Origin of the sequence: Vibrio harveyi NBRC 15634 = ATCC 14126 = KCTC 12724, assembly GCF_001591145.1 — a bacterium.
GTDB lineage: Bacteria > Pseudomonadota > Gammaproteobacteria > Enterobacterales > Vibrionaceae > Vibrio > Vibrio harveyi.
This window is the reverse complement of record NZ_BCUF01000028.1, coordinates 1-57,671: the sequence shown is the minus strand read 5'-3', so window position 1 is coordinate 57,671 and position 57,671 is coordinate 1. Positions and strand designations below refer to the sequence as shown.

General features: G+C 45.3%; 49 protein-coding genes and 1 pseudogene. 33 read left to right on the top strand and 17 right to left on the bottom strand.

Annotated elements, in window-relative coordinates; all coding sequences use genetic code 11:
• Nucleotides 1-186 precede the first annotated feature (186 nt).
• Nucleotides 187-2,532, top strand: coding sequence for an ATP-binding protein (locus tag VHA02S_RS26580; protein ID WP_038898074.1), 2,346 nt, complete (start codon nucleotides 187-189; stop codon nucleotides 2,530-2,532).
• A gap of 2 nt (nucleotides 2,533-2,534) precedes the next feature.
• Nucleotides 2,535-3,413, top strand: a complete 879-nt coding sequence (locus VHA02S_RS15305; RefSeq protein ID WP_005427576.1) for a mechanosensitive ion channel family protein — start codon at nucleotides 2,535-2,537, stop codon at nucleotides 3,411-3,413.
• 100 nt (nucleotides 3,414-3,513) lie between these two features.
• Here the strand turns inward: VHA02S_RS15305 and VHA02S_RS15300 are convergent, their stop codons facing one another.
• Together VHA02S_RS15300 and VHA02S_RS15295 are read right to left on the bottom strand one after the other, a co-directional pair.
• Nucleotides 3,514-5,556, bottom strand: coding sequence for a sensor histidine kinase (locus VHA02S_RS15300; protein WP_027726806.1), 2,043 nt, complete (start codon nucleotides 5,554-5,556; stop codon nucleotides 3,514-3,516).
• Nucleotides 5,546-6,997 (bottom strand): sigma-54-dependent transcriptional regulator, encoded by a 1,452-nt coding sequence (locus tag VHA02S_RS15295; RefSeq protein ID WP_005445819.1) that lies wholly within the window; start codon nucleotides 6,995-6,997, stop codon nucleotides 5,546-5,548. The genes VHA02S_RS15300 and VHA02S_RS15295 overlap by 11 nt, the downstream gene beginning before the upstream one ends.
• Nucleotides 6,998-7,340: 343 nt before the next feature.
• On the opposite strand from VHA02S_RS15295, the gene VHA02S_RS15290 reads away from it, so the two are divergent.
• The 6 genes from VHA02S_RS15290 to VHA02S_RS15265 all read left to right on the top strand — a co-directional run bounded on the left by VHA02S_RS15290 (nucleotide 7,341) and on the right by VHA02S_RS15265 (nucleotide 12,308).
• Entirely contained in the window at nucleotides 7,341-8,159 is an 819-nt protein-coding gene (locus VHA02S_RS15290) for an ABC transporter substrate-binding protein (RefSeq protein ID WP_005445821.1), read from the top strand.
• A gap of 6 nt (nucleotides 8,160-8,165) precedes the next feature.
• Entirely contained in the window at nucleotides 8,166-8,864 is a 699-nt protein-coding gene (locus VHA02S_RS15285; protein WP_005445822.1) for an ABC transporter permease, read from the top strand.
• Between the two features lie 43 nt (nucleotides 8,865-8,907).
• Entirely contained in the window at nucleotides 8,908-9,627 is a 720-nt protein-coding gene (locus tag VHA02S_RS15280; RefSeq protein ID WP_005445824.1) for an energy-coupling factor ABC transporter ATP-binding protein, read from the top strand.
• Nucleotides 9,605-10,192 carry a molybdenum cofactor guanylyltransferase MobA gene (mobA, locus tag VHA02S_RS15275; RefSeq protein ID WP_005441549.1) on the top strand — a complete coding sequence of 196 codons (588 nt, stop codon included), beginning with the start codon at nucleotides 9,605-9,607 and terminating at the stop codon, nucleotides 10,190-10,192. The genes VHA02S_RS15280 and mobA overlap by 23 nt, the downstream gene beginning before the upstream one ends.
• Entirely contained in the window at nucleotides 10,189-11,967 is a 1,779-nt protein-coding gene (locus VHA02S_RS15270) for a bifunctional molybdopterin-guanine dinucleotide biosynthesis adaptor protein MobB/molybdopterin molybdotransferase MoeA (protein WP_038898075.1), read from the top strand. Before mobA ends, VHA02S_RS15270 begins: the two co-directional genes overlap by 4 nt.
• A gap of 74 nt (nucleotides 11,968-12,041) precedes the next feature.
• Complete coding sequence (locus tag VHA02S_RS15265) at nucleotides 12,042-12,308, top strand: DUF2960 domain-containing protein (protein WP_005377584.1); 267 nt, start codon at nucleotides 12,042-12,044, stop codon at nucleotides 12,306-12,308.
• A gap of 166 nt (nucleotides 12,309-12,474) precedes the next feature.
• Here VHA02S_RS15265 and nagK read toward each other — a convergent pair whose 3' ends face one another.
• Nucleotides 12,475-13,383 (bottom strand): N-acetylglucosamine kinase, encoded by a 909-nt coding sequence (gene nagK / locus VHA02S_RS15260; RefSeq protein ID WP_005445828.1) that lies wholly within the window; start codon nucleotides 13,381-13,383, stop codon nucleotides 12,475-12,477.
• A gap of 172 nt (nucleotides 13,384-13,555) precedes the next feature.
• Nucleotides 13,556-14,305: a tRNA-uridine aminocarboxypropyltransferase gene (locus tag VHA02S_RS15255; protein ID WP_017190151.1), complete on the bottom strand. Its 750-nt coding sequence runs from the start codon at nucleotides 14,303-14,305 to the stop codon at nucleotides 13,556-13,558.
• A gap of 180 nt (nucleotides 14,306-14,485) precedes the next feature.
• On the opposite strand from VHA02S_RS15255, the gene VHA02S_RS15250 reads away from it, so the two are divergent.
• Both VHA02S_RS15250 and VHA02S_RS15245 read left to right on the top strand, forming a co-directional pair.
• A complete protein-coding gene (locus tag VHA02S_RS15250; RefSeq protein ID WP_038898076.1) occupies nucleotides 14,486-15,304 on the top strand; it encodes a sterol desaturase family protein in 819 nt (272 codons plus the stop codon).
• On the top strand, nucleotides 15,301-15,525 hold the full coding sequence (locus VHA02S_RS15245; protein WP_050567800.1) for a DUF7661 family protein: 225 nt from the start codon (nucleotides 15,301-15,303) through the stop codon (nucleotides 15,523-15,525). The genes VHA02S_RS15250 and VHA02S_RS15245 overlap by 4 nt, the downstream gene beginning before the upstream one ends.
• Nucleotides 15,526-15,531: 6 nt before the next feature.
• Here VHA02S_RS15245 and VHA02S_RS15240 read toward each other — a convergent pair whose 3' ends face one another.
• The 6 genes and pseudogenes from VHA02S_RS15240 to VHA02S_RS15215 form a co-directional block, all read right to left on the bottom strand.
• Nucleotides 15,532-15,750, bottom strand: a complete 219-nt coding sequence (locus VHA02S_RS15240) for a hypothetical protein (RefSeq protein WP_009699322.1) — start codon at nucleotides 15,748-15,750, stop codon at nucleotides 15,532-15,534.
• Between the two features lie 37 nt (nucleotides 15,751-15,787).
• Nucleotides 15,788-16,168, bottom strand: coding sequence for a hypothetical protein (locus VHA02S_RS15235; RefSeq protein WP_005445835.1), 381 nt, complete (start codon nucleotides 16,166-16,168; stop codon nucleotides 15,788-15,790).
• Nucleotides 16,169-16,219: 51 nt separating this feature from the next.
• Nucleotides 16,220-16,762 (bottom strand): hypothetical protein, encoded by a 543-nt coding sequence (locus VHA02S_RS15230; protein ID WP_038898077.1) that lies wholly within the window; start codon nucleotides 16,760-16,762, stop codon nucleotides 16,220-16,222.
• A gap of 2 nt (nucleotides 16,763-16,764) precedes the next feature.
• Nucleotides 16,765-17,234: pseudogene (locus VHA02S_RS26515) on the bottom strand (hypothetical protein).
• A complete protein-coding gene (locus tag VHA02S_RS15220; protein ID WP_038898078.1) occupies nucleotides 17,231-17,647 on the bottom strand; it encodes an NUDIX hydrolase in 417 nt (138 codons plus the stop codon). Before VHA02S_RS15220 ends, VHA02S_RS26515 begins: the two are co-directional and overlap by 4 nt.
• Before the next feature lie 249 nt (nucleotides 17,648-17,896).
• Nucleotides 17,897-19,915 (bottom strand): methyl-accepting chemotaxis protein, encoded by a 2,019-nt coding sequence (locus tag VHA02S_RS15215; RefSeq protein WP_038898079.1) that lies wholly within the window; start codon nucleotides 19,913-19,915, stop codon nucleotides 17,897-17,899.
• 141 nt (nucleotides 19,916-20,056) lie between these two features.
• Here VHA02S_RS15215 and VHA02S_RS15210 point away from each other — a divergent pair, with 141 nt between their 5' ends.
• Nucleotides 20,057-20,545 carry an NlpC/P60 family protein gene (locus VHA02S_RS15210; protein WP_005445841.1) on the top strand — a complete coding sequence of 163 codons (489 nt, stop codon included), beginning with the start codon at nucleotides 20,057-20,059 and terminating at the stop codon, nucleotides 20,543-20,545.
• A 33-nt stretch (nucleotides 20,546-20,578) separates the two neighbouring features.
• Here the strand turns inward: VHA02S_RS15210 and VHA02S_RS15205 are convergent, their stop codons facing one another.
• The 3 genes from VHA02S_RS15205 to VHA02S_RS15195 form a co-directional block, all read right to left on the bottom strand.
• Nucleotides 20,579-20,923 (bottom strand): DUF3802 family protein, encoded by a 345-nt coding sequence (locus tag VHA02S_RS15205; protein WP_005445842.1) that lies wholly within the window; start codon nucleotides 20,921-20,923, stop codon nucleotides 20,579-20,581.
• A 309-nt stretch (nucleotides 20,924-21,232) separates the two neighbouring features.
• Entirely contained in the window at nucleotides 21,233-22,195 is a 963-nt protein-coding gene (locus VHA02S_RS15200; RefSeq protein ID WP_005445843.1) for a GGDEF domain-containing protein, read from the bottom strand.
• Complete coding sequence (locus VHA02S_RS15195; protein WP_038898080.1) at nucleotides 22,195-23,163, bottom strand: response regulator; 969 nt, start codon at nucleotides 23,161-23,163, stop codon at nucleotides 22,195-22,197. Before VHA02S_RS15195 ends, VHA02S_RS15200 begins: the two co-directional genes overlap by 1 nt.
• Nucleotides 23,164-23,387: 224 nt before the next feature.
• Here VHA02S_RS15195 and VHA02S_RS15190 point away from each other — a divergent pair, with 224 nt between their 5' ends.
• Together VHA02S_RS15190 and VHA02S_RS15185 are read left to right on the top strand one after the other, a co-directional pair.
• Entirely contained in the window at nucleotides 23,388-24,254 is an 867-nt protein-coding gene (locus VHA02S_RS15190; RefSeq protein WP_029788481.1) for a fructosamine kinase family protein, read from the top strand.
• Between the two features lie 252 nt (nucleotides 24,255-24,506).
• Nucleotides 24,507-24,701, top strand: coding sequence for a CPXCG motif-containing cysteine-rich protein (locus VHA02S_RS15185; RefSeq protein WP_005427574.1), 195 nt, complete (start codon nucleotides 24,507-24,509; stop codon nucleotides 24,699-24,701).
• Between the two features lie 114 nt (nucleotides 24,702-24,815).
• Here VHA02S_RS15185 and VHA02S_RS15180 read toward each other — a convergent pair whose 3' ends face one another.
• A complete protein-coding gene (locus VHA02S_RS15180) occupies nucleotides 24,816-25,427 on the bottom strand; it encodes a riboflavin synthase (protein WP_005445847.1) in 612 nt (203 codons plus the stop codon).
• Between the two features lie 281 nt (nucleotides 25,428-25,708).
• On the opposite strand from VHA02S_RS15180, the gene VHA02S_RS15175 reads away from it, so the two are divergent.
• Together VHA02S_RS15175 and VHA02S_RS15170 are read left to right on the top strand one after the other, a co-directional pair.
• Entirely contained in the window at nucleotides 25,709-27,079 is a 1,371-nt protein-coding gene (locus VHA02S_RS15175) for an MATE family efflux transporter (protein ID WP_005445850.1), read from the top strand.
• A 106-nt stretch (nucleotides 27,080-27,185) separates the two neighbouring features.
• A complete protein-coding gene (locus VHA02S_RS15170) occupies nucleotides 27,186-28,202 on the top strand; it encodes a DUF3080 domain-containing protein (protein ID WP_038898081.1) in 1,017 nt (338 codons plus the stop codon).
• A 7-nt stretch (nucleotides 28,203-28,209) separates the two neighbouring features.
• Here VHA02S_RS15170 and VHA02S_RS15165 read toward each other — a convergent pair whose 3' ends face one another.
• Nucleotides 28,210-29,052: a DNA ligase gene (locus tag VHA02S_RS15165; protein ID WP_005445862.1), complete on the bottom strand. Its 843-nt coding sequence runs from the start codon at nucleotides 29,050-29,052 to the stop codon at nucleotides 28,210-28,212.
• Between the two features lie 316 nt (nucleotides 29,053-29,368).
• On the opposite strand from VHA02S_RS15165, the gene VHA02S_RS15160 reads away from it, so the two are divergent.
• The 16 genes from VHA02S_RS15160 to VHA02S_RS15085 all read left to right on the top strand — a co-directional run bounded on the left by VHA02S_RS15160 (nucleotide 29,369) and on the right by VHA02S_RS15085 (nucleotide 47,732).
• On the top strand, nucleotides 29,369-29,689 hold the full coding sequence (locus VHA02S_RS15160; RefSeq protein ID WP_005445863.1) for an STAS domain-containing protein: 321 nt from the start codon (nucleotides 29,369-29,371) through the stop codon (nucleotides 29,687-29,689).
• 29 nt (nucleotides 29,690-29,718) lie between these two features.
• Complete coding sequence (locus VHA02S_RS15155) at nucleotides 29,719-30,567, top strand: OmpA family protein (RefSeq protein WP_038898082.1); 849 nt, start codon at nucleotides 29,719-29,721, stop codon at nucleotides 30,565-30,567.
• Complete coding sequence (locus VHA02S_RS15150; protein ID WP_009697760.1) at nucleotides 30,564-32,663, top strand: SLBB domain-containing protein; 2,100 nt, start codon at nucleotides 30,564-30,566, stop codon at nucleotides 32,661-32,663. The genes VHA02S_RS15155 and VHA02S_RS15150 overlap by 4 nt, the downstream gene beginning before the upstream one ends.
• Nucleotides 32,663-33,352: an AAA family ATPase gene (locus tag VHA02S_RS15145; protein ID WP_017817416.1), complete on the top strand. Its 690-nt coding sequence runs from the start codon at nucleotides 32,663-32,665 to the stop codon at nucleotides 33,350-33,352. The genes VHA02S_RS15150 and VHA02S_RS15145 overlap by 1 nt, the downstream gene beginning before the upstream one ends.
• A 12-nt stretch (nucleotides 33,353-33,364) precedes the next feature.
• Nucleotides 33,365-33,748 (top strand): Hpt domain-containing protein, encoded by a 384-nt coding sequence (locus VHA02S_RS15140; RefSeq protein ID WP_038898083.1) that lies wholly within the window; start codon nucleotides 33,365-33,367, stop codon nucleotides 33,746-33,748.
• 213 nt (nucleotides 33,749-33,961) lie between these two features.
• Nucleotides 33,962-35,503: a sigma-54-dependent transcriptional regulator gene (locus VHA02S_RS15135; protein WP_038898085.1), complete on the top strand. Its 1,542-nt coding sequence runs from the start codon at nucleotides 33,962-33,964 to the stop codon at nucleotides 35,501-35,503.
• On the top strand, nucleotides 35,478-36,554 hold the full coding sequence (locus tag VHA02S_RS15130; protein ID WP_038898086.1) for a glycosyltransferase family 4 protein: 1,077 nt from the start codon (nucleotides 35,478-35,480) through the stop codon (nucleotides 36,552-36,554). The genes VHA02S_RS15135 and VHA02S_RS15130 overlap by 26 nt, the downstream gene beginning before the upstream one ends.
• Nucleotides 36,555-36,706: 152 nt before the next feature.
• Complete coding sequence (locus tag VHA02S_RS15125; protein ID WP_038898087.1) at nucleotides 36,707-37,891, top strand: glycosyltransferase; 1,185 nt, start codon at nucleotides 36,707-36,709, stop codon at nucleotides 37,889-37,891.
• A 10-nt stretch (nucleotides 37,892-37,901) separates the two neighbouring features.
• A complete protein-coding gene (locus VHA02S_RS15120; protein WP_038898088.1) occupies nucleotides 37,902-39,074 on the top strand; it encodes a glycosyltransferase family 4 protein in 1,173 nt (390 codons plus the stop codon).
• Nucleotides 39,067-40,488: a lipopolysaccharide biosynthesis protein gene (locus VHA02S_RS15115; RefSeq protein WP_038898089.1), complete on the top strand. Its 1,422-nt coding sequence runs from the start codon at nucleotides 39,067-39,069 to the stop codon at nucleotides 40,486-40,488. Before VHA02S_RS15120 ends, VHA02S_RS15115 begins: the two co-directional genes overlap by 8 nt.
• Nucleotides 40,485-41,858, top strand: coding sequence for an O-antigen ligase family protein (locus VHA02S_RS15110; RefSeq protein ID WP_038898091.1), 1,374 nt, complete (start codon nucleotides 40,485-40,487; stop codon nucleotides 41,856-41,858). The genes VHA02S_RS15115 and VHA02S_RS15110 overlap by 4 nt, the downstream gene beginning before the upstream one ends.
• Before the next feature lie 108 nt (nucleotides 41,859-41,966).
• The gene (locus VHA02S_RS15105; protein ID WP_038898092.1) at nucleotides 41,967-43,091 is read left to right on the top strand and encodes a glycosyltransferase; all 1,125 of its coding nucleotides are present in this window, start codon (nucleotides 41,967-41,969) and stop codon (nucleotides 43,089-43,091) included.
• Entirely contained in the window at nucleotides 43,088-44,515 is a 1,428-nt protein-coding gene (locus VHA02S_RS15100; RefSeq protein WP_038898093.1) for a GumC family protein, read from the top strand. The genes VHA02S_RS15105 and VHA02S_RS15100 overlap by 4 nt, the downstream gene beginning before the upstream one ends.
• Before the next feature lie 259 nt (nucleotides 44,516-44,774).
• Nucleotides 44,775-45,887 carry a glycosyltransferase gene (locus VHA02S_RS15095; RefSeq protein WP_038898094.1) on the top strand — a complete coding sequence of 371 codons (1,113 nt, stop codon included), beginning with the start codon at nucleotides 44,775-44,777 and terminating at the stop codon, nucleotides 45,885-45,887.
• Entirely contained in the window at nucleotides 45,884-47,083 is a 1,200-nt protein-coding gene (locus VHA02S_RS15090; protein ID WP_005445910.1) for a glycosyltransferase family 2 protein, read from the top strand. Before VHA02S_RS15095 ends, VHA02S_RS15090 begins: the two co-directional genes overlap by 4 nt.
• A 10-nt stretch (nucleotides 47,084-47,093) precedes the next feature.
• Nucleotides 47,094-47,732 (top strand): sugar transferase, encoded by a 639-nt coding sequence (locus VHA02S_RS15085; RefSeq protein WP_009701686.1) that lies wholly within the window; start codon nucleotides 47,094-47,096, stop codon nucleotides 47,730-47,732.
• 29 nt (nucleotides 47,733-47,761) lie between these two features.
• Here VHA02S_RS15085 and VHA02S_RS15080 read toward each other — a convergent pair whose 3' ends face one another.
• On the bottom strand, nucleotides 47,762-48,151 hold the full coding sequence (locus VHA02S_RS15080; protein ID WP_038898095.1) for an ATP-binding protein: 390 nt from the start codon (nucleotides 48,149-48,151) through the stop codon (nucleotides 47,762-47,764).
• Nucleotides 48,152-48,466: 315 nt separating this feature from the next.
• Between VHA02S_RS15080 and VHA02S_RS15075 the strand changes: the two genes are divergently transcribed.
• A complete protein-coding gene (locus VHA02S_RS15075; RefSeq protein ID WP_038898096.1) occupies nucleotides 48,467-52,867 on the top strand; it encodes an SslE/AcfD family lipoprotein zinc metalloprotease in 4,401 nt (1,466 codons plus the stop codon).
• A 205-nt stretch (nucleotides 52,868-53,072) separates the two neighbouring features.
• Nucleotides 53,073-53,465: a hypothetical protein gene (locus VHA02S_RS15070; RefSeq protein ID WP_017190126.1), complete on the top strand. Its 393-nt coding sequence runs from the start codon at nucleotides 53,073-53,075 to the stop codon at nucleotides 53,463-53,465.
• Nucleotides 53,466-53,564: 99 nt separating this feature from the next.
• Here the strand turns inward: VHA02S_RS15070 and VHA02S_RS15065 are convergent.
• Nucleotides 53,565-57,671 (bottom strand): VWA domain-containing protein (locus tag VHA02S_RS15065; RefSeq protein ID WP_155725047.1); only part of this gene is annotated, 4,107 nt, incomplete at its 5' end.

The window sequence follows — 57,671 nt, the reverse complement described above, 5'->3', positions numbered from 1 at the left end:
CATTGACATACCCCATGAAATTAGGTTTATAGTGCGTCCCTTTTATCAATTCCGTACGTTATTCCTTTATTAAGCGTCAGTCTCTATTAAAGAATCGAAACTAAACGTACGGTCATTGGGTAAAACTCGCATATCGCGATAAAGCAACTACACTAACTCTAACCTTCTAAGTTTTAAGAGAATTTTATGCATTTCATGGCGCGCATTTTAATGCTAGTCGGTCTCGTGCTTTCTTTACCCGCTCACGCTGAGTGGGAGTACGAATTCCAACCTGAGCCTCAAGTCTTGCCTGTAGCGCAAGAGATCACTCAGGAGATCAATAAGCTGCCAGAGCCTTTGTTTATGTCTGACCAAGACAAACGTAAGGTCAACCAACTGCTCAATGCAGTAATGAATGAGCAGCGTAAACAGACCCTTATCTTTGATCAACACCTAAAGACATACCGTGATTCTGGTGAAGACAAAGAGTGGTTTGAGACACAATCCAGTTACCTTACGGTTAACAGCCTAGGACAAAGTAAAGAGCGTTTATTAGAGCTTACTGACCCCATCACGCACGATAAACTGACCGGTTTCGGTCCTTATGGTGTCACGCAGTTTAAGCAAGAGTGGCGTCAAACTCAGCTTAACGTCGAGTACTTGGTGTTCTTCCAGATTCGTTCTTTCAAATCTCTGATTAAAGAAATCCTGATTTCACCGATTCCGGTTGTTTGGGCTGGCATCAAAGTGTTGTTTATCTATTTCGGTCTGGTCTGGTGGTTAACTAACAGCAAGCGCATCATTACTCTATTCCGCGAAACGCAGCTAGATAACATCACAAAGCCGCCAATCTGGGTTCGTTTGATTTGGTATATCAGTCGTGCGCACAGAGCAATTGCTTGGTTGATTGCGATTACGCTTTCTCTTCGTGTGCTATCAGAAATCCCAAGCTTGCAGCATTTGATCATTCTAGAAATCTTCACTTGGTGGGTTCTAGGTGGTTCTATCGCGATTAGCTTTATTCTCGAGTTTGCTTATCGCAACAGTCGCAGTACTAGCCAAGAAGTGATTGCCCTGCGCCTTTCGACCATTCGTCGTTACGTTTGGAGCGCTATTGTTGCTGGCGTAATTCTTCAAATCTCGATTCGTACGCTGGGTAAAGGCACCATCTACTCGTGGATCTACAGCGCGCTGTTCTTCTGGTTTGTATTGGTGACGCTGTCGGTATTGCGCCTATGGCGTAAAAAGGTATTTGAAGTCGCGGAGAAGCTCTCTGATCGTCCTGTGTGGGTAAACTGGTCTATTCGTCGTAAAGACACCTTGTTTCTAAGCATCATTGGTACGGCTATATGTGCCGTGTGGATTACGCTGCACAGCTTCAAACACCGTATTGTCGCAATGCTGTCTAACTACACCATGTTTAGCCAAGCGTTGGCATACTTGTTCCGCATCGAAGTTGCCAAACAAACAGGTAACAAAGGCGGTGATACCAACCTAGTAAGAATCAAAGGCGAGCAAACATTCGAGTATATTCTTCCTGGTAGCGAAGACAGCGAGTTGGTCGAGTATGCCTCAGACGAAGTCAAGCAACTGTCTAAATACCTGCTGACAGATAGTCCTGCGGTATGTGTAATTTCTGGTGAACGTGGCGTTGGTACAACGACCTTCCTTCGTACGATCCTGAACAAAGTGAAGAACGCCAAACCGCTTTATCTAAACTGCCCATATGCAGGCTACAGTGAACTACTAAAAGAACTGGCTCTACAACTTGGGTTGGAAGAAGACGCGTCTGAGATTCAGGTTCTTGCGCATTTACGTAAAAGTGACACGCCTTACCTTATCGCAGTTGATAACGCCCAGCGCTTGGTTAAGCCAATGGTAGGCGGTTTAAGTGGTTTGATTAAACTGACTAACCTACTTCGCCGCTCTAAGAAGAACCACCGCGTTGTGATGGCGATTGAGAAAGCAAGCTGGCGTTTTGTCGACCGCGCTCGGGGCGAACGTTTGTTGTTTGACTGGGTGGCGTTTATGCCGCGCTGGAGTGAAAAACAACTGTCTGCGCTGTTTGATACGCGTATTAACCAAGAGATTGAGAACCCAGTAACGTTTGATGGTCTTGTCGTCCCTAAGCAATGGGACCAAGAAGACATCACGGAAGAAGAACGTGCTAAACAAGGTTTCTACCGTATTCTGTGGCATTACTCAGATGGTAACCCGACAGTTGGCTTGCGCTTTTTCCGTTTGTCTCTGCGTCAGGATAAAGAGACGCAACAAGTGGTGGTTCGATTGTTCCACGCACCAGAGTCTCAAGAGCTCGAGAAAATGCCGAAGCCAATGCTGGCAGTGCTGCGCTCAATTGTTCAGCTTGAAGTGGCATCGCCGGAAGAGCTGTCTGAGTGTACTCAGCTGAGTATTGCGGAAGTGATTGGTACTCTGCGCTACTTCCAAAGCCGCGGCTTTATTGAGTGGAGCGAAGACAAAGCTCGCGTGTCGGATCACTGGTTCCGTCACATTACCAACGTTCTCGACCGTCAACATTTATTGGTGAAATAACGATGAAAAAACTACTCACCGTATTAGCGTTATCGCTATTAAGCACCTCTGCATTGGCGACTGAAGAGATCGCGAGTGTGGATAATATCTCGCAAATCGCTAGCCTAATTCGTTGGAGCGGCGTGTTCTTCTCCATTATTGTGATTGCCTCAACGTGGCTATTGCTTAAGTTCATGAACTCGATGGTAGAAAGTATTGGTAGCCAGTTCGTGCAATACCGAATGGTGCTGCAGAAGCTTCAGTCTTTCTTACAGTTCTTTATCTACTTAACCGCTGGTTCTGTCGTGTTTATGATGAGCTTCCGTATTAACGATCAAATCCTTGCGTTGATTGGTGGTACGTTAGCGGTTTCAGTTGGTTTCGCCTTGAAAGACCTAGCCGCATCCTTCATCGCGGGTATGACGGTTATGGTTGACCGCCCGTTTCAAGTTGGTGACCGTGTCACGTTCGAAGGTAACTACGGCGATATCATTGCGATTGGTTTGCGCTCTGTGCGTATGCGTACCCTAACCGATGACATCATTACGATTCCAAACAACAAGTTTTTAAGTGAAGTGGTCGTCAGCGGTAACTATGGTGCGCTGGATATGCAGGTAGTGATTCCGTTTTATGTCGGCATGAATGAAGACATTACGTTAGCGCGTGACTTGATTCAGGAAGCGGCGTCTTCAAGCCGTTATATCCACCTACCTAAGCCGGTAACGGTTCTCGTCAAGCAGACCATTACGGATAACTACTTGGCAATTCAGCTAACGTGTAAGGCTTATGTGGTAGATACCGCCTACGAGAAATTGTTTGAAACCGACATTACTCTGCGTGTAATGAAAGAGTTCAAGAAGCACGGCATAAATCCACCGAAGATTGCAGTGCATACGGGTTAATTCTGCGTATTCCTCTCGCGTTTAGGGGAGGACAGATACAAAAAGGGTCAGTGATTACACTGACCCTTTTCTTTGCGCGTTGGCGAATTGGAATCGCCGGTTAAGCGATATTCGTTACCTCAAGCAATAGTTCGGCTTTCTTTGGCAGGTAGATACTGAACGTACTGCCTTTACCCCATTCCGATTCGGCTTTTAGCTCGCCGCCTGTTTGACTAAGAATACTTTGCGAAACAGAAAGCCCTAGCCCAGTACCGTCGCGTTTAGTGGTATAGAATGGCGAGAAAATACGACTCAAGTTTTCTGGCTTAATACCACAACCTTCGTCGGTGACATGAATGGCTGCGCCTTTCAGTTCGCCATCTTCAATCCAATCTTCACTCACGACGGTTAGCTTGCCTTTGCCGTCCATCGCGTGAATGCCATTCATCTGCAAGTTCACCAGAATCTGCAGCAAGTGGTGGCGGTTGATCTCGACCGAGGTATGGGCTTGTAAATCGGTGACAAAATCGATGTCGCGCTTTTTAGTGCCGGTTTTAACCAGCGTAATACTCTCATCGATAATTGGATTCACGTGCTGCCACGTAATTTCGTCTTGTACACCGCCCTGACGGCTGTATTGCAGTAAGCTGCGCGTGATATTACGAATACGGTCAATTTGAGCGTGAATCGCATCAATCTCTTCCTGAACGCGGCTTGCCTCTTCACCTAGCTCAAACTGAATCAATTCAACGTTACCCAGAATCACTGCTGTTGGATTGTTAATCTCGTGGGCGATCCCAGCAGTCAACTCACCTAGTGCGGCAAGCTTTTCGTTGACGACGAGCTTGTCACGGGTTTGGTTAAGCAGTTGAATATGAAGTTCAAGCTCTTCAGTTTTGTCTTTCAAACTCGCCGTGCGTTGTTGAACTTTACCTTCCAGCTCCATGGCGGAGTTCTTCAGCTCGACTTTACGATCTTCCAAAGCATCAAGCATGTTATCGAACTGACGCGCTAACTGAGCGAGCTCGTGGTGTTCATCCAGCCCTAATGGACCAATACGCTTTTCTTTACCCAACTGGACAAGCTTCACGACTTTGTAGATGCGCTCGATTGGACGGAATAGATCACGAGAGCCACGATACACCATCACGCCAGAAACCAAGAGCAACATTAAGGTAATCAAGCTGATCTCAACGATATTTGTCATATACGCTTTGACGAATGGCCACATCAAGTAACCGGTGTAGAGCATACCAATGACATTGTCGTACTGGTCTTTGATTGGTTGATAAGCGGTGATATACCAAGCATCGTAAACAAACGCGCGATCGACCCATTGCTCACCTTCCGCCAATACCTTGTTGTATACCTCTGAACTCACCCGCGTACCGATAGCGCGACCTAAACGTTGGTCACTGTCTAAGGGAACGTTGGTGCTGACGCGAAGATCATCCAAAAATACCGTCAGAGTCCCCACGGGACGGAGGGTGTCGTTATCACTCAAATAGATAAGATCACGAATTTGATCGACCAATACCGTGCTGTTGTTAAGCAGCAAACCGCCATCTAAGAAACCAATTAAGTCGTTCTGTTGGCTGTAAACTGGGATCACAGTTCGGCTCACCAAGCCACGTGCTTCCACACCACCATTCTTTAGAATCGGTACTTCAGCACGTTTGGCGAGTTCAGGGTCTAGCTTTTCCAGTTCCTTTCTGTCGAGAACATCAAAGAAAGATTCGCGCTTAGTTAAATCCATAAAGCGGAATTTGTTTTCCATCGAATTAACACGTTGGAAGGACAAAAAGTCCAAACCGTAACGTTTCTTCTGCGCCGTCACCCACTTTTGCAACTCTGCTTGTGGGACATTTTGGTTCACTCTGGTACGGAAGTCATAAGAGTCCGCGAACGATTTGACGTAGTTCGCCTGCTTTTGTTGCAGCAGCGTAATGCTGTTATTAGCGACACCCAAACGCTCCGATACGTCTAACAACGCGTTTTGCCACGTATAGTGAATCGACCAATAGATCGTAATGCCGATAAGGGCTATCAGCGTTAGAAAGATTGGCGCAGATGTCAAAATCAACAGTCGATAACGCACCATGGTTTTGAATCGGTACGTCCATTTAGACAATCCTTTGTGTTGCTGCCAACTACTACTCGGCATAATCCTCGTCCTCAGAATCCCACTCTTTGTATTTGCGCTCTAGCGTTTTTCGTGCCACTCCTAAATCTCGAGCCGCCGCCGACTTGTTGCCTTCGTGCAAATTAACCAATTGTTGGATATGCGCTTTTTCCACTTCTTTTAGTGTCCAAGTGTTTGGATAGCCTTCACCAGAGAACTCTTTGCCTTCTTTGAAGGTTGGCAATTCTTCACTGTGTGACACGGTAATGGAGACATTAGGTAAAGCATGACCGCCATTGAGTTCACGCCAGTGATGCGCAGGCGGTTTACCTAACAAAATACAACGCTCGATGAGGTTTTTAAGTTCGCGAATGTTACCTGGCCATTCGTATTCGCTCATCGCTTCCATATCTTCATGCGCCCACTTCGGTGCTTGCATACCCAGCTCACTGGTCAGCATATTGCTAAAATATGGAACCAGTTCAAACAAGTCTGTTTTACGCTCACGTAGAGGGGCAACTTCAATCTTCAGCACGTTCAAACGGTAGTAGAGGTCGCTACGGAAATTACCTTTGTTGACCTCTTCTTGCAGGTTGCGGTTGGTCGCTGCGACAATACGAACATCAATGCTAATTTCACGCTCAGAACCAACCGGACGAATGGTGCGCTGCTCTAACACGCGTAGCAGTGACGCTTGCATGGACAAAGGCATCTCACCGATTTCGTCAAGGAACAATGTGCCACCATTGGCTACGCGGAAAAGACCTTCGCGAGATTTCTTAGCGCCAGTAAAAGCCCCTGAGGTATGACCGAATAACTCACTCTCTAAAAGCTCTGGTGCAATCGCGCCACAGTTAAGTGGGACGAATGGACCTGTTCGACCGCTTGCTTGGTGAATGCCTCTCGCTACCAACTCTTTACCGGTGCCCGACTCACCTTCCACTAGGACAGATGCGCGAGACGGCGCAAATTGAGTGATCAGTTGTTTGAGCTGGCGAGTTTTTTCCGAACCGCCAATAATCTCTGAGGTGTTGTGACGCTGATAGTCACGCTTCATCGCGTATTGCATGCGTTCGTTCAAACGACGATCCATACAACGACTGACCGCTTTCAGCATCTGTTCTAGGTTAAACGGCTTGAGGATAAAGTCCGATGCACCAAGCTGTAGGGCTCGAATCGCAATTTCCAAATCCGCGTAGCCTGTCATAAAGATGACATCCGCGCGTTTGTCGTCATCTTCAAACGCCTCTTCCCATTCAATCCCTGAACGCCCCGGCAAGTTGATATCTAACAGAATCAAATCGTAGTGGCGTGAGTTACGTAGCTCTTCCGCTTCTTCAATGCTGCCCGCTGTATCGACTTGAGAAAACAGCTTGCCCAGAGCCTTTTTAAGGATGGCTTGCATACCGAGTTCGTCATCAACGACCAGTACTGAAAAAGCGTTGTATTGTTGGTTTGTACTAATATGGGATTGAGTAGACATATTTACCCCAGTTGGATTTGAATGGGACAGAGTGTACCAAGTTTAAACAGAGATACCCTACAAAAAGTGCGACATTTTGTACCAACGCAAATTTTTATGCAAATAAGTCCATGAATTAGCGCATAAATCAAACATTTTGAGCTTGTAAAATGTTGGCATCTTGTTTGCTATATGGAGTGTCCAAGTGGTCTCAGGATGCGGGAGACATCAACGCGTAATCATCGCTTCTCGCTCCCTCACCCTAAGGTGACTTGTGATATGAGCGCGCTATGACGCTCTGGCGACTTCTTTAGTAACCCAAGACTTTAGAAGCCAAAGAATCATTGGAAAGGAAACAACTAAAATGAAAAAAATTGCGCTGACTCTAGCTGCAACGTCAATCACTCTTGTAAGCTACTCTGCTTTTTCAGCTCAAGATGGCGAACACATTCGCCTGGCAACAACAACAAGTACTTACCACTCTGGCTTACTGGACTACCTACTTCCTCAATTTGAAAAAGACACTGGCTACAAAGTGGATATCATCGCGGCGGGCACTGGTAAAGCGCTGAAGATGGGTGAAAACGGCGACGTTGATTTGGTAATGACACACGCTCCTAAAGCAGAAGGTGTGTTTGTTGAGAATGGCTACGGCGTCCTTCCACGTAAACTGATGTACAACGACTTCGTTATCGTTGGTCCTAAGTCTGACCCAGCACAAGTGAAAGATGATGCATCCGTACTCGACGTATTCAAAGAGATCGCAAACAAAGATGCAACTTTCATCTCTCGTGGCGATGATTCCGGTACACACAAAAAAGAATTGGGCATTTGGGCGCAAACTAAGATGGAACCAAACTTTGGTGGCTACCGCAGCGTAGGCCAAGGTATGGGTCCTACTCTGAATATGGCTTCAGAGATGCAAGGCTACACCATGACTGACCGTGGTACATGGTTGGCTTACCAAAACAAATTGGATCTTGCGATTCTATTCCAAGGCGACGAAAAACTGTTTAACCCATACCAAGTGATTTTGGTTAACCCAGAGCGTTACCCAACCATCAACTACCAAGGTGCGAAGGCGTTCAGTGACTGGTTAGTAAATCCGCACGGTCAAGAGCTGATCAACAGCTTCCGTCTGAATGGTAAACAATTGTTCGTTGCGAATGCTGAGACCAAATAACGCAATATGAATCTTGCTGATACAACACTAGAAGCCTTGCGCTTACTGGTGAATTTTGATGCAGACCTATGGGAGATCGTTGCGGTCTCCTTTAGTGTTTCTATTACGGCAATATCTTTGGTGGTATTGCCGTCTATTTTGATGTCCTTTGTCCTCGCCTACACCGACTTTCGTGGTAAGTGGTTCTTGCTGTCCATTGTGAACACCTTACAGGCGGTGCCAACGGTCGTAATCGGTTTGCTGCTCTACATGCTGCTATCGAGAGCGGGTCCTTTAGGTGATTGGCAAATGCTGTTTACGCAAAAAGCCATGATCTTAGGACAAATGATCGTCTGTTTTCCGGTTCTGGTTTCTATGATGCACGGTGCGCTTCAATCGAGTGACCGTCGCGCGGTTGAAACGGCAATTACGTTAGGAGCGTCAATACCTCGTATCGCTGCTACTATGATCTGGGAGACACGTTTTCCTTTATTGGCGGCTATCATTGCGGGATTCTCACGAATCGTCACAGAGGTAGGTTGTTCAATGATGGTTGGTGGCAACATTATGGGCGTAACCCGTAATATTCCGACTGCCATTGCAATGGAAAGTAGTAAAGGTGCTTTTGCGCAAGGAGTTGCATTAGGAATTGTATTACTATCGTTAGCGTTAGCGCTCAACTTCCTCTTATCGAGCATGAGAGGCAAAGGCTATCTAAGAACATGAAGCAAGCAATCGACTCGCCATCGACCCAATGTAAGGGTGAATTATGACTATAAAAATTACCGCCGAGCAATTGTCCATGCGCTTTAAAGAGCGTGTGCTTTTCCACATCCCTGAATTAGCCATTGGTCCAAACGACGCGATTTACCTAAAAGGTGACAATGGCGTTGGTAAAACCACCTTACTTAAGATCCTTGCAGGTTTGCTCAAGCCTTCAACGGGTAAAGTGGTGGCACCGAAAGATACTTGGTTGAAGAAGTGGACGCGTCGCAATGGTCGTGTTGACGTGATTTATCTCCATCAGTCTCCTTACCTTTTTGACGGCACTGTGTATGAAAACGTCGTTTATGGAGTTAAATATCAACAAGACACGGCAAAAGATAAGCGAGCTCAAGTTATTAGTGCGCTGCGCATGGTAGGGTTAGAAACCTTAGCCGACGAACACATCTCTGTATTGTCCGGCGGTGAAAAGCAACGCGTAGCAATGGCACGAGCTTGGATTTTAAAACCATCGATTTTGTTGATGGACGAACCAAGTGCCTCTCTCGACCAAGAGTCGATTGAACGTCTGGTTATCATGGCAAAAGATCTGCTTGATCGTGGCTCTAGTATTGTTGTGACTAGCCACCAAGCGAACGCGTTGACGGATTTATGTAAAAAACAGTGGTGGATTAAAGACAAGACTTTGATAGAGTCTCCACTCTTGTATGTCATACCAAAAGAAACATCCCAAGAGAACGCATATGCTTCAGCCAACACAAACTAGTTGGGTCATTTTGGCTGGTGGTCAAGCCAGCCGTATGGGTGGAAAAGACAAAGGTCTGATCGAACTGAATCAGAAGCCACTCATCGAACACGTTATCGAACGTTTATCTCCGCAAACACCGCGCATTCTAATCAATGCGAACCGAAACCAAGACGCCTACCGTGCGTTTGGTTTCGTCTTCAGCGATCAATTTAAAGATTTCCCAGGTCCGATGGGCGGTATCCACGCGGGCTTGGTTCATGCAGAAACCGATTGGGTTGGCTTCGTCCCTTGCGACAGCCCACAAATCAACACTGATCTTGTTGAACGTTTTTGCAATGCAGTAAAAGAAGACACCGATATTTTGGTTGCTCATGATGGCGACCACCAGCAGCCTGTCTTCACGCTTTACCACAAGCGCGTACTGCCAAAGCTGACCGCGTTTTTAGAGCGTGGCGATCGTAAGATCATCCTACTCTACAAAGAGTGCAACACCAGTTACGTTGACTTTAGCGACTCACCAAACTGTTTCGTCAACTTAAATACGCCTGAAGAACTGGCGCAATTTGGACAACTCGAATCATGAAACACACGCTAAACATCCCTATTCTTGGTTTTGCTGCTTACTCTGGCACGGGCAAAACTACGCTACTTGAAGCATTGTTACCAAAGTTGACCGACGCGGGTTTACGCATCGGTATGCTAAAGCACGCACACCATAACTTCGATGTCGACCAACCGGGCAAAGACAGCCACCGCCTACGTAAAGCAGGCGCATCGCAAATGCTGATCTCTTCTCGTAACCGCTTCGCACTGATGACAGAAACACCAGAGTCAGAATCGGAGTTTGATTACCTTCTGACGCGATTCGACGAAGACAGATTAGACGTGGTTTTAGTGGAAGGCTGCAAAAACATTGCCTTTCCTAAGATCGAATTGCACCGTGAAGAAGTCGGTAAGCCTTGGCTTTATCCAAACGATGAAAACATCATCGCGATTGCTTCAGACAGCGGCGAATTGGACTCTGAACTGCCACAAATGAACATCAACGATCTTGAAGCAATTGCCCAGTTCGTTATTCAGTATGTTCAAGAAGCGAAAGCACCAAAGAGTAAAGAGAAAGAAGCCGCTTGCTGCGATACCCTTTCTCCAGCTTTCCTTTCTGTGGTTCAAGGACAAGAAAAGATCCTTTCTTTGGTGAACACGGTTGCTGAAACCGAAGCATGCAAGATTGAAGATGCATACGGCCGTGTGCTTGCAGATCACGTGGTGTCACCAGTGAATGTTCCGCAATACACCAACTCAGCGATGGACGGTTACGCGATTCGCGGTGATGACGTTGAGCGTGAAAGCTACCAAGTGGTTGCTGAAGTGATGGCGGGTCACGCTTACGATCAGCCTTTGGAAGTTGGTCAAGCGGTTAAGATCATGACGGGCGCCCCAACACCTATCAATGGTGATACCGTTGTTATGCGTGAACAGGCAACACAGGATGGCGATACAGTCACGTTCAATGGTGCAAGCATCAAAACCGGTCAAAACGTTCGCCAAGCGGGTGAAGACTTAGCAATTGGTAGCGATGTGTTTACCGCAGGCACTCGCCTAGCCTCCCCTGAGATGGGCATGATTGCTTCTCTTGGCTTTGGTGAAGCCAATGTGTTCCGCAAGTCGAAAGTTGCTGTGTTCTCTACCGGTGACGAAGTGCAAGCGCCAGGTACAGATCAGAAAGCGAATTCAATCTACGATTCAAACCGTTTCACTATCATGGGCATGTTAGAGAAACTTGGCTGTGAAATTTTGGATTTCGGTATTCTAGAAGATAACGAGCAATTAATGATTGAAGCGCTCGAAAATGCTTCTGCGCAAGCCGACGTAGTGATGACTTCTGGCGGCGTATCCGTTGGCGATGCCGATTACATTAAGCTGGCGTTGGACAAACTGGGGCAAATTGATTTCTGGCGTATCAACATGCGTCCTGGTCGTCCGCTTGCGTTCGGTCAAATCAACGATAAACCTTTCTTTGGTTTGCCGGGTAACCCTGTTGCCGTGATGGTTTCATTCATCAACTTTGTTGAGCCTGCGCTGCGTAAGATGCAAGGTGAACAAGGCTGGAAGCCACTCAAAGTCAGTGCCATTGCCACAGAAAACCTCCGTTCTCGCCAAGGTCGTACCGAGTTTAGTCGCGGTATCTACGAACTCGACGAAACAGGTCGTCTAACGGTCCGCACAACGGGTAAACAAGGCTCTGGTATCTTGCGCTCAATGAGCGAGGCAAACTGCCTGATCGAAATCTCCCCTGCTGTTGATACAGTAAAAACGGGAGAAAGCGTGACAATTATCCCACTTCAAGGCAGAATCTAGCCCAACTAAAAATGAGAAGGTCAGCACGTCTGACCTTTTTATTGATGACAGAAAAACTTTTCAGAGAGACAGCTATGGCTCGCACCATTCTTTACACTTACAAAGACCAAGACAAAGAACTGACGTTCTCATACCAGCAACACCGCAATATTCAAGAAGCGGTTGCAGAAGCAGAAGGTATCGATATCACTGAGTTCCTAAAGATGGAGCAACAAATCGAAGCAGTATCTGATACTAAAGCGGTGCGCAACTACCGTGATAACTACTTCAGAAAATTAGGCTTTAGCAAAATCACCCTAGCTCAAAAAGAAAACTTGGGTGTAGGCAAAAAGAACAAATAAGCCAAGCTACACAGATCAAAACAAAAACTCGCGATTCGTCGCGAGTTTTTTTATACCTATTCTTTTTGTTCGTACTCTATAAGTAAAAAGCCCCGTTTCACCTTAAAGGAAAACGAGGCTTTCAATATAGGTCTTATGTATTTTCGCTTACCGAAAACTCAGACGATTATTTGATGTTTAGGAACGCAGCACCACGTACGCCACCTGAATCACCATGTTTTGCTTTGATGATCTTTGGACATTTCGCGACAGAAAGCAGGTACTTAGGAATACGTTTTGGCATCTCTTCGTAAATCAGTTCGAAGTTAGATAGACCTCCACCTAGTACAACAACGTGTGGGTCAGTCGCAGTAAACAGGTTCGCAAAGCAGATTGCGAGAAGCTCCATAAAACGCTCAACGTGCTCAACCGCTTTTGCTTCACCTTCTGCGTGTGACTTAATGATATCGATCGCTTTCTTCTCTTCGCCATAGTAATGCGCGTAAAGAAGCTCGAAACCACGACCAGACAGGTAGCTATCTAGACAACCTTTCTTTTCGCAACCACAACCTAGTAAAGGCGCGTTTTCGCCTAGGTGGAACCAAGCGTCGATAGGAAGACGTGTATGACCTACCTCACCCGCAACGTGGTTACGACCAGAGAACACTTTACCTTCGTAGATAAAGCCACCGCCAAAACCCGTACCAAGGATCAAACCTAGTACAGATGGTTCGTCTTGAAGGTCTTCATCCCATGCTTCAGAAAGCGCGAAACAGTTTGCATCGTTTTCGATTTTTACGCTGCGACCGATTTTAGCTTCCAGATCCGCACGAAGTGGTTTGCCTTTTGCGGCAGGTACGTTAACCGTTAGTACAGTTGCGTCATCCGCATCTTCCATGCCAGGAAGACCAAGACCAATCGTGCCTTCACAACCAAATTCCGCATCGTATTTGTTAACCAGACCTGCGATGGTTTCTACCAGCAAATCGTAGTTGTCTGTTGGTGTTGGTACACGTTCAGTTGCTACACGCTCAAGTTTTTCGTTAAACGCACCAAACTCGATTTTAGTGCCACCGACATCAAAGCCGTAATACATGCAATTCTCTCCTAAAATGCTCAAACGACTCCCAAAATATGCTGGAGTCAAAAAGATAAACTTTAGGCATTATCCATATCTGTACGCCTGCAAACCGTGACGGAATGCAGATTTATCCCCTCGTTGAAGCCAGTTGAACAACAAGCCATCAACAAAAGTTCATTCCTTAGAGTTAGCTCTCGATTTTAGCCCACTCTTTGAAACGTTTCAGATGCGGGCGAGACCAGTCGGTTTTTACTCGAGTTTTCGTCAGCATGTAGGTTTCACGGAAGGCTTCAAACCACAATTGCAGACACTCCGAAGCTTGCTCTTCACCTGCCTGTTTGAATACTAACGTCGCCACTTCTGCCGTTGATAAGTGTTGCTCGTTATCCGAGCGACGCATAATGTATTCAGACAGTGATTCCGGCTCAATAGAAAGCACAGGTAAAGATTTAAGAAACTCTGAACGGCGGAAGATCTTACGTGCCTCACGCCAACTACCATCAATGAAGATCATTAGCCACTTTTTATCCGAGCCATCGGATATCTTCAAACGCTCTGGATTTAAACCGTCCAACAAACGTTCAGGCTCATCCACGTAATCTGCTGGGAAGACAACCACAGGTTGATAAGCATCGTTCTCTAGCAATGCCAACATCTCTTCAGAAGGTTCGGTACGATTCCATTGATACACGTAGGTCTCTTGAATCGTATCAGCAATAAGACGCCCAGTATTACTTGGCTTAAACACTTCGTTTTCCGATACGATCAGCATACAGGCAATATTGGATTCAATGTTCGGCTGAATCTCGCACAAACAATATTGTTCAGAAACCTGACAATAAGGACAGCGAACCACTTTACAACCGCGAGCGTTAAACGGCTTCGTTGAGATAGATTGACGGTGCTGGTATAAACGATGGAAAGCGTGGATTCTCATGGATAGAAAGTGCCAGTTGTTAGGGTCTTCATAAAGTAGAGCGCGATTCTACTTGCATAGAGGGTTAGTCTCAAGAAATGTTGATAAACGGACGGACATTCACATTCCTTTCTTCTCGTTGAAAGATACGGTGGAGTGTTAAGGTCTTAACAAATAAGCGAATCAAACAAGGAAATTAGTGTGCCCGAAACTGCATTTAACGACCCTTCTTGGCTACGACTCAGCATCTTCATTGGTGTTTTGTTGCTGTGCACCTTGTGGGAAAACAAGCGACCGAGAAAGCAGCTGACTGTCGACCGTTCATTTCGCTGGTTTAACAACCTCACATTGGTCGCACTAAATAGTGTCGTTATTGCCATAGTTATGCCGATTGCAGCCTTTCAAGCGGCCATCATCGCTTATGAAAACCATTGGGGCCTACTCAATGCTCTTGCCTTCCCGACTTGGTTAAATGTGCTGATAACCGTTGTGCTACTCGATCTCATCATCTACCTGCAGCATTTAGTCTTCAATCGAGTTAAACCGCTATGGAAGCTTCACCGCATGCATCATGCTGACTTGGATATCGATGTCACAACCGGGACACGATTCCACCCGATAGAAATCATTCTCTCTATGGTGGTAAAAATCGCCGCTGTGTTTACTTTAGGCGTCTCTCCTATTGGCATCGTTGTGTTTGAAATCGTATTGAATGCCAGCGCCATGTTTAACCATAGCAATGCAAAGCTGCCACTGCCTTGGGACGCGACGTTACGTAAGTTGGTTGTGACACCAGACATGCATCGCGTTCACCACTCCGTCATCGTGCGCGAGACACATTCAAACTTTGGCTTCTTCTTGTCTATCTGGGATCGCTTGTTTGGCACATATCGAGCTCAACCGGAGTTAGGACATGATGATGTTGTGATTGGTGTTCCAGAGATTCGCGACAAAGACGAGCAAAGATTAGATAAACTGATTACCCAGCCATTTCGTTACAAAGAAAAGTCTTCCTCATGAGCCGCTCAATGAAAGTGAATGTGTTTGGAAAAGTCGTGCTTGCGGAATGCAAAGATGGGATTTGGACGCTTTATATCGATTCAGAAACATCGATAAAGCGCCCAATCAGAGATTTGGTAGTGCCGCCATTTCTAGAAGAAGATGAGTTGCTGACCTACCTCGATGATATGTATCACGAACATGCAACCGCTACTCACCCCAGTGTATTTAGGATTGAATAGAAATCTTTAGGCTTTAATCAAATTACGTTTCTTGTTTGATTGAGTGACGCCAACAAACAAGCCGATAATCCCCAAAACAATCGATGAGATGGCGAGCACACTCACGTCTTGTTGTTTATTTATGGCTGCGTATACAAATGCAATACCAAAAAAGATGGCACCAAAGCTAAAGCCTGATAGCGCAGCAAAAATACCGAAGCTCGCCAGCTCCTTAAAGTTATCCATAACACTTCCCTGTTGAAAAATACGTAATGTCAAAAAGTTAACGGAATATCTGACGAGAGTGACGATTCTTTTGCGAATTCCACAACCAAATTGATACCCCAATAGAAAATCCTAATAGCAACGTTTGCCATTGCAGTTGTCCACTACTCTCGAAGATACCCAATCCATAGTGTGCATACGAGTTAAAGCCTACGCTGCTTAACATAATCAATAGAACTAAAACCAGCCCGGTCCGTCGATGCTTGATCAACAAATACACGGCAAGCAAATCTAGGAGACCCAAAGCACTCCAATACATGTTTAACCAGCCTGGGGCAAAATCGTAAGGCAAAAAGCCATCGACAATATTGTCGTAAAGGTGAATAACGCCACCTACTGTCAGGCAAAGGCATAGGAGAAACACTACGAATTTATCCATTATCGTTTCCTTTCCTTATCTGAATGAATGCGCAAAGCATATAGAAGTCAGCTAAACAATTGTAATTTCATGACCATTTTTGAGACCGACAGAGCCTTTAAACAGTACGTGAGGGGTACGAAAGAATAACAATGGCACTTCTTCCTTATGAATTCGCTCCTGATAAAAGCATAGCGGTTTGCTCGGAAGTTCGCTGAGTTGTAAAAGTTCGGTCTCTTTGTAAGGCATAAAATCCTCTTTTGATTCTTTCCAATCACCAAATTCTTGATTGGGCGACCAGAAAATCACGGTATTGGTTTTATCAAAGCCAAGCTCCCTCACATCAAACCGAAACCAACGACCTAGCGTTGTCGTCTCAAGGCCGCTCTTTCTCAATCCCTCTAGTACCTTGCCCGGATGAATCGGTGTAAAGTGAAGCACGTCATTCCAATAGCAATCCAACCCATGAACACGACGCTTTAGAGCTTGCGGGCGATACTCGTATTTCTTGACATGTTGTTGATACAAGTTCGGGTGTGACGCTTTCAAGCAGTTAAGAGGTTTCAATCGGTCTCCCGTCAAGTTGCTTGGTACGCGATGGTAAACGTAGGTCAAAGTTATCCCTCTTGTGGTGCTTTTAAGTCAATGAACAAAAACTTCATCGAAGGCGGAAAGATAAAGGCATCCTCACATCGATAACCTCTTAGCCACACACCATCATCCCGCTTACGTAGAATAAACCTCTGGGATAGGTCTCTTCCTGAGCAAGAGGCAAAGAAGCGAGCATTATGTATTAATCTTTTGTGAGCGAAATACCTTGAAGTAACAAGTATGATGCGACGGCGAGCGGACAAGGCTCTAGCCCTTTCAGAGCTGCATGAGCAACAAGCTCAGCCAGCGTTGCTCCAAAAGGAGCCCTTAATTCCGAAGGCGTTGTTACCAATACAGACAATGTCTGGCCACGTTGTTTGGTTTGTATCATTTGGTCTTCAAACAGCTGTAAGGCAAACTGATTGAATTGAATACGTTGTTCTTTGAGTTCTTGAAACAACTCACCATTCGTGTGATTACCGATTCCAACTTTCACTTCATTGCCTCAAGACGAATAAACTCACGAACTTGCTCTAAAGCATGTTGAAAAACAGGGTGCGCACGAAAAGAAATGTCTTCTGTCACCTTATGCCAAAAGAATTCAAAATCATGCCCACCATCATCTTGAGTGTGGAAGACCCACTGTTCCGACAACGCTTCACATTCACACAAAACGAAATGCCAAATCTGCTCTTGAAACCCACTCTCCCAAGCCCCTAAGTAGGTTGTTTGATTGACCAGTTCAATCCCCGACTCTTCTGCCAACTCTCTTTTTGCCGCACTTAAGAAGTCGTAATCGAAGGGTTCAACAGTGCCTTTCACCAACTGAACGCCTGCAAGAGGATGTTTGAAAAGAAGAATCTCGTTATTTTGGTCTCTTAATACCACTGGACATACTTTATCGACCAAAGAATCATTCCTCATTTTGTTGGCATTTTTGTTTTGCTTCTTCTGAGTACAAAGGCAAGTGACCTAGCACAGAAAAGCTTACCAACTTCAACGTATATCGGTTGGCGTTAGATTACCTTTGCTTTTTGGGTACAATGAGCCAATTTGCGATTTAGGTCACTCACTCTTGGAGTCGAAAATTAAAAAGACAGAGCGATTACCCTGCCTTTGGTCGTATAGGAAGTTCGGTTGCTCTTACCTAATGTTGGATCAACTCACTTTAAGCAGTTCGTATTTATGCAGCATCGTTTGTTGATGCCCTGCGATGTCTGCGACTTGTTCCGAGCTCTCAACCATGGCTTCCAACTGAAGTTTGGTATGTTCACCTTGCTCAGAAAGATGTGAGATAGCTTGAGAAACTTCAGCAGTAGCGCGTTCTTGCTCTTCTGTCGCAACAGAAATTTGGTCGACACGTTGCTGGATAAGCTGAACCGCTTCATTAATTTCAGTAAAGGTAGATTTCACTTGATGACTTGACTGCAACGCAGAAGACATTTCCTCACGTGAATCATTCACAGCCTTCCGAGAACGATCCGCTGCGATAACTAACTCATTCATCATTTCACGAATATTGGTGGTTTGCTGCGAGGTATCACTGGCGAGCTTACGAACCTCATCGGCAACGACCGCAAAGCCTCTTCCTTGCTCTCCTGCACGCGCTGCTTCAATCGCTGCGTTCAACGCAAGTAAGTTAGTGTTGTCAGCAATGCCACTGATCATATCGACCATTTCACGAATTTGTTTTACGCGCAGATCGAGTTCCATCATAGATTGTTCGTTTGTGTTGAGAGAGCTCTCTAGTGATTCCAAACGCAGGCGATTTTGTTCCACAACACTCACACCTTTCACTGTATGCTCCGTCGCTAAATACGAATCTTCAGACGAAGCATTAGTGACCGATGCAATCTCCCGAATCGACGCTTCTAACTGAGTGATCGTCGTCACCATGCTCATTAACGCTTCATTTTGCGTGGTTAAGCTTTGATTTGTTTGCTCAGCAGCACCGTGGCTGATTTCTGCAGTTTGGTACAAGATATCGCAATTACGAGTCACGGTAGAAATAGAGTCGTGCGTTGAGGCGATGACAAGATTGAGCTTGCGTGCGACTTCTTTGAGTTCAAACGGACCTACCTCTTGAGCTTTGTCGCGAAAGTCATGCTCTGTTAATGCCGACAAGCGATTCAGAATATTTCTAAGACCTCGATTAATCCACGTTCTTAGACCAAACCACGTTACGAGGATAACCAGAGAGATAACACCAGCGGCAGTAACCACCATAAAAATAACGTTTTTAATTGTTTTCTGGACCACGGTTTCACGTTCTTTGATCAAAGCGGAGGCCGCATCAGACACTTGATCGAGTAAATACATGGTTTCATTTGAAAGCTGAGAGGCACGTTGAAACTCAGCTTTTTGCTGCTCACTCCTTTCCAACTTTGCCAATATTAAACGGAGTACACCATCGTCCTTGAAGCCCGCCTGTACCATTTCATAAGGCGCAATGAGGCTAGCAAACTCGTTAACTTCTGGATGCCATTCTTTGAAATCATCAAAAGCGAGATTGATGCCAGCGATGCGATTGCGCATCTCCTTGTATTCTCGCTCCGCTTTTCCTAGCTCAGTTTGCATCATCATGACCAAGAAAGTGCTTTCCATTGAACTTGCAGAGGCGATAAAACGATTTGCTGCATCACTCGATTCAGGATTTTCGTTACTAAGAAATGAACTGATGCGGTTCATCTCAGGTCCAATCGAACTAAGACCGTAACGAAACCCGCCAACAGCCGAGTTAATGTCACTTTGCATCTGAATCACCGCAGACTGTTTGGATAAAATGGAGTTGGTGATTTGATGGAGTTCTGCGACATTTCCTTGGAGCATACTGGAGAGATGATCAGCAACGCCGGACGTTTGCTCGATTAGGTCGTCGCTTTGACTTGCCAGTTCTTCGATTTGAGATGTAATCAAAGGAAGTTCATTAGGATCGGTTATTTGCATTCCATAATTAAGCAGTTTCACCTGTTCCAACACATTCCTTGTAAGTGTCGCGTTTGCCATTGCCATTGGTAACGCTTTTTGAGACAACGCATTAAATTGGTCACCCACCTGCTCCACTCCTTTGAAACTTGAGACAGAAAGGGCTATAACAAGTGCGATGATAGTTAGAAATGTTGCACTGATAGTTTGAATCAGTGAAAAAGAAAGGCGTAAACGTTTGCGCTTTGTCATAATCAATGGATGTTCTTTCCTGAGTTTGAATCAACGTGTCCGCTTTTTCGTCACATAAGTGAGACAAAAACGTGATTTTCAGCCCATACTAGGTGTTGATTATGACGCTAATATTTCAGTTTTAAGTCATGGAGATGACCAGTGAGCAAGGTTCGTCATTTATTTTTTCCTCTAATAATCAGTGTGCTACTCAGTGCGTGCTCGTCAGGTCCAGATCCAGAAACACAAGTCAACGCCTCCCTGCCCGTCAATCAGCTGTTGTCCGGCAATCAGGATTTGTACCAATTCTATAATGAGTGGGAAGGCACGCCTTATCGACTAGGTGGAACTAAAAAGTCAGGCATCGACTGTTCGGCTTTTGTTCAAAAAGCGTTTGTTGAGGCATACAAAATGTCGCTGCCGCGTACTACCCGCCAACAGTCTAAACAAGGTGTTGAAATGAGTTGGTCGGACGCCCAACAAGGTGATTTGGTATTTTTCAAAACCAAACGAAGCACATACCACGTGGGCATTTATCTTGGGAACAAACAGTTCATGCACGCTTCTACTTCAAAAGGCGTGATCATTTCGAGAATCGACAACCCATATTGGGCATCGAAATTTTGGCAAGTAAGAAGAGTTACAATGTAACTCCTCTTGAATTTGAATGACGCAAGAAGAAAATCAGTCGTAGGTCGCTACCGCGGTATCAAACAGGTTTTTAACTAATGCGATGTACTCATCCAAAAAGGCAATCTGCTCATTCGTCGCTTTCTTTGACCATACACCCGCAAGTACTTCACCCAAATCTTCAACGACCGCATCTGCCTCTTTTAGCAACTTAAAACGCACGCTTGAATGCAACTCTGGGTTTTGCTCGAATATCGCCATGATGTTCGATGCAACCATGTCAGTCACAACATCTTCAATGCTTTCTGATCCTGTGTCACCGATTTCAGACGTGAAAATATCTAAGTTAAGTGACAAGTGCTCAATTAGAGCGAGATATCCATCGGTTTCTACAACCACTGTTTTTCTCCGTTTAATGCAAGCCTTCGAAGCTGAAAGCGAAATAGTTTCAATAGTAAGACATGCCGAGAAAATTTCATTAACTTATTTCATATTAATGAGAGTTGACGCACTAACTGGATGGTTTTCAACCAATTGAGTTCGGTACTGTTCACCTTTCGAGCTGATGCTTTCAGCAGTTTGTGAGTTATTTATACAAGGCAGAGGCATTTACTTAAAATGACTAGGCGACAAGCCTCTCGTCGCGATTAAAACGCCTTTATCTCGAATAAAATTTAACTACAAAAGTTCAACAATCCCTAGTATCCCCTAGTCGTCTTCATGACTACAAGTTTGGTTTCGACCATTTTCTTTAGCGCGATATAACGCAGCATCGGCACTCTTAAGCCATTGTGTGTGGCTTTCGAAATACGATTTATACTCGCAAACGCCGATACTGATCGTGTAGTTAATCAAAAAGTCTTCAACTTTCACGATTTCTTGTTCAATTCGCTTTCTTAAACGTTCTGCAAAGTAACAAGCTTGCTCTTGATTAGTATGTGGCAGCAAAACCGTAAACTCTTCACCACCAAAACGACCACATACATCGCTGCTACGTGCCGTTTTACGTAACAAGCTTGAGGTACGACGAATCACTTCGTCTCCCGTGTGGTGTCCATAGGTATCGTTGACCTTTTTAAAATGGTCGATATCAAAGATCACTAACGAGCTCGCCCCTTCAATCACTTTAAGTTGCGCAAATTCGTCCTTCAGAGATTGTTCCCAAAAAGCCCGATTAAATAGACCAGTGAGACCATCTTTACGGCTGATTTCCGATAAGTGTTGGTTAGTTTCTCTCAAATGGATACGGTTACGCGCCGTTTCTGAAACATCATTAATCTGAATTGCAATATGGCTAATTTCACCTGACAACGAGCGCAATGGCGTAATCACAATGTCTTGGAACATCAAATTGCTGCTGTTAGAAACCGGAGAAAAGTTGTTGAACTTGAAAAGGTATGGTCGGTTTTCCCAGCTAGAAAATGAACGTGTTTCTAAATCTGCTGATGTCTTGAGTTTTGTCTCTAACCACCTTCTCGGAAGATCTTCAAAATGGTCAAATAAACACTCTCCGAGAATGTTTTGCGACAAAATACCACTGTACGACTGCATAAAGCTGTTCCAAACGCAGACTTTATAGTCTTGGTCGAGGACAATAAGCCCAGAGTCCATGGTATCCAGAATTTGGGTAACCCAGTGAAAGTCTGCTATGTCCAGCGTGATTTCGGACATTAGATTAGCTCCATGATGTCATAGATGATGTCTACGGATGATTTATCTATCAAAAACAGAACTTCACACTCAAAATCGAGTGATTCTGCCATGTAGGTGTATTCAATGGTAAAGAGTTCACCAGATTCGTTTTTCTCTTCGCTGTAAGGGGTAATGTTCTCGATGATTCCTGGTTGGCGTAACGAAAACTGCTTGTCTAACTGGCTCCCAAGAGAAGTTAGGAATGAAGACACCAGTAAGTTCGACACATTAAGGATGATTTCGTTGTGTGGCGTGAATTCAAGTAAGTATCCGAGTCGTTCGCCGATTTGGTTGATATCTTTACCACGCAGGCAAACCAACGCCTCTCCGTGTATACCTCCCCCTACGAACCTTTGTGCCACCGCAACTGAGCTGTCTCGCCCAATCACATCCACCAGCGTCATATGTAATTCACCGTAAGACAATGGACCAACGTGAGGGACCGGCAATTGAATAAACTCACGTAGATGGTCCGCCATAATTGCAGCGCCCTTACCTAATGCAATATTGGCAACTTCACGGAACTTTGCTAACGGCGTAACTTCTAACGTATGTTGAGGTTCAATTTCAGTGTGAGCACTAACGGCATAATGAAGACCGAGCGTTTCATAGAGAGGAATAACCTGTTCTTCGGATAATGGTTTAGCAATGAAATCCATCGCCCCAAGATCTATGCAGCGTTGTTTAGCCTCTTGCTGGACATCACCCGAAACGATGACAATTTTGGTTTGGTATTGACTAACAGGCAGGGACTCTAGTACTTCGAAGCCATCCATGACTGGCATGGTCAAATCGAGGAACAAAACGTCAATATTTTGTTCCGCTAGGATTTTCAATGCCTCGTGACCATCTTGGGCTTCGAGTAGGTGCAATGATGTATCTTGTACGATGGATCGGGTAATCAACTTTCGTGCGACCGCCGAGTCATCACAAATCAGTATTTTCATGCCACCAATGGAACTAAAGTCAAAAAAATAATAATACTAGCTGTGCTGTTTTAGCTCCATATGTTAAGCCGATAAATCATAGGGTTATAGGCGACGTGATTCACACTTATAAACATTTTCTACTATATGCGGAAGAATTATTGTCGAAGTTTGCTTAACTGCGCGTCAATGTTCCGCCGTTTATCCTAAACTATTGTTGGTCAAATAGATAAGCGAGGTTTTGTATGTGGCAAGCAATATCGCAACAGCTTTCTGATACCTTGATGTTCGAATATCAGATCACCGAGAAGGTAAAACTTTCCGGTGGAGACATCAGTGAAAGCTATATGATCAATGACGGAGAGCAGCGCTATTTCGTCAAAATTAATGATCGGGATTTCTTAGCCAATTTTGAAGTAGAAGCAGAAAGCCTTCACCTATTGCGCGAAACCTCTACTCTATTTGTCCCAGAAGTCGTTTTGGTCGGTAAAACCAAAACGCACAGTTTTATCATCCTCAATTTCCTTCCCACTAAAACGCTTGAAGATAGCGATAACAGCTTTAAATTTGGTGAACAATTAGCGCGCCTGCATTTATGGGGTGAACAGAAAGAATTTGGCTTCGATACAGACAACTACATAGGCTCTACACTTCAGCCAAACCAATGGCATAAAAAGTGGTCAGTATTTTTCGCGGAGCAACGCATCGGGTGGCAGTTACAACTGCTTAAAGAGAAAGGCGTTTCTCTGGTAGACATCGATGACTTTATTGACGTCGTGAAACAGCTTCTCGCTAATCACTCCCCACAACCTTCCCTACTGCATGGTGATCTATGGAACGGCAATGTGGCGCTCACACCCGCTGGTCCTATTTGTTATGACCCTTCTTGTTATTGGGGAGATCGAGAATGTGATCTTGCTATGACCGAGCTATTTGGCGGTTTTCAACCTGAATTTTATCAAGGATATGAATCAGTTGCGCCACTTCCGATCGGCTATCAAGAACGCAAAGACATTTACAATCTTTATCACATCTTGAATCATTGCAACCTATTCGGCGGGCATTATCTTGAGCAAGCGCAATCGATAATTAAGAAGATAATTTCCTATTGATTTGGAAGGGAAAGATCATTACTGAGTGTAAATTTTCGACGCATATCACCCTAGATAATGACCTCAAGTCCAACGTTGGGTTTGGGGTCAACTTTTGTACTTATTTCGACTCAATTAGCAACCATAGCGCCTAATATTCTAAGTAACTCGGCTTACGTTGTATCTCTAACCCTAAGAGGCAAGCGAGTAACTAAGGGCTGTATTTTCTAAACAACAAAGTATTAAAAGCCCTGCAATACTAGGAGTTTATGTATGCAAAATTACACTGAAAGACATGTGAAATGTCCCCATTGTGGGCACTCAATCGGCATCACCCTCGATGCAAGTAACGGTAACCAAGAGTTCTATGATGACTGTCCGGCTTGTTGTCATGCCATTCACCTCAACATGAAAGTTGATGAATTGCAGCAGAAAGTTGAATTGTTCATCGACGACAATTACGAGTAATTACGCAAATCCCCCCCAATAGAAATATGAAAAGGAGCCGCAAGTGCTCCTTTGTTATTTATGTCCGTTTATTTTGACTACCTCGATAAACCAAGCTCGCTATTTCTTACAGACTTAAAGCTGCTTCGCTGCTAATACACGCTCGACCGTATCAACAATCGCTTGTGTTTGTGGGTCAAATTCTACGTTGATCTTTTCACCGACTTGGCGACGCCCGAATAGGGTTCTCTCTAACGTTTCTGGAATTAAATGAACGGAGAAACGATTATCTTCGACTTCACCAATCGTGAGCGAACATCCGTCTAAACCAATGTACCCTTTCGCAAGTACGTATTTCATTGATTCTTGTGGTAGCGTAAACCAAATCGTGCGGTTGTTTGGTGTATCAATCACTTCAGCGATTTCTGCCATTAAACTAATGTGCCCTGACATGCTATGACCGCCGATCTCATCACCAAACTTAGCAGCGCGCTCAATATTCACACTATCGCCTGCTGTCAATTCGCCAAGGTTGGTCAGCGCTAGCGTCGCTTGCATTAGGTCAAAGCTGATTTGCGATCCTTCAATTTTCGTTACTGTAAGGCAACAACCGTTGTGCGCAACAGAGGCACCAATTTCAAGACCTTCACTTAGCGCGCCTTCAAGTTCAACAACGTGAGTTTGAAAACGATCTTTCTTGTCGATATGAACGACTTTAGCCGTACCCTGAACGATTCCTGTAAACATACTTTTTACCTATTTTTTAGAAGCGACTGATAGCCAAGACAAACGTCCGCAGATGATTTTTATAATCGTCTATCAATTAACCAAAAATCCACATCTTGTGGGTATGGTATCTGAGCATACAATTGTTTATCATCTGCGCGGAGTTCCTTCGAGGCATTTTTTCACCTTATAGTGACTAAAATCAACCATCAGATCAGTTCATCACATCTTTTGTCCTCAAGCGCTCTCTATCTTTTCAAATAATTTCTTTTACAACATATTGTTCCGCTCTGGAGTATTTCGTGCATCGCTATAAAGAAGAAGCATCGAGTCTTATCAAATTAGCAACCCCTGTGTTGATCGCTTCTGTCGCGCAAACAGGCATGGGCTTTGTGGATACCGTAATGGCTGGTGGCGTCAGCGCGACCGACATGGCGGCGGTATCTGTGGCAGCAAGTATTTGGCTTCCATCAATTCTGTTTGGTGTGGGCTTATTAATGGCGCTTGTACCAGTAGTCGCTCAGCTGAACGGCTCTGGTCGACGCGTTAAAATCCCATTTGAGATCCAACAAGGCATTGTCCTTGCGTTGCTTATCAGTATTCCTATTATCGGCGTACTATTCCAAACGCAGTTCATTCTTGGGTTTATGGACGTTGAAGCCGCTATGACAGAAAAGACGGTGGGTTACATTCATGCCGTGATCTTCGCTGTACCTGCATTCTTGTTGTTCCAAACCTTGCGTAGCTTTACTGACGGTATGTCTCTGACCAAACCAGCGATGGTGATTGGTTTTATTGGCTTGATGCTGAATATCCCACTGAACTGGATTTTCGTTTACGGTAAATTCGGAGCGCCGGCACTTGGCGGCGTGGGCTGTGGTGTTGCTACGGCAATTGTGTACTGGGTTATGTTTGGCTTGCTGCTTCTATACGTGACGACGTCTGCTCGACTAAAAAGCATCAACCTGTTTGGTGAGTTCCATAAGCCTCAACTAAAAGCACAGATTCGCTTGTTCAAACTGGGTTTTCCGGTTGCTGCGGCGTTATTCTTTGAAGTTACCCTGTTTGCTGTAGTTGCGCTTTTAGTCTCGCCACTAGGTTCGATCATTGTTGCCGCACACCAAGTCGCAATTAACTTCTCTTCGCTGGTATTTATGTTGCCAATGAGCGTGGGTGCTGCAGTAAGTATTCGCGTTGGTCACCGTTTGGGTGAAGAAAACGTCGATGGTGCTCGTGTTGCCTCTCGCGTAGGTGTCATGGTGGGTCTTGCGCTTGCGATGATGACAGCGATTCTAACTGTCATCTTCCGTGAACAAATTGCCCTGCTTTACACCAATAACCCAGAGGTAATTGAATTGGCGATGGTGCTATTGCTGTTTGCAGCAATCTACCAATGTACAGACGCGGTGCAAGTGATAGCGGCCGGTGCTCTGCGCGGCTACAAAGACATGCGTGCTATCTTCAATCGTACCTTTATCGCGTACTGGTTGCTTGGTTTGCCAATCGGCTATGTGCTCGGACGTACAGATTGGATTGTGGAACCAATGGGCGCTCAAGGCTTCTGGTTAGGCTTTATCATTGGTCTTTCTTCAGCGGCGTTCCTATTAGGTATTCGTCTACGTTGGATGCACCGCCAAGATCCAGAAGTACAACTGAACTTCTCTCAGCAATAATTCGGACTTCAACGCCCCAAATATTAAAGCTAGCACTCGCTGGCTTTTTTGATCTCTCCCGCGTGTCACAAAGTATACTTATCCGAGTGATTAAAAAGGAAATGCTGTGAGAAGTTCACTTGTTGCTACGGTGCTTTTGCTAACGACAACCTTACTCTGTGGGTGTAACGAATGGTTTAACCCAGAGAAAGCTGTATTCGAAAAATACAATCAACGCCTGGCGAATGTGTTAGATGTATCAGAATCTCAACTAGAAGCCTCTCCTGCCGTTACCATTCCTGATAAAAGAGAGCTATTCCAAGAGCTCCCCCGCCTATCACTTGGTTTGCTAGAAAGCTACCAATTACGCCAATGTGGTCTGTTTAACTTGCTCGCAGAAAAGAACTCGCAACTGGGTAAGGTCCAAGATGCTTTTTATGACTTCGATTACCAAACGAGTTTGCTTAGAACGTTGAATGGCTGTTTGAGTGATTACCCTCTAAGTGATGAAGAAAGTGCAAAGCTTAACGGCTTGTACGATCAGAAATGGCATCATCTAACAATACACCTCGACAATATGCTGCTTACCAGCGATGCGATGCGCAAACAACTTACGGGCTCTGAATGGTTGCCGTTGGACAGTAAAGACCAAGTTGCCCATGTGCGAGACGCTTTCCTTGCGCTGGACGAGATGTATCAAACACCTTATCGAACCCTTTCGCGCTTACCCGACGTAACCATAGTGAATTATCAAGAAGAGATTGAAAAAACACGCCTTGTTGGTCGACTCTATTACACACTCATTGATGCGACCCAGTGGCTAGAACAAACCACGCAAATGCTTAAAGCAAACCAAGACAAAATAATTTGCGGTGCGAATCGTGATACCACGCAATTTCGTTACTTGAGGAACGTCTTTCAGTCCATTTATGTCGCCGAGGTTCAACCATACATGGCGTTTGTCGATAGTACCTATCAGCAACTTGATGGTGGAATCAACTTAGTCGAACAGAGAATGGCGGCGCACGGTGCGAGTTACGGAATTGAAAATGCACATGAGCAGTTCAGACTTCAGACCATGGATCACGTGCAATTCTGGAAAAGTTTGTTCAAAAGATGTGGTGTTCAAGTTGGAAGCCAATAGAGCATCATCAATGAGGCACTCGCTCTCTTAAGAATCGCGCGAATCTTGGCTTACCGTTATGCGTATAACCGTTGTATCGGAAAGTAATCGTTGCCCCAATTCTTGGCGGGGACTTCCTCACGTCATCAGTAAAACCGCTGCCAATGTAAAACTCTGTGCCGTCAGCTAACCTTACCAGTACCGCCCCCATCATCCCTAACAATCGCCCTGTTCCTGGCTTATAACCGATGACCGTCGCTTCAGCATCCTCAAAGCGTTTAAGCTTGAGTAAATCACTGCCTCTTCCCGCCTGATAACGGCTTGATACCTTTCTCAACATCACACCTTCACCATCAGATTGCGAAATTTGGTCAAGTTGTTCGAACAAATGTTTCTCATCTTGAATCGCACGATGCTCAACATACTTAATATGAGGTGCGTCGATGGCAAATACCAAATCTTGAATGTTGTAGTAACGCTTCCTGTAGTCACCCGCCGAATAAGGCATATCAAACAACATAAAGTCGATACGCTGCCATGCACTTTCAATTGGGGTTTTATCTAACACGGTTTGTTGAACAAGGTGGAAGTTGCCCCGCCCGGCCCATAACTCCCCATCTAAGGGATAATCAGGCAAGACGCGAATAAACCAATCAGGCGCGTAAATACGATTTCCATTTCGTGTCACTAAATGTTGTCCCGTCCAGTAAGCACGAATGCCATCGAGCTTTTCACTATACCAATATTGGGAAACATCAATTCCATCTTGGTAGGAATCAGCGAGTGAAACAGGTGGTTGTAAATTTGGATCAGCATGAGGCTGGGCGGAAGCAATTACAGCGAGGGCAATCAATGTCATTCTTAATGGCATGTGGGAACCTTGTACAAAAAAGCATCTCTATTGAACCGTACTAAGCTCAAATACCCAACTTACATTTACCAATCTACGATCAAGAGCAACACCAATAAGTAATTAAGTGCAATCTAACACATAAAGATCAGACAGATTTGGCACTTTCAAATGCTTGCCGCCTTTGTCTTTTTTGACTCTCAAAATGAGAAGAAAGCCATTCTCAAAATAAGAGCGTCTCAGTACCTCGATTAACCAACTGTTTATATTGATATTTTTTATTGGCACATTCTCTGCTCTATTCAAATCAGGACATAATGAGAACGGAGAATGGAACATGGAACTGCGCAAACAAGAAACTGCACCCAATACATTGATGGTTGAGTTTTTCGGTGACCTCGACGCCAAAGGTTGTCGTCAAGCCCAGCACCAAATAGATGAGGTGATCCACAGTGACGATCACAAGGAAGTGGAAATCAACCTGCAACACGTCCAATTTCTTGATTCTTCAGGGATTGGTGCCATTGTTTATTTATATAAGCGCCTAGTTGAACGTGAACGCAGTATGTGTATTGAAAATGTATCGGGACAACCATTAGAAATCATGAGCCTGTTGCGTATCAATCACGCTATCCCGGTCAATTCTAAAGGTCATTAATAAAAATACCGGTTAATACGGAGGTTGGCATGGTGAAACTTATACGACAAAGCGTGTTGTGCGGTCTCGTTGTCGGCATGTTTGGTTGCTCGACGTTCAACTACCCCGATCACGGTCAGGGTGGCATGGCGGAAAGCTACCAAGATATTTCTATCGAGAATTATCAGTTTTCACCAATAATGCCAGACGAGCCTCTTGGACCTGAGCACGGTTTACGTTTTGATTGGCAACTAACCAAGCTGCATTTGGACGCGTTAATCCAGGAGGGCGCGCGCTGGTGTTTTCCTGCAGCCGTGGTACAGGCGCTTGAAAAACAAAACCGCATCGCACGTGAATTGGAAGGAGGATTGCTTCTTGATGCCGCCAATGACATCGTGATTCAACGCCGTCGCCTAAATCAGCTTGAGCAACAACTCGATTACGTTCTGTCACAAACCACGTGTAAACCGCCACAAGATATCGAAGCGCTACGTAGTGATCTCAATATCGTTGCTGACATCTATGACTTACTGAACGTAGACAATCAATTTGCTGTAGACTCCGCGGAAATCAACCCTAAATACATGGGGCATCTTGCTGAAGCGGCGTATATTCTCCGCGATCACCCTTCTTTGTCATTGGTTGTAACCGGACACGCAGACGCAACAGGCACACCAGAATACAACCAAAAGTTGGCACAAGCCCGAGCAGAGCAAGTGAAACGCTACCTCAACGTCTTCGGAATCACCTCAGATCGTGTGCAAACCAAATCTGTGGGAGAAACACTCCCCCTTTACGAAGGACAAACTCCTGCAGTTCGTTTGACGAATCGTCGCGTGAGTATTGAAGTTCTAAACGCTAAATCTGACACAAGCGCAGAGATGGGAGGCACACTATGAGGATCCTCAAAGCCATCACCACCCTACTAATGTTGTGTTTGATCACCTTTAATACAACGTGGGCAGCGGAAGATGATGTGGTTAAAGTCGGTGACTTGGTGCAAATTAACCTTCCAGGCGAAGCATCGCTGAACAAAGGCTTTCAAGTAGATAAACGTGGCCGCATTAATCTGCCAGAAATCGGTCCCGTTTTTGTTGCGGGTTACAACGAGACTCAACTTCAGAACGTCATCACCGACAACCTTAAAACTGTATTCCGCGATGTAAGCAACGCACGCGTGTTCATCAAACAGCAACAGCTTCTAATTTCAGTACAAGGCTACGTGGTTAAGCCGGGCGAATACACGCTTCCATCGGGCTCAAATATTCAGATGTTCCTCTATGAAGCTGGCGGTCTACGTGCCGGTGCTCAACTTGATAAAATCATCGTAAAACGTGGTAACAAGAGCATTGAGTTCGACTACAAACGCTTTCTCGACACGGGGGACGATTCAAAACTACCAGCCCTAGAATCATTGGACGTGCTCTTCGTCCCTGCCTCACCTTTGGTTGGTAATATCGAACAAGAATTCGATGCTGCGAAACTGGCAAACTCAGGTGACAGCGCTGATTCTGCTCGTGCGATTAAAGTCTTCGGTGAAGTAAACGCACCGGGCTCATTTACCTACAAACCTAACACGACCCTTGTTGATGTGGTCATGCGCGCCGGCGGCGTGACTCGTTATGCCAGTGTTGAGCAAATCCGTGTTATCACCAACAACACGCCTATTATGTTTAACCTTAAGCGCTACCTAGATACAGGTGACCAAAGCTTGTTGCCGGAGATCCTACCGGGAGCAACCATCTTTGTGCCAAAACAGGAAGAAGAGATCAAAGCCGGTGCGAACGTGGTTTATGTAATGGGTGAAGTAGCTCATCCTGGTGCCTACGAAGGCAAAAAAGGCGCGAGTTTCATGGACATCCTTGCTAACGCAGGTGGTCCAACGCGTTTTGCTGAATCTCGCCAAATCCGCGTCATCAAAGCCGATGGCGGCGTAATCAATTTCGATTTAACAGCTCATACCGAAGGGTTGTCGAATCAGAGAGTGCCCGCAGTGGGTCCGGGTGATGCCATCTTCGTCCCTGAGAAAACGGACATGAATGAAAAATCATGGTTGAAAGTAGCACCAAGTCGCGCAGTCGCCGTGATGGGCGAAGTGGTTCGTCCTGGTCGTATCGAATGGTCAGACGAAATGGACTTAATCGATTTGATTGCCCATGTGGGCGGCCCTACTCGCCGTGCGGACACCAGCAAGATTGAAATCTCTAACAACGGTAAAGTGACCAAGTTTGATTTGGATAAATACATTCTACAAGGATCGCCACATTCTAAGCTACCAAGTGTATCCGCGGGCACAGTAGTTCGTGTGCATGCATTACCAGACGATCCATCAGACAACAAATCACAGTGGGTAAGTCAAAGCTCTGATGCGTCGATTTACGTGTTTGGTCAGATCAACGCTCCGGGTCGTTACCGCTTTACGACTGAAATGCATTTCTTAGATATTCTTTCTGCGGCCGATGGTCCAACCAAAGACGCCGATATTCACAACATCCGAGTGACACATCGTGGTTTGGGTTATGCCAAAGTAAGCAAACTCAACCTGTCGCTTTACTTTGAAACTGGTGATGAGTCGATTCTGCCAGATGTGCGCCCCGGCGATACCATCTACATTCCAGAAAAAGACAAGAACTGGCTAGATCGCTCTAAAGAGTCCACAGTTCGCGTACTGGGTGAAGTACACGCACCAGGTCGTTATGTCTTCAATGACAACATGACCATTCTCGATCTGCTTGCTGAAGCTGGTGGACCAAGTGACAGCGCTTACGTTGAGAAGATCAGTGTGGTGAACATGTCTTGCTGCCAAGGTCAGGCACGCGTGTTTAACTTGGTTGAATTCAGCAAAACCGCCAATATTTACGACCTGCCTGTAATTCGTGCGGGTGACACGATTTACGTTCCGCATAAAGACGAAAGCTTTGCTGAAAAAGCCCGTGCTGGCTTGCGTGACTTGCTACAAATCACCACCACCATAGTGTTAATAGGAGCGCTGTAATGACTATTCCTGCAACACATGCTGAGATTGAGCAAATCTACCTTCAAAGTGAACTCAAGGGCTACAAATCTATCGGTGTAGTTGCATGCCAATCTGAAGACGGGGTAACGTCGGTCGCATCTGCATTGGCAGAACGTTTGATTTTAGCGGGTCATAAAACACTTTATGTCGATTTGAATCTGTTTAAGCCAGCCTATCGTACTGTGCACGCATTTGATGAAGAGACCGAGGGTGTCGGACAACTTATCGCTCGTGAAGAAGACCATCAAACACTTGTTGGTCTGCCTGTACCTTCTATGGCAAGCACCCAACTCACCTACCGAGACCCAGCCATGCTGACAAAAGCAATAGAGGCTTGGCTTGAGCAATACGACCGAGTGGTCATAGATACCTCACCACTATTGAGTATGAACCGCAGTAATATCCCAGCTCAAGTGGTGGCAGGAGTCTGTGATACTTGCGTATTGGTTGCCAGTTACGGCTCCACAACGACAAGCCAAATAGACCAAGCTAAAGCACTGTTAGAAGCAAGTAATGCCAACCTTTTAGGTGCGGTTCTCAACATGAAGCACAACGCGGGTTTAAAGGACGAACTGATTCGTCAGGTGAAGAAACTGCGCTTTTTGCCAGAGAAGCTGAAAGCGAAAATATCTCAACAAATAAAGAACAGCGAATTATTTACTCTATAGGGAGTGCGCACCATGAATACTCAAACTGACACCACGTTGGCGCAAGAGTTAGTCGACGAATTAATTCTTCAACAAATGATCAAAGATACCTGTGCGGAAATCATGCCTACGTTAATCGATCACTACATTGAGGAATCACGCGAGCGGGTCGAAAAAATCCAGCAAGCGCTTAATGAGCAAGACAAAGAAATTATGGAGTTTGAAGTCCACACGCTTGGTAGCTCAGCACTCGCCCTCGGAAACCGGACTCTATCGCGTCACGCTCGTACCATCGAAAAACACTGTGTCGAAGGCGACATAAAACGCGCATTTGAACTTTGCCAGTCATTACCTGCGCTTGCAGAGCAGTCTTTTATTGCGCTAACCCAAAGAAAAGAACAAGGTTTCGAAGACTGAAAGTAAAAATAAGTAATTTAATTGACTAAAAAATATAGAACTTTCTGCAATCCTCACAGCATATGCTAATACTTAAATATAAAGATTCTCAAAATGAGAATCGAAAAGAAGCCATCAGCTTGAGGTAAGAAAAACAAATTCATCATTACTGCATGAACCTCAAGCCGACTTAACGCATTAAAACAACGAATTGAAGAAAGTTGGGAAAGGATTATGAGACCAAGGGTGTTACTGGTAGAAGACTCTACTTCACTAGCCATACTTTATAAGCAGTATGTCAAGGATGAGCCTTACGATATCTTCCATGTAGAAACGGGGCGTGAGGCGATTCAATTTATTGAGCGCAGCAAACCACAGCTCATTATTCTCGATCTAAAGCTTCCTGACATGTCAGGCGAAGACGTATTGGATTGGATCAATGAAAACGAGATCCCGACTTCCGTTATCATTGCAACCGCACACGGCAGTGTTAACCTTGCCGTCAATCTAATCCAAAAAGGTGCTGAAGACTTTCTAGAGAAGCCCATCAACGCAGACCGCCTAAAAACTTCCGTTGCTTTACATTTAAAACGCGCGAAGTTAGAAAATCTCGTCGAGAACATTCAATCAACCTTCGATCGTCACAACTACCATGGTTTCATTGGCTCTAGCCTTCCAATGCAAGCGGTATACAAAACCATTGACGCCGTGGCTCCTACCTCTGCTAGCGTATTCATCGTCGGTGAGAGTGGTACAGGTAAAGAAGTGTGTGCTGAAGCTATTCATCAGCAGAGCGATCGCAGAGACAAACCCTTTATCGCCATCAACTGCGGTGCCATTCCCCGAGATCTAATGGAAAGTGAAATCTTTGGTCATGTCAAAGGGGCATTTACCGGTGCAACCACAGACCGTAAAGGTGCTGCAACGCTTGCTCATGGCGGTACCCTGTTCCTCGACGAATTGTGCGAGATGGAATTAGAAATGCAGAAAAAGTTACTGCGTTTTCTACAAACCGGAACCTACACACCACTTGGTGCGACTAGAGAAATGAAAGTGGATGTACGTATTATCTGCGCAACCAACCGAGACCCATTAACCGAAGTGGAAGAAGGTCGTTTCCGTGAAGACTTATATTATCGTGTGCACGTTGTCCCCATTGATATGCCCCCACTTCGTGAACGTGGTAGTGACATTGTCACGCTGGCTAAACACTTCTTAACCACATACGCCAAACAGGACAAGAAGAAGTTCAACAATATCGACAGCGAAGCGCAACATGTGATTAAGCATTACGACTGGCCTGGCAACGTGCGCCAACTGCAAAACATCATTCGTAACATTGTGGTATTGAATAATGAAGACAAAGTTTCGCTCGCACATTTGCCCGCTCAACTGACTCGCAAACCGGCGAAAGAGCGTAGCGCAACAATAGAACATGATGCACGCTATAATGATTCATCTTTTTCTCCTTTAGAGAATCCACCTGCAGGCACTGTTAACTTGAGTGCTTCGGAGCGAGAAAGCATGCCAGTTGCTACTGAGGAGAGTAGTCTGGCGCCCTCAGCCTCTGTCACACCAGTAGCGTCACCATACTTTAATGCCGATGGCACGATCCGCCCTATGTGGAAAGTGGAACGCGAAGCCATTCAAAATGCGATAGCTTATTGTGATGGTAACGTGCTTAACGCGGCGGTGATGTTGGAACTGAGCCCATCTACGGTCTACCGCAAAAAACAAGCGTGGGAAGCGGATGAAGCTAATCTCGAACAATCTTGAGATCCCTGTCGTTGGCGAAGTTTGGATACTGCTGGATAGCCGCATTTACGGTGGCATTGAAAGCCATGTAGTCGAACTCGCCACTGGGTTGCAATCCTTTCATGTTAACGTACGAGTTGTGTTGGTGGTGGAATACGATCCACCACCAACACTTATCGACAAATTAAACCAAGTTCAAATACCAGTGAGTTATTTGTGGCACCTATGCCCAAAGCCAGAACGGTCAAAAACCATTCAAGTAAAACAAATTACTGGTGCAGTGGCTGAGCATCAACCCAGCGTTATTCATACCCATGGTTACAAAGCGGCACTGTTAGCCAGAAGCGCAAAGTTATTTACTCGAACCTTCCCTCGCCTCATATCGACATTTCATGCAGGAGAAACACCGAAAGGTAGAGTCTGGCTTTATGATTGGCTTGATCGATACTCAGCTTGCCTTTCTGATCATTGCTTCGCCGTTAGCCAAACCATTCAAAGTAAGATTCCATCTCAATCAGAGCTATTGAACAACTTTGTATCGATTGCCAATCAGCATTGTCGTTATAAACAAATCGCGTTTGTGGGTCGCCTCAGTCATGAAAAAGGTGCAGACCGCTTCATTGATATTGCCCGTCATATTCCTGATATTGAGTTCTCTATTTATGGTGACGGTCCAGAAAAGCCGAGACTGATAGAAAACGCACCAGCCAACGTGATATTTCACGGTCATCAAAATGACATGGATGCCGTTTGGTGCAATATCAGCGCTCTTGTCATCTCATCACGCTATGAAGGTTTGCCAATGGCGGCGTTAGAAGCGATGGCCCGAGGTATCGTTGTGATCAGCCTTGACGTTGGTCGCCTTCCTGACCTCATCGAAGATGGTCACAATGGCTTCCTCGCTTATGATATTCCCGCACTAACTGACAAACTTAATCACTGGTTGGGAATGAGCCATAGCGAACAATACCCAATGCGTCACAAAGCGATTGAGACCATCAAAGATCACTATTCCTCCCGCAACATCATTCCTATTCTGATTGAACGCTACCAAATTGAGAATCATACTTGATGCATATCCATTCTCAAATTGAGAAGTTTCGCGCTAAGCTTTCACCTATGTATCACTTTCCATTCAAAAACAGATAGTTAAACTAATAGCATATTTTGGCATCTCGGTTGCAATAGCTAATTCAAACAGATTGGCTAACCGAGGTAACGACGATGACTACTCCAAAACGCATTCTTTACGTTCATTATGGTGATAACTGGATTCGCGGTAGCGAAGTCGTATTGCTTGACCTCATCACAAACATTGACCGCGACCAGTATCAACCGATTGTTTGGTCAAACTGCGAACCTTTGATTGAGAAATGCCAATCTCTAGGCGTCGAAGCGGAACATTCAAACTTCAGCCTTGTTGGAGGTTGGAACACGCCTCGCTGGGACATCAGCGGTTGGAACGATTTGATCAAACAAGGCACGGCATTGATCGAAAAGCACAACATTGACCTTGTCCATGTAAACAGTGGTGGTCCGTGCCAATGGATGTGCCTAGCCGCTCGTATGAACCACATCCCTTTGGTGACGCAACTACACTGCCACTACACCTTGCGTGACCGCTTCTCACTGGGTCTGCACCTTTCTCCAAAATTGATTTGCGTGAGTAAAGATGTGGGTCACGAGATTCTCAAAGATGGTTACCCAGAAGAACACCTTCATGTCGTTCATAACGGTGTGTCATTGGAGAGTCACGATGCACCCATCAATGTTAAAGATCGTCTGGGTATTCCCCAGCAAGCGTTCACCTTTATTTCGGTTGGTTCTCTCATTAAACGCAAAGGCTTTGACCGCTTAATCCAAGCTATGCGTATGCACAACTACCATCAACATAATCCACATTTGGTGATTGTTGGTGATGGTGAAGAACGTGTCGCATTGAAGCAGTTAGCCATAGATTTGGGTGTGGAGGATCGTGTGCATTTTGTTGGTGAACAACATAACGCCGGAGACTGGATGAAAGGTAACGTAGATGCCTTCATCAGTGGCGCTTACGAAGAGGCGTTTGGTCTTGTTCTTGGTGAGGCGGCACTAGCAAAGCTACCAATCATCGCACCAAAAACAGGTGGCATCCCGGAATTGTTTGAGCACAACCACAGTGCCTTATTGTTCGCCAATCACGGTATGGCGAGTCTGTTAAATGCAATTCAGCAGATGATTCAAGATGCGCCACTACGCAATAAGTTAGCGGAGAATGCGCATCAACACGCGAATCAGCATCTGACGGTTTCTGCTTCAGTCAAAGCGATTGAAGACATTTACCGCGATGAGCTCTTGCAGAGAGAACCAACACCAATGCCCGTCACCCACTGCATGAAACCCATTTCGCGCTGGCTAAACATCAACTAAGGAGCTGACCATGAAACGTGTATTGATGTTTGACGCTATCACAATGCAAGGCGGTTCGAAAATTGCCAACGCCGAGTTGATTAAACAGTGTGACCAACGTGACGTGATTAGCTATATCGCAACGACAAATCCAGAACATTGGATTTCAACACTCAGCTCAAATCCTCGCGTACAGGTATTGAAAATCAAGCGCTCTCCAATCACGTCTCATCATGGTATCGCTTATTGGCTGATGAACTGCTTTTATCTAGTTCAACTGATTCTGGTGACGCTCAAACTACCGAAACTCGATTGGTTTATGGGCTTGTCTTCACCAAACAACGACATGCCCATGTACTTGCTTCATCTATTCAATCGCAAACCTATCGTACAAATGGTGCATGGCCCTGTGGGCGTGTCTCGCTCATCTGGCTACTGCTTAGTAAAAGCGGCTGCCATTCATTATCTCGCAAACACGCGCGCCTCTATGATTGATGCTCTTATGGCTTACCTAAAAATGCCTAAGCCAGCCGTTGAACGCTACTGGACAACTCTAAATACTGCATCATTCGTCAATGGTCTTTCTTCAAAGCGCTCACCAAAGCAAGCAAACCCAATTTCTAATCGCGTATTTTGGGCCGCAAGTCTATTGAAATGGAAAAATGTGGATTTATTGCTCGATGCGATGAAACTGGACGACTCATGCCACCTAAATGCAACCATTTGCTACATCAAACCAAACATCGAAGGCGTCGAGTGCTCTGAGCCAGATTTCAATCAATCAAACATTTCATGGCATGAGTCACCAGAGAACCTGGATGAACTTCGCGCGCAATGCGGTGTGTTTGTTTCTACCAGTAACAACGAACCATTTGGGTTATCGATTTTAGAGGCGTTAGCCGCTGGTATGTGTGTCGTGATTCCTCATGATGACAGTTACTGGGATCGTGTACTAACTCACGGGAAAAACTGCATCAAGTACACACCAAAAGACGCCGCATCTCTGCACAATGCAATTGTTCTGTTGAATGAATCGCCATGGTTGAAAGTGACAATGGGGTTAGAGGCACTGCACGTTGCTCGCTTATATACAGCGGAACGTTGTTACTTCTCTATTACCCAGCAGCTTTGCAAAGATCCATCAAGCAAAGAACAACAAAACGCAAAGAAGCGTGACAACGTCAAAGGATATGACCATGTCTAAAGCCATGACCAACATGTCGTTGTTCGCCATTGCGTTGGTGATCAACAAAAGCATCAGCTTAATTATGCTGCCAGTGCTTCCTCAGTTTCTCTCACCAGAGCAAATGGGCAAACTCGAGTTACTGACCTCTTTTGGTGTCGTTACTGCGCTACTTGCGAGTATGGCAATGCACGAAGCGCTATACCGCTTTGTCGGCGTGGAGAAAGACGGCAAGAAGAAAGTGACCATGCTCAACCAGATCTACTCGCTTTCCGTTTGGATTGCGGCGACGATTGGCTTGGTTCTACTGGTTGCGATTTTAGCTGCCCCGATTCCTAGCCCATTTTCTCAGCTTGAATTTATCGTGCTAATGTTCGCAATTATCTTGGAAGGCGCGATTGGTATCGGCACTGCTTGGCTGCGCATGCAAGATGATAAAGCAAAAACTCTTCTCAGCGTGATGGTGACTGCCACCGTTCTTCAAGTGGTGTTCATTGTTGCCGCTTTATTGATTCACCCACACGTCATTTCTGTCTTGCTTGGTGGTCTGCTTGCTGCCGTAATCCAATTTACCTGGTTGCACATTATCAATAAATACAAAGTCGTCATGCCTGACATAGCGCTCGCGAAACAACACCTGCATTACTGTATCCCTGTCATGATGTCTGCGCTAGTTGCGTTTTGCTTGAACGGTGCTGAGCGTTGGTTCATCGGCGCTAATGCTTCACTGGCAACACTTGGGGTGTACGCAATTGCGGTTAAATTTGCCATTGGCATGTGTATTTTGGTTCAGCCATTCGGTATGTGGTGGATGCCACGTCGCTTCGCGTATCTGGAGCGTAATCGTGGTAAAGAAGCCGTTAGGATTTCTCACTTCGGTATAATTTATATTGCGGCACTCACGGTGTTGGTCGCAACGCTTGCCTTCATTATGATCAGCCAGTTTTTACCAGAAACGTACCAAGAAGCTGCGCTTTACACATTATTCCTTCTACCAATCGCCATGATAAAAGAATGGAGTGAACTGCTGAACATCGCGATTCTTTACAAACGTCGCACTCGTTGGTTATTAGGAATTAACGTCGTTGCCGCTGGTGTTGCAATTGCTCTTCTGTTTTCGCTTTCTTCCCTTGGTATCTATGGCGTATTCATCGCGCTTTACTATGCCCAACTCACCAAACTGGCGATGACGTTCGTGATTGGACAACAGTGCATGTACCTGCCTTTCCACCTAAGTTTGATGGTCGCATTACAAATCATCTCAGGAGTGGCACTGTTCCTGCTTTACTCTACTCAATCCATCGGAAGTGCGATTGTGATTTGTATTCTGACATGCACACTGTTTGCTGGCATCGCCTTCCGATACATGTCTAAGGAAACACGCAATAACCTTATGATGAGGTTAAGAACGGAAGCGAAAAGAGTGACGTTATGAATGCCACGGATGTGAGACCAACCCAAATCATCGCTGCGACAACCGTTACTGTGGTCATCGCTTTAGCGTGGTTAGTGATGCCGCATCCAATTTTAATTGTCGCAATTTGTTTTGCTCCGCTTGCCATCTTGTTTGTCCTCAACCAAACCTTTTGGCTAGTGACTTTGTTTGTCATCTTCTCTTTCTTTCGAATTCACGAAGCGTTTCCGGTTATCTACAACTTCAAAATCCCGCTGTTGTTGTCTTTAGGTGCACTTGGCGCGTTATCTTTTCATCTATTGATCAGTCGTCAGCTATCGGTCTTCTGGCATCCATCTTTAAAGTGGCTGTTCATCTTCTGGGCGTTAGTCATCATCGGTATTGTGTTCGCCTCTGCGCGCGACATCGCGATTACCGTGTTTAAGAATACGTATTGGAAGATCATTGTGATGACACTGGCGATCACTTGGCTTATCACCACACCCAAACAGCTCGCACAAATGTCAAAAGCAATTATCGTTGCTGGGTTGTTGGTCGGACTCGTTGCTCTTTATAACGCCACCAACGGTATTGATATTGTCGAAGGAACGCGTGTGTCGATTGGTCGTTCGTTTGGCTCGGTATTAGGTGACCCCAATGACTTAGCGCTGGTTTTGATGTTCCCCCTCGCCTTTACGGTGAGCCAATTGGTCGAGAAACGATCGTCCATGTGGTTGCGAGGTTTTGCACTGCTCACTTGTATCATCCTGTTTATGTCGATCCTTGAGACACAAAGCCGCGGTGGCTTATTGGGAGCACTGTCAGTCTTCGCCTATTTCGCGTTCAAACACATCAAGAGTAAGGCATTGGTTGTCTTTCTAGGTTTGGTCGCGGCTTTGATTCTTTATGCTGTTGCTGGGATCTCTGGGCGAGCATCGGGTGGCGCGGCAGAAGCCGGTATTGATGCCTCTGCTATGGGACGTTTGTACGCTTGGGAAGCGGCTTTCAAAATGGCACTCGACAATCCGATAACCGGCGTTGGTTTAGAGAACTTCTACTACAACTACTTCTTCTATAGCCCGCATTGGGATGGCATTAACCACGCGGTGCACAGTACTTGGTTTGGTGTACTGGCTGAAACCGGTTTTGTTGGTTTAGCGGTTTTCATTACTCTGATTGTTTCTCTGGTCAAAACGTCATTAAGTTCAATCTCACTTCTGACTGAAAAGTCCCACTTCACGCTTTCTGTAGGTGCAAACGCCGTATTGAGCGGACTTATTGGCACCATAGTCTCAGGGACCTTCCTCACCCAAGGCTTCACTTGGCCGATTTACATACTTGCCGCATTAACTATAGTGATAAATCGCATCGTTCAAACTGATTGTCAAAATGAGAAACCATCACCCTCTTAAATTAAGAAACAACCTAACCTATTGTTTTAATGAAACTTAGCCCCTTGGCACGCATCGTGATACGTCTTTGAGTAACAACAACAAATCAATTGGCTCAAGGAGAGAACGATGACAGATATCGTAGTATTTGGAGAAGACTTCGGCGGCTTGCCATCTTCCACTCAACATCTGATAAAGCACCTAGCGAACAACCATCGTATTCTTTGGGTCAACTCGATCGGCTTAAGACAACCAAAGTTCACACCAAAAGACGCTAAACGCCTCGTCACCAAACTGACTGGATCATTCAAACAACAAGACAAGGTTCAAACGCCTTTCGGCCGAGAGGATGTCTCAAACATCCACACCATCACTTTGCTGACGATCCCTGCTCCCAAATCTAAATGGGCACGTAACATCGCGACAAAAATGATGAAACATCAACTGAGCAAAAAACTGAATGAACTCGGCTTTCAACATGCCGTTTTTTGGACGTCACTGCCTACCGCTGTGGATATTTGTCGAGAAATGAGTACCAAAGGCATTGTTTATTACTGTGGTGATGACTTTGGCGCACTCGCGGGTGTCGATCATCGAACCATTTTGGAACATGAAGCTGACTTGATTGAGAACGCAGACCTTATTTTGGCTGCCAGCGATAAGCTTGCCGCGGAGCTTCCGCAAGAGAAAACCGTGACTCTACCGCATGGTGTGGACTTCAGTTTGTTTTCAGAGCCAACGGCGAAAGCGCAAGATATGCCAAACAATGGTCGTAAGGTACTGGGTTTTTACGGCAGCCTATCAGAATGGTTGAATTACCGTTTAATAGAACAAGTCGCCGATCAAGCCCAGGATTGGGATTTGGTCTTTATTGGTCCAAATGAATTTCCTCACAACCCATTACCACAACGAAACAATATCCATTACCTAGGTCCGCGAGCACATCAAGATTTACCTAGCTACTCACAACATTGGGATGCGAGTTGGCTACCGTTCGTCGATAACGCACAGATTCAAGCCTGTAATCCACTTAAACTATTGGAATACCTCGCCACAGGAACACCGGTCATCAGTACGGCTTTCCCAGCACTTAAGCCCTACCAACACATGTTGCATGTTGTAACGGATGTGGATGATGTTCGTGCGAGCCTGAATCACTTACTCCCACCACCAGAGGGTTCACTCTCGATCATCCAACAACAAAGTTGGCAATCAAGAGCACGTCAAGTTGAGCGATTAGTGAGGGCGTTATGAACGATTTAAGAGACAACATCACCTTATTACTGCATGGCGCATGGCGACGTCGCTATCTGATTGTTATTCCTATGTTGGTATTGCCTATCTTAGGCTTTGTCGTCAGTAAAATGATGCCAACGAAATATGTGGCACACACTAGTATGCTGATTCAAGAAACAGCCAAGATGAATCCCTTCCTCGAAGATCTTGCCGTCTCAACCATGCTGAAAGATCGCTTGAGCGCGTTAAGTACCCTATTGAAAAGCCGTCATGTGCTGTATTCGGTTGCTCAAGAACAAGGCTTGATTGATGACACCATGGGACCGAAAGAACAAGAGTCCATCATTAAAGAGCTTGCCAATCGCCTCACGGTGCAACAGCTTGGTAAAGACTTCATTCAAATCCAGTTAACCAGCAGTAAGTCTGAAGGTATGGAAGATATACTTGGCTCCGTCAGCGATCATTTTGTAGAACAACTTCTTGCCCCAGAGCGATCTTCGATTAAAGACTCAAGCCACTTTCTTACCATACATATTGATAAACGTCGTGAGGAACTGGATAAAGCCGAGCAAGCCTTTGCCGAATACAAAAACGCCTATTCGCACGCAACACCAGAGATGCAGGCACAAAGCCTGACTCGTTTAGCGAGCCTAAAGCAGACATTGGCAGAGAAAGAAGCGGAACTGGCTGGTGTAAAACGCAGCTTAGGTAGCTTGGACCAACAACTTTCTAAGACCAACCCAGTGATTGGTAAAATTGAAGAGCAAATCATCGAGATCCGCAGTGAACTAACCCTACTTCGTGCCAAGTACACTGAAGCGCACAGTATGGTTCAAGGTAAATTGCGAGAATTGAATCGCCTAGAACAAGAGCGCGCCGTTCTAATCAACTCAAAACAACCTGAGATGAACAGTAACCAGCTTTGGGATATCGCCAGCACCGCAACGGTAAGCAATATCGGTGATGCGCAACCTCTGCTTGTTTCTCAGCTCCATCAATTGCAAATCATGCGCGGTCGATATGAATCGCTTCAAGAAGAGACAGCGAGTCTGCAAAGCATGATTCAAGAGTTAGAAACCAATGCGAATCGATTTGGTAGCACCGCAACTGAAATCAATCGACTGGCAAGAGATGTGACAGTCAAACGCCAATTGTACGAAGAACTGGTTGAACGTTATGAAATGGCCCAACTCACCGGTTCTTTGGGTGTATTTGAAGAAAATAAACGCGTGAAAGTCATTGATGAGCCTTACACTCCCACAATTCCAACCAATTTACCCGCTTTTATGTTCGTTATCTTAGGGTTCATTGGTGGTGCTGGATTAGGCATCGGATTAGCAACCATTGCGGAACTGGCAGATAACTCGATTCGCTCACGAAAATCCCTTGAAAAACACCTGGGCGTCCCCGTGATTACCACTATCCCTAAAGTAATCTTCTAGCCAGAATTTTAAATTTCAGCATCATGTGAAGGCACTCATTCGTTGAGTGCTTTCTCATCCCCATTCCCATTAAATCAAGCAATTAACTGGGAATTTCTTTCATCCGCGAATTCTGAATTTCAAAATGAGAATATTCTTTTCTCATTTTGATGTTCAGCACGTCCAAATCATTAACTTGTTGTTTTTAATTACTTTAATTTTTGGCACATAGCGTGCACAAATCAACATGTAGAAAAACAAATATATCGAGGACTCAGGAATGGAAAACTCAGACACTCGAACATCAACCAAGAACCGCAATGTGATTGTACACGTCGTCCAACATCTCGCCCCCGGCGGATTAGAAACTCTGGTACTAGAGATGCTTCGTTTTGCTAAAGCAGAAGACTCCGTTTTTGTGGTCAGTCTTGAGGGGAACAAAACGGTTGCACTTCGTCATTGGAGCAAGTTGTTGGATTACCGAGACCAACTTTGCTTTCTCGATAAAGCGCCAGGTTTTAGCCTAACCACACTCCGAGCATTGAAACATATACTCAAAAGACTCAACGCAAATGTGGTTCATACTCACCATATCGGTCCCTTGCTGTATGGCGGGATTGCGACACGATTGCTAGGCATTAAAACCTTAATCCACACGGAGCATGATGCTTGGCACTTAAACAACCAAAAAGCAGCTAGATTACAAACAGTATTACTCAAGAGTCTTCGCCCCCAAGTTGTTGCAGACGCTGAGTTTGTCGCTGACCAAATAACCAACAAGCTAGGCTATCTTCGAGTCAGCACCATTCATAATGGGATTGATTGTGAAAAGTTCACCAATGGTAATCAAAACCAAGCCCGTGAGCGCTTTTCGCTTCCCACTGATAAGTTCATTGTCGGAACAGCAGGTCGTTTAGAAGCCGTTAAGGGGCAAGAGATCCTAATCAAAGCCTTCTCACATCTACCAACACATACACACCTTGCTATTGCAGGAAGCGGCAGCCAAAGAGAGCTATTAGAAGCGCAGGTACGCACTTTGGGACTGGAAGACAGAGTAACGTTCTTGGGCTTGGTTAGTGACATGCCGCACTTTTACCAAAGCTTAAATGTCTTTTGTCTACCTTCACTTCAAGAGGGTTTTCCACTTTCAACCTTAGAAGCACAAGCCTGCGGCGTCCCTTGCATTGCTAGTGATGTTGGTGCGGTAAAAGAGACGCTATGCCCACAAACAAGCGCATTGGTTGAGCCAAATAAAGTTCCCGTTCTAGCGGATGCATTGTCACAGCATTTATTAGAAATACCGCGTTCGCCTAGAGCCCATATTCTTAAGCATTTCGATATCCGCAATATGGTTAACCGCTACGCGATGTTAGCTCAAGGAGAGGACTTATGATTGATTTACTTTGGACCACTGGCTTCGTTTTGTCTGCGCTATTAATTGTCTACCATCACGTTGGCTACCCTCTTGTTCTGAACTGGCTTTCAACACGTCGTGAACAGCGCAAGGTAGCGAAGAAAGCAACGGTAAAAGAGCGTTGTTACAAAGCATCCAAAAACGACTGCATCTTACCTACGATGACAATCGTTGTACCTGCCTACAACGAAGAACAATGGATCGCAGAAAAGATCCGAAACCTTGCAAGCCTTGACTATCCGCGAGATAAATTAACGATTGTCATTGCTTGTGATGGATGCACCGACAACACAGCAGAGATAGCACAGAACACCATTCAAGAAGCGATCTGTGCTGACACTTTATTCATCATTCGAGACCACGCAATCAATCGTGGCAAAGTGACGCTCATCAACTCTGAAATGAAAAACATAACCACTGAGATTACCGTCCTTAGTGATGTTTCTGCCCTAGTCTCTTGTGATTCCTTACTGCTAGCGAGCCAACACTATCAAAATGAGAATATCGGTGTAGTCAATGCGACTTATCAAATCATGGCGACACAAAACCAAGGTGAAGCAGCTTACTGGCAGTACCAATCTAATGTGAAATACAAAGAGTCGTTGATTGGCTCAACCATTGGTTCTCACGGCGCGTTCTATACATTTAGAACCAAACTGTTCACGCCGCTCGAACCTGAGATCATTAACGATGACTTCATTTTACCAATGCGTATCGTACTACAAGGTTATGCATCCATTTATGAACCTAGGATGCTGGCTCTTGAGCTAGAAGAAAGCTCTGATAACTCTGACTTCAAACGACGTCTACGCATCTCTGCAGGCAATATGCAGCAGTTCTTGAAACTTAAAAAGCTGCTGTTACCCCGCTATCGTGGCACTGCATTTGCATTTTTATCAGGAAAGGTACTGCGTCTTGCGACTCCTTACCTAATGATCATGTGTTTCGTGAGTTCGTTATTGTTGATGGAATACCCTACGTTTCAAGCTCTACTCGTAGCGCAGTTAGCCGTTTACTCAATCACTCTCATCACTTATTTAATCCCAGCGTTCAATTTGTTTAAGCCATTCAAGTTGATCAACTACATAGTAGTCGGACACATAGCAAACTTCGCAGGCGGGCTTCGTTATCTTCTAGGAATGGAAAATGGTCGCTGGAAGCGCGTTAATCAATAAGGAAAGTATCATGAAGACTTCACGTTATGACTCAAATATTCATTTAGCAAAACGCGCTTTCGATGTTGTGGTTTCAATGCTTATTTTGCTTGTATCCCTACCAGCCATGCCAATCATTGCAATGGCAATCACGATCAACTCAAAAGGACCTGTCATTTATCGTCAGCTTCGTGTGGGTCGTTGTACACCAGACAAGATGGAGCTGTTTGAAATCATGAAGTTTCGCACTATGTATGTCGATGCCGAGCAACGTTCTGGCGCGGTATGGGCTTCAGAGAATGATCCAAGAATCACACCTGTCGGTCGATTCTTACGTAAGACACGCTTAGATGAACTGCCACAGTTATTCAATGTGCTAAAAGGTGAAATGTCGTTGATTGGTCCTCGTCCTGAGCGCCCTGCTTTTTACCAAAAGCTAGAAGATGAGATTCCTTACTTTGTTGAACGCACTTACGGTGTTCTACCAGGCATCACAGGGTTAGCACAAGTCAATCAAGGCTACGACTCATGTATTGAGGATGTTCGCCGTAAAGTCGGCTTCGACCACAGCTACGCATTGAGCCTAAGCTCATTTTACTCGTGGATTTCGATGGACATCGCCATTATGAGCAAAACACTGGTTGTCATGATCGATGGCAGGGGTCAGTAGTATTCTTGAGACCAAAAGAGGTTAAAACGTTATTCTTGCCATTGGCGACGCATGTTTTCGATCGTCGCTGATGGCACATCATGAATGCTTTGATATTGCTCACGACACACATGCACTTCCACTTCAATTTGCTTTTTCTCACAATACTTTAGGTAGCGCTTCATTTCCCAATGACGAACAAAGGTATTGCTGACAATCACCACCTTACCTTTATTAAGCCACTTACGGGTTTGTTGAAAACACCATTCATGGGCATCCGCTAGCTTGGTACAATCAAAAACGTATTCTCCAATTTCATTCTCAAAATACATGTCAGCTTCAAAGTGTTTCGCTTTGAGCTGCTTGGACAATTTCTTAGCAAGCGTTGTCTTTCCAGAGCCTGGTAAACCACGAATAAGAAGGAGTTTTGCGTTGGTCATGATCGGATGATTTCAGTGAAAAACCAGCAAACTGTACGCTATTTTTGCAGAAAAGAAAGTCCAACTAACCACTAGGCTTATTCATTCTGTGAATCCCACCCTCAGTTGTGAAAATTTGTTCAATACAAAGCTAATCTTTTTGTTCCCTCCTGCCGCTTTTAAAACTAGAATGCGCGCGCATTTATCGAGCCCTAAAAACTTACTAAAAGTTAATTACTTAACAACATAATCTCGATAGCTCTGAGCTTTAAAATAAAGTAACTCTCAACCAACTCGCCATCCAAATGACGATGGCACTTCATAAGGGTTTAGTCTTTGAAACGAAGTCTTCTTTCAATCCTTGTCGCTTCGCTGCTGTTTGGCTGCGGTGGCGATGAAAGCAACAACTCAACAAATACCACGCCACCGACTGTTGAACCTGATTTACCGCCAGATCAACCAGATATCGGTGTAACCACGTATCAAGGTAAACTGTTTATTCATAGTAAACAGTTAACCGGTGATCTTGAGTGTGATGGTCAGGATATCAGTGAGTCAGGCTACTTCACTTATACCGCCTCTGAAGGCACATTCACCTGTCAATTTGGTGGTATTACTCTAGGTACGTTCAACTACCTAGTGCCAGAACAAACACGTGAAGGTTCACAACCATCTGAGTTAACTCAAGCGTATGATCTTAAAGATGTGCTAGGTAAACACGCAGGTAATGCCACTAAGCTGTTAAACAAGATCGACACATGCACTACTCAAGATACGCAAGTGTGTTTAGATGAAATCAACAGCTACGATATCCAAGACCTGTATCTAAGCGAAGATCAAGCGGCGATTGATGAGTTTCTCAATCCAAGTGTCGCGAATGAGGGTGAGCAACCAAGCGCACACGTTGATCCAGAGCTTCAGCCAGAAGTCACCCCAGGTGCAAGTAACAACTTAACCGGGTCGTTTGTTTCTGCCAACGCCGAAGCAACTTATGAATACAAGCCAAGCGCTGCAAACAAACCACTAACGACAAGTCGCTTGACGGACTCGCAAGGCCACCCCCTTGCAGGTGTTGAGTTCTTCAGCCACTCTGCCCGTGGTATGACAGATGCAAACGGCGAGTTTGAATACCTATGGGGCGAGAACCTGATCTTTGGTATCGATACCTTCACACTCGGGCAAGTTAAAGGTAACAAGGTAAATTACCAACTTGCGGATTTAAGTGACAATCCGTTGGTAAAACAAAACCTAGAGGCGTTTGTTCGTCGTTATGGTATTCAGACTGACAGCAACATTGAGATCAACGATAACGTTCGTCAGGTATTTGCGCAGTACCCTAACGTAATCAATGAACTGATCAACCTTAGCTTACCAAACGGCGCAAAGATTGAAGGTACTAACTTCACGACGCCAAACGAGTTTGCTGCACAGTTTAGCCAAGGTTTAACGCAGATCATCGATGGACAGTTGAAACAAGCACCACAGTGGTCAGGCTTTGCGGCACCTATGTTGCGTACCGTTCGCGCTACAGGGAGCAATTATGTAACGCAATCTCTGCATCAAATTTATGCAGGCGTGGATAGCGTGCACATCTTCCATGATAACCATGGTTGGGGCGGTTCTGGTTATACGCGTGCAATGCGTAACTTCAACCTAACCAATGAAGCATTCCCTGTGCTAATGCCACGTAATGACAACAGTTACTGGCTTCCTTTTGGTGAAGAGGCCGCTTGGACACGTGGCTCAGGTAAAGACAAGAAAGCTTACATCGTAGATGCGACGACCATTGATGAGACATCGACAGTCAAGATGCAGCGTCCGGAAAAAATCTCGAAACAAACAGCGACCTTCAATTTACCAACCATGACCGCGGGTATGATTGGTTCAGGTAAAGTAGTGTTCTTGGGTAACGCGATGTACACCTCTATTTTCTCGTGTCCAGAAAACTACTGGGCAGGCGCAGATTTGGGCATTGAAAGCGAGAAACAAACATGTCGCTACAGCACGCCACACAACCAAGTTGCTCAAGACGCAGATACTCGTACCGACAACGGCAGCATGCAAAAGATGTTCGGCAACTTGATCAATTGGCTAGTACCAAACGCATCACAAGATTCGATTGCCATTGCGACAAACATCAGCAAGGGGCACGCTTTCCGTTCGGATCGCAAAGAGGGTCAAATCTACGACTTCTTCGTTAACCCAAGCTACCAACTTGGTGATATGGAATTGCTAAATAGTGGTTCATTCAGCACTCTTGATGCAACGACGACTCCGCTATTACTGCTTCAATCTTATGAGATTAAAACCGATGGCTATGATACCAAGTCCGTCGTTTCTGATATTCAACAGCCTAAGTTGGATGCAGATGACGTCACAGCGCTGATCGAATATGTAAACAACGGCGGCAACATCATCTTCTTTGATGCTCTAGAGGCAAGTAATCCTGAGCCTATCGCTCGTTTAGCTGATGCCGCTGGCGTCTCTGTAGGTGGTGCAAACGTTGCGAAGACCTTCCAGTCTCTTTGTTCAGATAGCTACTGGTGTCATAGTACATCGGGTCCAAACGTCCCTAACCTACACACAGTGGCGGAATTCGATCTTGTGGTTTATGAGCGTTATGCCGATACCACAAAAATTGAAATCAATGACAATGGCACCGTCACATGGCCGGGTAATATCGACATGCCAACGCTTGAGATTCCGTTGTACAAGGTAACTGTTGGCGACCAAGAGCAACAGCGCTATGCCTTCCACATGGTGAAATCTGAGCAAGAGAAACAAACAGCCATCGCGGAACTGCAAAAGAACTTCACTGGCGTGCCATTGTGTAAGGACGAATACCAATACGAAGTTAACTGTATTGAAGTACGTAAAGGTCATGGTATTCCGAGCCGAGGTAACCACCACCGTCCTGACTTCACTCGCTACGAAATGAGTCCTGAAGTCGTCGATAGTATGGTCAAGGCTGCAAACCTAGGTGCAAACATTGATCGCTTATTCTCTCACGAGCTTTACTACCGTAGTAAAGGTGAGATTGGTGAACGCTTGTCGCAAGCGGAGTTAACATCAACTTACGACAACCTATCAGTTTGGCTATGGAATGACGAACAGTACGAGTATAAACAGGACGTACAAGACGAGCTTGGCTTCAAACGCGCAGTCGAAATACTGAACTGTTACACCAATAACACTCACCAAGGCGGAAGTGCATGTGGGCAAGAGACACAAGAGCAGTTAGCTAAATGGTCAATGATTACAGAATCAGGCGAACTTAACCCTTCTTACCCACTAAACTGGATGGAAAAACCGTTAACTCGCATGATGCTAGGTCGCTCATACTGGGATTTAGACATCAGTGTTGATACGACAGGCTACCCAGGTCGACCATTGCAATCTGGAAGTTCGGCTAGTGTCGATATTCACACTAACAACAAAACCGTAATTGGCACCGCTGGCAGTATGCAATCGACAGGTTTGTGGGCTCCACAACTTGAAAATGTGACGATTTCCGGGGGCGTAAAAGCTTCGATTAACGTGGCGTTAGTTGATGATCTGACAGGGCGCGCGAATCATGAGTTGAGTTTGAAACGTCCACCTCGCGTTCAGAAGACCTTCCAATATGACGGGGCGCAATTAACCTTTAAAGTCCCTTATGGTGGTTTGATTTACATCCAGCCTCTTGAAACAGCTCAAGGTGACGTGGTGACATTCAACTTTAACGGCGTACTACAAGCATCTTGGTGGAAAGATGGCAAATGGGTAAACAACATCAATGCTGACGTACCACTTGCCGAAATCGATTCTGGTCATTTCATCTACACCACTCCTGTCAACAACGTACAGGAAACTGATGTACCTAAATTCGCTGATGAACTGAATGCCTTCGCAAATCATGCAAGCGACTTTTACGGACGCGATCAGGTGACGGAAGATGGCAAGCATCGTCGATTTACCTATGATGCTCTCTTAGCGAACCGACACCGCTTTGTGAATGATGTGCAAATCTCTATTGGTGCAGCACACTCTGGTTACCCAGTACAAAGCAACAGCTACTGGCCGACATGGACAGTGGTTCCAACGAACCCAACGAATGATTGGTTGCTATGGCACGAAGTGGGTCATAACTTAGCATCAGCACCATTTATGGTAGCTGGCTCAACCGAGGTGACCAACAACATTCTTGCGTTATACATGCAGGAGCAACGCGAAGCGAAGCCATACATGGACCGCATCGCAAGTGACTTATCTAAGTCACCTCTATGGCTAGACCGCTTTGAAGGTCACGCTTGGAGTGAGGCAGATGTCGGTATGCGCTTAGCCATGTTCGGTCAGTTGAAGCTTTGGGCAGAAGATCACTTTAACATCGACACTTGGTACTCTAATCAAGCATCTAAACCAAGCATTTTTGGTGAAGATCAGGGTTGGAACTTCTTCAAGTTGGCTCACCGCAAAGCTCGTGGTGACAGTGTTGGTGACCAAGGCATTAACTACTGTTCAACGCAGAGCAGCCAGTTAAGCCAAGGCGATTTGCTGATGGCGTGTACGTCTTATTTAACCCAGTACGATTTGACGGATTACTTCCGCAAGTGGAACCCATCAGAAACTAAAGCCAACTTACCAAATGGCAGTGTTGATTACTCTGGTGGCTTAACACAAGCAGGCTTCAACGCCGTAGCGGCAATGAAACTACCAAAACCAGACAAATCCCCTTCTGAGTATTTGTCCGTTAAGTAAACCGCAGTAAATCAAAAGCCGACAGAATTCGACTCTGTCGGTTTTTTTGTTCATCGCACTTTTAGTGCTCAAGCGGGATTACCCTGTACGGACTTGCTTCTCAAGATAACCAATTCACGAATATTTACATATCCCGTTGTAATCAGATAAGAAAAACCGCGGTCTGCCATTGAGAACTTATTCGTTACTCTTTAAAGGACTCCAAATGAAAGAAACATTGCCACTTAAATTAGGACTAGGATTATTAGCATTGCGATTAAGTATCGCCTTGGTGTTTATTATGTGGGCACTAGATAAAGTCTTTGTTCCAGAACACGCAATGAAAGTATTTGCCGGCTTTTATGGTTTAGACATTTCAAGTGGAATCTCTGTCGCGATGGGGCTTGCCCAATTAGTATTTATTGGGATTTTTGTCGCTGGCTTATGGAAAAATATAACCTACCTCGCCATTTTAGTTTTACATGCTGGCTCAACCTTTTCTTCGTTTGCTAAATACCTAGACCCATTTAACAACCTGCTGTTCTTTGCTGCGTGGCCAATGCTCGCAGCTTGCTTCGCGTTGTACCTGCTTCGAGAGCATGACATCTACACTTTGTAGTAAAACACAGAAAACGCCAATAAAGGCTTATACCTGACTGAAAACAAAAAAGGTCTAGCATTACGCTAGACCTTTTTTTCATACCTTCAGTTGGTTTGATTACATATCTTTAAGTTGAGAATCCAGACTTGCAATCAGGTGTGAAGTGACGTCATCAACACTTGCTCCATCAAAATGGATATCTAATGTCGTTCCACCTTTAGAGATACTCAAGTTAGAGTCTGTTGCTCCATCTTGCGTAACTTCCACATGGTAATTGCCAACATCGCCAGTGTGATCGCCCGACTTCAGATCATCCAGTAACGAACCAAGTTCATCCTTAGATAGATCCTCGAACAAGTCAGAGAAATCAAGAGAGTCTTCGTTTGCATTGAAGTCTTTTACTGTATCTGTCTCATTTGCAACATCCACCCACTTGAAGATGTCTGCACCATCACCACCGGTAAGGATATCGTTACCCAAACCACCGATCAGGATGTCATCACCTATACCGCCGTCCAGCGTATCTGAGCCACCTTGCCCGAATAGGATATCGTTGCCTTCACCTCCAGACAGGTTATCCGCTCGGTCGCTTGAACGAGATTGCTCAAATTCAGCTTGGTTGTCAGTAATGTAGTTATGAACATCTTTCTCGGTAACAAGACCAACATCTTTACCTAATTGACCAGCAACATACTCTTGTAATGCAGATACACCTTGTTCATCACTAGAACCAAATCGAATTGCATCACCGAAGATAATATCGTCACCAGCTTGACTATCGATGTCATCTCTACCTTGAAGCAGAGCGACTTCCTTACCAAGGATAACTTCAGCCAACTGTGAAACATCAATGTTGGTTCGCACTGTATTGTCTGAGTCGTAGTTTTCGAGTGTGCTTGCGTCCAAGTTGTTACCAAGACCAATCGCATGCACTTCACTGAACTCTTCCAATGCTTTGTACATATTATCAGCTTGAGCGGTAACACTATTGCTGTAGTCATAGTAACCCGTGTTGCTGTACATGTAGCCAAGGCGGTCGCCAGTCGACAAAGAATAAACCTCTGTGTTGCTCGCAATAACCGTTTGGTTGTTGTAAGTCACAACATCACCACGTTGATAATCGCTTGGTAACACGTCTCCCAAAGTAATAATTTTGCCATTTTCAGCACCAATCACCACATTAGTCATCGAAGCCAAATCATAAGCGCTATTGTGGTCAGCTTGGTTCGGCGTACCATCAGAGATAAAGTATGTGACGTTATTTGCATCACTATCTTTACCTGCAAACCAATCTAGCACTGAATCAAATGCAGCTTCATAGTTTGTGTTACCACTGCCATTGTCTCTATTGTTTGCAAATGCAGTCGCGATTTTCGTTGAAGCGTCTGGGTCACTCAAATCAACTTCCAACAGCAACTTATCATTCGTTGCAAACGTTGTTAGCAAGACATTCACTTTACCCGAATGAGAACCGGTAGCACTGCTGATCAAGGTATCAAGAACCGTTTGAATCTCAGCCTCTGCTTTACCTACGTCATACCCCATACTGCCTGAAGTATCTAGAACAAAAGCAATGTTGTAATCCTCGCCCTCAACAATCTGCAGACCTTGGACATCACCAACAATAATGTCGTCATCAGCTGTACCGGTAATATCGTTATCACCGTGCGTACCAGTAACGTATTCGTAATCGCGAACTGAAACTCGAGCCGATTCGGTCTCAGTCGCTTGGTCATTGTTTGATGACTCAATCGATGTTGCAGTGACACTTAATGGGAAGTCCAGGCTACCTTCAAAATCGTACGGTACTTTTACATCAAAGTTAGCTTGGCCTTGAGCATCGAGGTTCACGATATAGCCACCGCTTGGCTCTTCCGCAACGGCTTGACCATTGACGTACAACTCAACACCATCAGGTAGACCATCAACAAGGACAGTTTGAGCTAATGACTCACTGCCATCAGTGTCAGCTAAGTCAACATCCACTTCAATCGGCACCCAGCGATCTTGTAGAACCTCGTAAGTGCCATCTTTATTTATCTCAATCACCTTATCCGCAAAGACAACGCGCTCGATTTCGTACAGGTGATCACCACGGTCCTCAAAGCCCGTATTGTCATTTTCTGAATCGATTGAACGCTTATCTAGGAAGATCCAATACGGAACTTGGCCACTATGGTTGTTCTTAAACGTAAACTGGTAGTCACTGAAGTTACCAGTTAGGTAAACCGTGTCTTTACCATCATATTGCGTTGTAGATCTTCCATCGTCACCGTAGAAAGAGTCATTTTGACGACCACCGACAAAGACATCATCACCAGCGCCACCATAGAAGGTGTCGTTGTAATTTGTACCGACAAATAACGAATCAGTATCTGAAGTGTCATTGTTACTACCCAAGGCTACATTCGCGACCGGATTCACTCCTTGTTGAACGCCATCTAAACCAATTGCATCTGCGATGACTTTGTTCTGAGCCGGCGTATTGTTTGTTGCCGATGTTACCAAGCTGTGATTAGACTCAACCGCGTCGGTTTTCGACATATCACCCACAGAGATACTGATTGTTGGCTTATCTGCTACCGCTACGACGTCAATATCTAGTGTTTCTGTCGCTCCAGTATTTGTCGTGTACGTAATTGTCGGTACGTCACCTGACCAATCTTTTACTGGGTCGAACGTGTAACTACCATCTTGGTTCACAACCAGCGTGCCGTTGCTCAGCGATACCGTCTGACCAACCGCATAATCAGTGTTGTTAACCGTGATATGGTCAACCAGTAGAACGTTATCACCATCTGAATCATTCAGCAGGACGTTACCTTGTAACTGCTGATCTTCGTCTGTTGTAACAACATCACTTGCTGTATTCGTTGGCAAGTTTTCATGCACAACTACATTGATCGTCGCCGTAGAGTCAGCAGTATCACCATTAGACTCTTCTGTTGCTGTCGCAGTTACCGTGATAGTGAAATCATCATGAGAACCTGCAGGAGGAGTCACCGTCAGTCCGTCTAGCGCCCATCCGGTTACATCTACCGCATCCGCGCTAGCAATAGTAATTGAGTTAGTGCCATCCGAGATCACCGCGCCTACAGGAATACCTTTCAATGTCACTTCAAGCGATTCTGAGCCGTCAGTATCATTTAGATTTGCTCTAATTTCAGATAGAGGAATCGCAGTATCTTGAGGACCTTCGTTTACTTGGTAGGTCTCGTAGACTTCAACACCATTCACTTCTTGTAGTGCAGAGGTTCTGATATCAGTCGCGTCTAACGCGTTAACATCACTAACCACAACCAAGTTACTATTGCTTAGGTTAACTGGCGCTTGACCATTGATAGAAACATCGACGTTGAAGTTACCCGGACCACTTTGATTGTGATGGTAAATCTCTAGCGGATAGAATCCAGAAACAGTAGGTACGAATGCACCACCCGTAATTGTACCTTGAGCATTACCCCAACGAGCTTCATCGACCAATGACCCACCAACTGTGATTGCAAGGCTATCGTCCGCGCGACCAGTGAAGTCGTAGCTTGTACCCGCTTCTAGGTAAACCAATCCTGTCACAAGTACTGCTTCATTTGCGGCTGTCGCATAAGACGACGTATCTTGCACATTCGAAGTTGTGGATTGATTACCGTTAGCAGAATCAAGAGCATCAATTGCATTGATAAGAACCTGACCTGTGACACCTAGCCCATTACCAGAACCCACTACGACGTTGTTCCAAGACGTAACATTGAACTCTTGCAGAGGTACCGACAAGCCTGGCGTTACGGTGCTCAAGGTTGGCGCATCAGCATCAGGGGTAACATCAATGGTTAGCGTCGATTCTTGACCTTCGTTCTGACCATCTGTTGGTTTAAAGCCAATTTGAGCATAATGACCAGATTGGTCACCAACATTGGTACCGCCAAAGCTACTATCACCAGACTCGTTTGTCTCCGGAGTAAATCTCACACCGTCAGCGTCAAACTGCGACTTATCGAGAACTTGATCTGCTTGAACAGCCTGCCAATCACCCTGAGCGTCTTTATACTCAAGCAATCCATCAGTCGGCAGCGAGGTAATCTGAATCGATAGTGAAGCGTCTGCAGAATCCACATCCGTCACACCGAAAGATGCCCAATCAAGCAATACATCTGCGCCCTGCGCATCTTCATTCAGAGTCACAGTTGTTGGCGTAGATTCTGGGGCGTCATTCACTGGATTAATGGT

Bases quoted from the DNA above. Each gene is read 5' to 3' on its own strand.
- VHA02S_RS15215 (WP_038898079.1), bottom strand. From the start codon at position 19,915: ATGACAAAGCGCAAACGTTTACGCCTTTCTTTTTCACTGATTCAAACT.
- VHA02S_RS15280 (WP_005445824.1), top strand. From the start codon at position 8,908: ATGACTATAAAAATTACCGCCGAGCAATTGTCCATGCGCTTTAAAGAG.
- VHA02S_RS15115 (WP_038898089.1), top strand. From the start codon at position 39,067: ATGTCTAAAGCCATGACCAACATGTCGTTGTTCGCCATTGCGTTGGTG.
- VHA02S_RS15070 (WP_017190126.1), top strand. From the start codon at position 53,073: ATGAAAGAAACATTGCCACTTAAATTAGGACTAGGATTATTAGCATTG.
- VHA02S_RS15110 (WP_038898091.1), top strand. From the start codon at position 40,485: ATGAATGCCACGGATGTGAGACCAACCCAAATCATCGCTGCGACAACC.
- VHA02S_RS15105 (WP_038898092.1), top strand. From the start codon at position 41,967: ATGACAGATATCGTAGTATTTGGAGAAGACTTCGGCGGCTTGCCATCT.
- VHA02S_RS15235 (WP_005445835.1), bottom strand. From the start codon at position 16,168: ATGGATAAATTCGTAGTGTTTCTCCTATGCCTTTGCCTGACAGTAGGT.
- VHA02S_RS15095 (WP_038898094.1), top strand. From the start codon at position 44,775: ATGGAAAACTCAGACACTCGAACATCAACCAAGAACCGCAATGTGATT.
- VHA02S_RS15165 (WP_005445862.1), bottom strand. From the start codon at position 29,052: ATGCCATTAAGAATGACATTGATTGCCCTCGCTGTAATTGCTTCCGCC.
- VHA02S_RS15090 (WP_005445910.1), top strand. From the start codon at position 45,884: ATGATTGATTTACTTTGGACCACTGGCTTCGTTTTGTCTGCGCTATTA.
- VHA02S_RS15085 (WP_009701686.1), top strand. From the start codon at position 47,094: ATGAAGACTTCACGTTATGACTCAAATATTCATTTAGCAAAACGCGCT.
- mobA (WP_005441549.1), top strand. From the start codon at position 9,605: ATGCTTCAGCCAACACAAACTAGTTGGGTCATTTTGGCTGGTGGTCAA.
- VHA02S_RS15245 (WP_050567800.1), top strand. From the start codon at position 15,301: ATGAGCCGCTCAATGAAAGTGAATGTGTTTGGAAAAGTCGTGCTTGCG.
- VHA02S_RS15180 (WP_005445847.1), bottom strand. From the start codon at position 25,427: ATGTTTACAGGAATCGTTCAGGGTACGGCTAAAGTCGTTCATATCGAC.
- VHA02S_RS15155 (WP_038898082.1), top strand. From the start codon at position 29,719: ATGGTGAAACTTATACGACAAAGCGTGTTGTGCGGTCTCGTTGTCGGC.
- VHA02S_RS15285 (WP_005445822.1), top strand. From the start codon at position 8,166: ATGAATCTTGCTGATACAACACTAGAAGCCTTGCGCTTACTGGTGAAT.
- VHA02S_RS15240 (WP_009699322.1), bottom strand. From the start codon at position 15,750: ATGGATAACTTTAAGGAGCTGGCGAGCTTCGGTATTTTTGCTGCGCTA.
- VHA02S_RS15130 (WP_038898086.1), top strand. From the start codon at position 35,478: ATGAAGCTAATCTCGAACAATCTTGAGATCCCTGTCGTTGGCGAAGTT.
- VHA02S_RS15300 (WP_027726806.1), bottom strand. From the start codon at position 5,556: ATGCCGAGTAGTAGTTGGCAGCAACACAAAGGATTGTCTAAATGGACG.
- VHA02S_RS15200 (WP_005445843.1), bottom strand. From the start codon at position 22,195: ATGTCCGAAATCACGCTGGACATAGCAGACTTTCACTGGGTTACCCAA.
- VHA02S_RS15255 (WP_017190151.1), bottom strand. From the start codon at position 14,305: ATGAGAATCCACGCTTTCCATCGTTTATACCAGCACCGTCAATCTATC.
- VHA02S_RS15125 (WP_038898087.1), top strand. From the start codon at position 36,707: ATGACTACTCCAAAACGCATTCTTTACGTTCATTATGGTGATAACTGG.
- VHA02S_RS15190 (WP_029788481.1), top strand. From the start codon at position 23,388: ATGTGGCAAGCAATATCGCAACAGCTTTCTGATACCTTGATGTTCGAA.
- VHA02S_RS15295 (WP_005445819.1), bottom strand. From the start codon at position 6,997: ATGTCTACTCAATCCCATATTAGTACAAACCAACAATACAACGCTTTT.
- VHA02S_RS15140 (WP_038898083.1), top strand. From the start codon at position 33,365: ATGAATACTCAAACTGACACCACGTTGGCGCAAGAGTTAGTCGACGAA.
- nagK (WP_005445828.1), bottom strand. From the start codon at position 13,383: ATGTATTACGGCTTTGATGTCGGTGGCACTAAAATCGAGTTTGGTGCG.
- VHA02S_RS15185 (WP_005427574.1), top strand. From the start codon at position 24,507: ATGCAAAATTACACTGAAAGACATGTGAAATGTCCCCATTGTGGGCAC.
- VHA02S_RS15290 (WP_005445821.1), top strand. From the start codon at position 7,341: ATGAAAAAAATTGCGCTGACTCTAGCTGCAACGTCAATCACTCTTGTA.
- VHA02S_RS15265 (WP_005377584.1), top strand. From the start codon at position 12,042: ATGGCTCGCACCATTCTTTACACTTACAAAGACCAAGACAAAGAACTG.
- VHA02S_RS26580 (WP_038898074.1), top strand. From the start codon at position 187: ATGCATTTCATGGCGCGCATTTTAATGCTAGTCGGTCTCGTGCTTTCT.
- VHA02S_RS15305 (WP_005427576.1), top strand. From the start codon at position 2,535: ATGAAAAAACTACTCACCGTATTAGCGTTATCGCTATTAAGCACCTCT.
- VHA02S_RS15270 (WP_038898075.1), top strand. From the start codon at position 10,189: ATGAAACACACGCTAAACATCCCTATTCTTGGTTTTGCTGCTTACTCT.
- VHA02S_RS15100 (WP_038898093.1), top strand. From the start codon at position 43,088: ATGAACGATTTAAGAGACAACATCACCTTATTACTGCATGGCGCATGG.
- VHA02S_RS15195 (WP_038898080.1), bottom strand. From the start codon at position 23,163: ATGAAAATACTGATTTGTGATGACTCGGCGGTCGCACGAAAGTTGATT.
- VHA02S_RS15150 (WP_009697760.1), top strand. From the start codon at position 30,564: ATGAGGATCCTCAAAGCCATCACCACCCTACTAATGTTGTGTTTGATC.
- VHA02S_RS15160 (WP_005445863.1), top strand. From the start codon at position 29,369: ATGGAACTGCGCAAACAAGAAACTGCACCCAATACATTGATGGTTGAG.
- VHA02S_RS15120 (WP_038898088.1), top strand. From the start codon at position 37,902: ATGAAACGTGTATTGATGTTTGACGCTATCACAATGCAAGGCGGTTCG.
- VHA02S_RS15135 (WP_038898085.1), top strand. From the start codon at position 33,962: ATGAGACCAAGGGTGTTACTGGTAGAAGACTCTACTTCACTAGCCATA.
- VHA02S_RS15145 (WP_017817416.1), top strand. From the start codon at position 32,663: ATGACTATTCCTGCAACACATGCTGAGATTGAGCAAATCTACCTTCAA.
- VHA02S_RS15080 (WP_038898095.1), bottom strand. From the start codon at position 48,151: ATGACCAACGCAAAACTCCTTCTTATTCGTGGTTTACCAGGCTCTGGA.